Origin of the sequence: Apilactobacillus intestinapis, from assembly GCF_049166695.1 — a bacterium.
Lineage (GTDB): Bacteria > Bacillota > Bacilli > Lactobacillales > Lactobacillaceae > Apilactobacillus > Apilactobacillus kunkeei_C.
Window position 1 is genome coordinate 1 of the sequence record NZ_JBMHFD010000004.1, and the last position, 57671, is coordinate 57671.

At 39.2% G+C, this 57671-nt stretch carries 56 protein-coding genes, 8 tRNA genes and 1 riboswitch (1 of these 65 running past the window's edge); of the genes, 41 read left to right on the forward strand and 23 right to left on the reverse strand.

The window, feature by feature from the left end:
• Positions 1-170, reverse strand: a 170-nt coding sequence (locus tag ACOMA7_RS03735) for a helix-turn-helix domain-containing protein (RefSeq protein WP_421392206.1), incomplete at its 3' end; no start/stop codon positions are given.
• Between the two features lie 58 nt (positions 171-228).
• Positions 229-2085: an FAD/NAD(P)-binding protein gene (locus ACOMA7_RS03740; RefSeq protein WP_421392088.1), complete on the reverse strand. Its 1857-nt coding sequence runs from the start codon at positions 2083-2085 to the stop codon at positions 229-231.
• 122 nt (positions 2086-2207) lie between these two features.
• Here ACOMA7_RS03740 and ACOMA7_RS03745 point away from each other — a divergent pair, with 122 nt between their 5' ends.
• Positions 2208-2537, forward strand: coding sequence for a hypothetical protein (locus ACOMA7_RS03745; RefSeq protein WP_034531427.1), 330 nt, complete (start codon positions 2208-2210; stop codon positions 2535-2537).
• A 37-nt stretch (positions 2538-2574) separates the two neighbouring features.
• Here ACOMA7_RS03745 and ACOMA7_RS03750 read toward each other — a convergent pair whose 3' ends face one another.
• Both ACOMA7_RS03750 and ACOMA7_RS03755 read right to left on the reverse strand, forming a co-directional pair.
• Positions 2575-3084: a YbhB/YbcL family Raf kinase inhibitor-like protein gene (locus ACOMA7_RS03750; RefSeq protein WP_421392092.1), complete on the reverse strand. Its 510-nt coding sequence runs from the start codon at positions 3082-3084 to the stop codon at positions 2575-2577.
• Positions 3085-3095: 11 nt separating this feature from the next.
• Positions 3096-3557 (reverse strand): hypothetical protein, encoded by a 462-nt coding sequence (locus tag ACOMA7_RS03755; RefSeq protein WP_053792910.1) that lies wholly within the window; start codon positions 3555-3557, stop codon positions 3096-3098.
• A 132-nt stretch (positions 3558-3689) separates the two neighbouring features.
• Here ACOMA7_RS03755 and ACOMA7_RS03760 point away from each other — a divergent pair, with 132 nt between their 5' ends.
• Complete coding sequence (locus ACOMA7_RS03760) at positions 3690-4553, forward strand: NAD(P)-dependent oxidoreductase (RefSeq protein ID WP_421392095.1); 864 nt, start codon at positions 3690-3692, stop codon at positions 4551-4553.
• 39 nt (positions 4554-4592) lie between these two features.
• Here ACOMA7_RS03760 and ACOMA7_RS03765 read toward each other — a convergent pair whose 3' ends face one another.
• The 5 genes from ACOMA7_RS03765 to ACOMA7_RS03785 form a co-directional block, all read right to left on the reverse strand.
• Positions 4593-5363, reverse strand: a complete 771-nt coding sequence (locus ACOMA7_RS03765) for an ABC transporter ATP-binding protein (RefSeq protein WP_421392098.1) — start codon at positions 5361-5363, stop codon at positions 4593-4595.
• Positions 5356-6252 (reverse strand): ABC transporter permease, encoded by an 897-nt coding sequence (locus ACOMA7_RS03770; RefSeq protein ID WP_034531435.1) that lies wholly within the window; start codon positions 6250-6252, stop codon positions 5356-5358. Before ACOMA7_RS03770 ends, ACOMA7_RS03765 begins: the two co-directional genes overlap by 8 nt.
• The gene (gene trpX / locus ACOMA7_RS03775) at positions 6249-7244 is read right to left on the reverse strand and encodes a tryptophan ABC transporter substrate-binding protein (RefSeq protein ID WP_057175904.1); all 996 of its coding nucleotides are present in this window, start codon (positions 7242-7244) and stop codon (positions 6249-6251) included. Before trpX ends, ACOMA7_RS03770 begins: the two co-directional genes overlap by 4 nt.
• Positions 7245-7619: 375 nt before the next feature.
• Positions 7620-9260 (reverse strand): APC family permease, encoded by a 1641-nt coding sequence (locus ACOMA7_RS03780; RefSeq protein WP_057175903.1) that lies wholly within the window; start codon positions 9258-9260, stop codon positions 7620-7622.
• Positions 9261-9426: 166 nt separating this feature from the next.
• Positions 9427-9801, reverse strand: a complete 375-nt coding sequence (locus tag ACOMA7_RS03785; RefSeq protein ID WP_053791973.1) for a VOC family protein — start codon at positions 9799-9801, stop codon at positions 9427-9429.
• 197 nt (positions 9802-9998) lie between these two features.
• Here ACOMA7_RS03785 and ACOMA7_RS03790 point away from each other — a divergent pair, with 197 nt between their 5' ends.
• Positions 9999-11552 (forward strand): ABC-F family ATP-binding cassette domain-containing protein, encoded by a 1554-nt coding sequence (locus tag ACOMA7_RS03790; protein WP_034535214.1) that lies wholly within the window; start codon positions 9999-10001, stop codon positions 11550-11552.
• 288 nt (positions 11553-11840) lie between these two features.
• Here ACOMA7_RS03790 and ACOMA7_RS03795 read toward each other — a convergent pair whose 3' ends face one another.
• The 3 genes from ACOMA7_RS03795 to ACOMA7_RS03805 all read right to left on the reverse strand — a co-directional run bounded on the left by ACOMA7_RS03795 (position 11841) and on the right by ACOMA7_RS03805 (position 16146).
• Positions 11841-12650, reverse strand: coding sequence for a hypothetical protein (locus ACOMA7_RS03795; protein WP_034535201.1), 810 nt, complete (start codon positions 12648-12650; stop codon positions 11841-11843).
• A gap of 127 nt (positions 12651-12777) precedes the next feature.
• A complete protein-coding gene (locus ACOMA7_RS03800) occupies positions 12778-13689 on the reverse strand; it encodes a proline iminopeptidase-family hydrolase (RefSeq protein WP_421392104.1) in 912 nt (303 codons plus the stop codon).
• Between the two features lie 36 nt (positions 13690-13725).
• Positions 13726-16146 carry a Xaa-Pro dipeptidyl-peptidase gene (locus ACOMA7_RS03805; protein ID WP_421392106.1) on the reverse strand — a complete coding sequence of 807 codons (2421 nt, stop codon included), beginning with the start codon at positions 16144-16146 and terminating at the stop codon, positions 13726-13728.
• A 141-nt stretch (positions 16147-16287) separates the two neighbouring features.
• Between ACOMA7_RS03805 and ACOMA7_RS03810 the strand changes: the two genes are divergently transcribed.
• A complete protein-coding gene (locus tag ACOMA7_RS03810; protein ID WP_034535195.1) occupies positions 16288-16704 on the forward strand; it encodes a bis(5'-nucleosyl)-tetraphosphatase in 417 nt (138 codons plus the stop codon).
• Positions 16705-16707: 3 nt separating this feature from the next.
• Positions 16708-17262, forward strand: a complete 555-nt coding sequence (locus tag ACOMA7_RS03815) for a guanylate kinase (RefSeq protein ID WP_057175900.1) — start codon at positions 16708-16710, stop codon at positions 17260-17262.
• A gap of 33 nt (positions 17263-17295) precedes the next feature.
• On the opposite strand, the gene ACOMA7_RS03820 is transcribed toward ACOMA7_RS03815, so the two are convergent.
• The 3 genes from ACOMA7_RS03820 to hflX are packed head-to-tail and all read right to left on the reverse strand — an operon-like array spanning position 17296 to position 19619.
• On the reverse strand, positions 17296-17619 hold the full coding sequence (locus tag ACOMA7_RS03820) for an AzlD domain-containing protein (protein ID WP_217304122.1): 324 nt from the start codon (positions 17617-17619) through the stop codon (positions 17296-17298).
• Entirely contained in the window at positions 17606-18313 is a 708-nt protein-coding gene (locus tag ACOMA7_RS03825) for an AzlC family ABC transporter permease (protein ID WP_290047135.1), read from the reverse strand. Before ACOMA7_RS03825 ends, ACOMA7_RS03820 begins: the two co-directional genes overlap by 14 nt.
• 25 nt (positions 18314-18338) lie before the next feature.
• Positions 18339-19619 carry a GTPase HflX gene (gene hflX, locus ACOMA7_RS03830; RefSeq protein WP_421392211.1) on the reverse strand — a complete coding sequence of 427 codons (1281 nt, stop codon included), beginning with the start codon at positions 19617-19619 and terminating at the stop codon, positions 18339-18341.
• Positions 19620-19931: 312 nt separating this feature from the next.
• Between hflX and ACOMA7_RS03835 the strand changes: the two genes are divergently transcribed.
• From ACOMA7_RS03835 to ACOMA7_RS03855, 5 genes are all read left to right on the forward strand, one after another.
• Complete coding sequence (locus ACOMA7_RS03835) at positions 19932-21557, forward strand: peptide ABC transporter substrate-binding protein (protein ID WP_421392111.1); 1626 nt, start codon at positions 19932-19934, stop codon at positions 21555-21557.
• Positions 21558-21686: 129 nt separating this feature from the next.
• Positions 21687-22616 carry an oligopeptide ABC transporter permease gene (gene opp3b / locus ACOMA7_RS03840; RefSeq protein ID WP_053792896.1) on the forward strand — a complete coding sequence of 310 codons (930 nt, stop codon included), beginning with the start codon at positions 21687-21689 and terminating at the stop codon, positions 22614-22616.
• A 1-nt stretch (position 22617) separates the two neighbouring features.
• Positions 22618-23637: an ABC transporter permease gene (locus ACOMA7_RS03845; protein ID WP_034535080.1), complete on the forward strand. Its 1020-nt coding sequence runs from the start codon at positions 22618-22620 to the stop codon at positions 23635-23637.
• Between the two features lie 9 nt (positions 23638-23646).
• Positions 23647-24693 (forward strand): ABC transporter ATP-binding protein, encoded by a 1047-nt coding sequence (locus ACOMA7_RS03850; RefSeq protein WP_034535081.1) that lies wholly within the window; start codon positions 23647-23649, stop codon positions 24691-24693.
• Positions 24694-24704: 11 nt separating this feature from the next.
• Positions 24705-25646, forward strand: a complete 942-nt coding sequence (locus tag ACOMA7_RS03855) for an ABC transporter ATP-binding protein (protein WP_034531457.1) — start codon at positions 24705-24707, stop codon at positions 25644-25646.
• Positions 25647-25691: 45 nt separating this feature from the next.
• On the opposite strand, the gene ACOMA7_RS03860 is transcribed toward ACOMA7_RS03855, so the two are convergent.
• Entirely contained in the window at positions 25692-26354 is a 663-nt protein-coding gene (locus ACOMA7_RS03860) for a histidine phosphatase family protein (RefSeq protein WP_421392116.1), read from the reverse strand.
• Positions 26355-26506: 152 nt separating this feature from the next.
• On the opposite strand from ACOMA7_RS03860, the gene helD reads away from it, so the two are divergent.
• From helD to guaA, 3 genes are all read left to right on the forward strand, one after another.
• On the forward strand, positions 26507-28807 hold the full coding sequence (helD, locus tag ACOMA7_RS03865; RefSeq protein ID WP_053796807.1) for an RNA polymerase recycling motor HelD: 2301 nt from the start codon (positions 26507-26509) through the stop codon (positions 28805-28807).
• A gap of 117 nt (positions 28808-28924) precedes the next feature.
• Positions 28925-29848, forward strand: a complete 924-nt coding sequence (gene coaA, locus ACOMA7_RS03870) for a type I pantothenate kinase (protein WP_034531460.1) — start codon at positions 28925-28927, stop codon at positions 29846-29848.
• A 77-nt stretch (positions 29849-29925) separates the two neighbouring features.
• A complete protein-coding gene (gene guaA / locus ACOMA7_RS03875) occupies positions 29926-31473 on the forward strand; it encodes a glutamine-hydrolyzing GMP synthase (protein ID WP_198177945.1) in 1548 nt (515 codons plus the stop codon).
• Between the two features lie 52 nt (positions 31474-31525).
• Here the strand turns inward: guaA and ACOMA7_RS03880 are convergent, their stop codons facing one another.
• Together ACOMA7_RS03880 and proB are read right to left on the reverse strand one after the other, a co-directional pair.
• Positions 31526-32770, reverse strand: coding sequence for a glutamate-5-semialdehyde dehydrogenase (locus ACOMA7_RS03880; RefSeq protein ID WP_225426793.1), 1245 nt, complete (start codon positions 32768-32770; stop codon positions 31526-31528).
• Positions 32763-33578 (reverse strand): glutamate 5-kinase, encoded by an 816-nt coding sequence (gene proB / locus ACOMA7_RS03885; RefSeq protein ID WP_225426794.1) that lies wholly within the window; start codon positions 33576-33578, stop codon positions 32763-32765. The genes ACOMA7_RS03880 and proB overlap by 8 nt, the downstream gene beginning before the upstream one ends.
• A 129-nt stretch (positions 33579-33707) precedes the next feature.
• Between proB and ACOMA7_RS03890 the strand changes: the two genes are divergently transcribed.
• The 4 genes from ACOMA7_RS03890 (at position 33708) to ACOMA7_RS03905 (ending at position 37659) form a co-directional block, all read left to right on the forward strand.
• Positions 33708-34613 (forward strand): EamA family transporter, encoded by a 906-nt coding sequence (locus ACOMA7_RS03890; protein WP_198177924.1) that lies wholly within the window; start codon positions 33708-33710, stop codon positions 34611-34613.
• Between the two features lie 175 nt (positions 34614-34788).
• The gene (gene adhP / locus ACOMA7_RS03895) at positions 34789-35805 is read left to right on the forward strand and encodes an alcohol dehydrogenase AdhP (RefSeq protein ID WP_034535094.1); all 1017 of its coding nucleotides are present in this window, start codon (positions 34789-34791) and stop codon (positions 35803-35805) included.
• A gap of 76 nt (positions 35806-35881) precedes the next feature.
• Positions 35882-37270: a flavocytochrome c gene (locus tag ACOMA7_RS03900; RefSeq protein WP_140999635.1), complete on the forward strand. Its 1389-nt coding sequence runs from the start codon at positions 35882-35884 to the stop codon at positions 37268-37270.
• Between the two features lie 32 nt (positions 37271-37302).
• Positions 37303-37659, forward strand: coding sequence for a hypothetical protein (locus tag ACOMA7_RS03905; RefSeq protein ID WP_034531468.1), 357 nt, complete (start codon positions 37303-37305; stop codon positions 37657-37659).
• Positions 37660-37687: 28 nt separating this feature from the next.
• Here ACOMA7_RS03905 and ACOMA7_RS03910 read toward each other — a convergent pair whose 3' ends face one another.
• Positions 37688-38320, reverse strand: a complete 633-nt coding sequence (locus tag ACOMA7_RS03910; RefSeq protein ID WP_034531469.1) for a carbonic anhydrase family protein — start codon at positions 38318-38320, stop codon at positions 37688-37690.
• Between the two features lie 97 nt (positions 38321-38417).
• On the opposite strand from ACOMA7_RS03910, the gene ACOMA7_RS03915 reads away from it, so the two are divergent.
• The 5 genes from ACOMA7_RS03915 to ACOMA7_RS03935 all read left to right on the forward strand — a co-directional run bounded on the left by ACOMA7_RS03915 (position 38418) and on the right by ACOMA7_RS03935 (position 42167).
• On the forward strand, positions 38418-39308 hold the full coding sequence (locus ACOMA7_RS03915; protein WP_421392124.1) for an RluA family pseudouridine synthase: 891 nt from the start codon (positions 38418-38420) through the stop codon (positions 39306-39308).
• On the forward strand, positions 39301-40062 hold the full coding sequence (locus tag ACOMA7_RS03920) for a DUF1003 domain-containing protein (RefSeq protein WP_034531471.1): 762 nt from the start codon (positions 39301-39303) through the stop codon (positions 40060-40062). The genes ACOMA7_RS03915 and ACOMA7_RS03920 overlap by 8 nt, the downstream gene beginning before the upstream one ends.
• Positions 40062-40460 (forward strand): hypothetical protein, encoded by a 399-nt coding sequence (locus ACOMA7_RS03925; RefSeq protein ID WP_421392126.1) that lies wholly within the window; start codon positions 40062-40064, stop codon positions 40458-40460. Before ACOMA7_RS03920 ends, ACOMA7_RS03925 begins: the two co-directional genes overlap by 1 nt.
• Before the next feature lie 175 nt (positions 40461-40635).
• Entirely contained in the window at positions 40636-41178 is a 543-nt protein-coding gene (locus ACOMA7_RS03930) for a GNAT family N-acetyltransferase (RefSeq protein WP_041152933.1), read from the forward strand.
• Between the two features lie 74 nt (positions 41179-41252).
• Positions 41253-42167 (forward strand): cation diffusion facilitator family transporter, encoded by a 915-nt coding sequence (locus tag ACOMA7_RS03935; RefSeq protein WP_198177927.1) that lies wholly within the window; start codon positions 41253-41255, stop codon positions 42165-42167.
• Positions 42168-42238: 71 nt separating this feature from the next.
• Here ACOMA7_RS03935 and ACOMA7_RS03940 read toward each other — a convergent pair whose 3' ends face one another.
• On the reverse strand, positions 42239-42583 hold the full coding sequence (locus ACOMA7_RS03940; protein WP_057198220.1) for a hypothetical protein: 345 nt from the start codon (positions 42581-42583) through the stop codon (positions 42239-42241).
• Between the two features lie 157 nt (positions 42584-42740).
• On the opposite strand from ACOMA7_RS03940, the gene ACOMA7_RS03945 reads away from it, so the two are divergent.
• The 3 genes from ACOMA7_RS03945 to ACOMA7_RS03955 all read left to right on the forward strand — a co-directional run bounded on the left by ACOMA7_RS03945 (position 42741) and on the right by ACOMA7_RS03955 (position 44715).
• The gene (locus ACOMA7_RS03945; RefSeq protein WP_034531476.1) at positions 42741-43397 is read left to right on the forward strand and encodes a metal-dependent transcriptional regulator; all 657 of its coding nucleotides are present in this window, start codon (positions 42741-42743) and stop codon (positions 43395-43397) included.
• Positions 43398-43482: 85 nt separating this feature from the next.
• Positions 43483-44247 carry a threonine/serine exporter family protein gene (locus ACOMA7_RS03950; protein WP_167540462.1) on the forward strand — a complete coding sequence of 255 codons (765 nt, stop codon included), beginning with the start codon at positions 43483-43485 and terminating at the stop codon, positions 44245-44247.
• Between the two features lie 6 nt (positions 44248-44253).
• Positions 44254-44715, forward strand: a complete 462-nt coding sequence (locus tag ACOMA7_RS03955) for a threonine/serine exporter family protein (RefSeq protein WP_176589803.1) — start codon at positions 44254-44256, stop codon at positions 44713-44715.
• A 24-nt stretch (positions 44716-44739) separates the two neighbouring features.
• On the opposite strand, the gene ACOMA7_RS03960 is transcribed toward ACOMA7_RS03955, so the two are convergent.
• Positions 44740-45108, reverse strand: coding sequence for a DUF1634 domain-containing protein (locus ACOMA7_RS03960; protein ID WP_034531479.1), 369 nt, complete (start codon positions 45106-45108; stop codon positions 44740-44742).
• An 11-nt stretch (positions 45109-45119) separates the two neighbouring features.
• Positions 45120-45953 carry a sulfite exporter TauE/SafE family protein gene (locus ACOMA7_RS03965; RefSeq protein ID WP_034531480.1) on the reverse strand — a complete coding sequence of 278 codons (834 nt, stop codon included), beginning with the start codon at positions 45951-45953 and terminating at the stop codon, positions 45120-45122.
• A 155-nt stretch (positions 45954-46108) separates the two neighbouring features.
• On the opposite strand from ACOMA7_RS03965, the gene ACOMA7_RS03970 reads away from it, so the two are divergent.
• A complete protein-coding gene (locus ACOMA7_RS03970; protein ID WP_034531481.1) occupies positions 46109-46777 on the forward strand; it encodes a phosphatase PAP2 family protein in 669 nt (222 codons plus the stop codon).
• A 32-nt stretch (positions 46778-46809) separates the two neighbouring features.
• Here the strand turns inward: ACOMA7_RS03970 and ACOMA7_RS03975 are convergent, their stop codons facing one another.
• Positions 46810-47619, reverse strand: coding sequence for a lp_1002 family arylesterase (locus tag ACOMA7_RS03975; RefSeq protein WP_034531482.1), 810 nt, complete (start codon positions 47617-47619; stop codon positions 46810-46812).
• Positions 47620-47674: 55 nt separating this feature from the next.
• On the opposite strand from ACOMA7_RS03975, the gene ACOMA7_RS03980 reads away from it, so the two are divergent.
• The 15 genes from ACOMA7_RS03980 to rpoB all read left to right on the forward strand — a co-directional run.
• Complete coding sequence (locus tag ACOMA7_RS03980) at positions 47675-48172, forward strand: GNAT family N-acetyltransferase (RefSeq protein WP_326865162.1); 498 nt, start codon at positions 47675-47677, stop codon at positions 48170-48172.
• A 39-nt stretch (positions 48173-48211) separates the two neighbouring features.
• Positions 48212-48390, forward strand: a riboswitch (Lysine riboswitch).
• Between the two features lie 105 nt (positions 48391-48495).
• Positions 48496-49953: an amino acid permease gene (locus ACOMA7_RS03985; RefSeq protein ID WP_057198208.1), complete on the forward strand. Its 1458-nt coding sequence runs from the start codon at positions 48496-48498 to the stop codon at positions 49951-49953.
• 117 nt (positions 49954-50070) lie between these two features.
• Positions 50071-50712 carry a deoxynucleoside kinase gene (locus ACOMA7_RS03990; protein WP_198177931.1) on the forward strand — a complete coding sequence of 214 codons (642 nt, stop codon included), beginning with the start codon at positions 50071-50073 and terminating at the stop codon, positions 50710-50712.
• Positions 50713-50989: 277 nt separating this feature from the next.
• The gene (gene serS, locus ACOMA7_RS03995; protein ID WP_034531486.1) at positions 50990-52273 is read left to right on the forward strand and encodes a serine--tRNA ligase; all 1284 of its coding nucleotides are present in this window, start codon (positions 50990-50992) and stop codon (positions 52271-52273) included.
• Positions 52274-52505: 232 nt separating this feature from the next.
• Positions 52506-52578 (forward strand) — tRNA-Val (locus ACOMA7_RS04000).
• Positions 52579-52581: 3 nt separating this feature from the next.
• A tRNA-Lys gene (locus ACOMA7_RS04005) sits at positions 52582-52654 on the forward strand.
• A gap of 35 nt (positions 52655-52689) precedes the next feature.
• Positions 52690-52773, forward strand: a tRNA-Leu gene (locus ACOMA7_RS04010).
• Positions 52774-52794: 21 nt separating this feature from the next.
• A tRNA-Thr gene (locus ACOMA7_RS04015) sits at positions 52795-52868 on the forward strand.
• A gap of 4 nt (positions 52869-52872) precedes the next feature.
• Positions 52873-52944 (forward strand) — tRNA-Gly (locus tag ACOMA7_RS04020).
• Between the two features lie 13 nt (positions 52945-52957).
• A tRNA-Leu gene (locus ACOMA7_RS04025) sits at positions 52958-53043 on the forward strand.
• Positions 53044-53066: 23 nt separating this feature from the next.
• A tRNA-Arg gene (locus ACOMA7_RS04030) sits at positions 53067-53140 on the forward strand.
• Positions 53141-53152: 12 nt separating this feature from the next.
• Positions 53153-53226, forward strand: a tRNA-Pro gene (locus ACOMA7_RS04035).
• Positions 53227-53351: 125 nt separating this feature from the next.
• Complete coding sequence (locus ACOMA7_RS04040; RefSeq protein ID WP_041152923.1) at positions 53352-53819, forward strand: CtsR family transcriptional regulator; 468 nt, start codon at positions 53352-53354, stop codon at positions 53817-53819.
• A 15-nt stretch (positions 53820-53834) separates the two neighbouring features.
• The gene (locus ACOMA7_RS04045) at positions 53835-56333 is read left to right on the forward strand and encodes an ATP-dependent Clp protease ATP-binding subunit (protein WP_041152922.1); all 2499 of its coding nucleotides are present in this window, start codon (positions 53835-53837) and stop codon (positions 56331-56333) included.
• Between the two features lie 266 nt (positions 56334-56599).
• Positions 56600-57671, forward strand: partial view of a DNA-directed RNA polymerase subunit beta gene (gene rpoB, locus ACOMA7_RS04050; RefSeq protein ID WP_034534412.1) — the beginning only. The gene runs 2537 nt beyond the window's last position; only the first 1072 of its 3609 coding nucleotides appear in the window; its start codon is at positions 56600-56602; its stop codon lies beyond the right edge, outside the window.

The window sequence follows — 57671 nt, forward strand, 5'->3', positions numbered from 1 at the left end:
TTATTACTTTTTTTCAGACCATCTAGACCATATTTTTTGTAACTCTTAACCCAACATAAAACAGTATTTCTACTTTTAATCCCAAATTTTCTAGCTACCATTTGAGATCCCATACCGTTTAGGTATGTGTTAATTACATTTAATTTATCTTCTACTTTATATTTAGACACAAAAACACCCCAAAGTTTTGTACAAACTTTGGGGTGCAGTGCATGAATGGCTTTTTGTTTACATGTAAATGGTTGGGTTTTCAACAGGGATGTCTAATAGCCCTTTTGCGATATCGTCTCCGGCACGTAGGATTGAATCATTTACACCTGGTCGAGGAATGGCTGAGGTAACGAAGTATAATCCTTCAGTATTTAATCCCCATGTGTATAAGTTTGGTTGGCCGACCACTTGATCAGTCTTAATATCGATATCCACAGATGAGTTATCCACTGTTTCACCATCAGATAAGGTGATTGGAAGTGGCTTGATTAAGCCTTTGTCCATCATGCTAGTGATAACAGGGTTTGCGGAAACCTTGGTAACAGGAGCATTGGTACGTGCTTCGATTAAAGCATCACCGTGGATAATTTCTTCACCGTAGAATGCTGAACGGGTGATGAACTTGTGGTTGGCACCGATGACTTGCATTTGAGGACCGATAATCTTGACGATACCAGCATCCATCAATGCTAAAATTTCTTGGCTTCGAATGGCTGGAGCACCTTGGGATAGGAACTTCATGTCAGAAGAGAAACGTCCTAGGTACTTGTGCACTAAATCATCGTTTGTGAATAAGTGATTGGATAAGACGTAACGAATGTTGTCACGAAGATCACGTAACATTTCTAGTGAACCGATGACAGGACCGGTCTTAGAGCCTAGTAGGGCGTCGTCAATCATTTCTTTTAACCAAGTCTTGATGTGTTTTTGATAGTTATCCAGTGTGGATATCTTTACGCCAGCGACTGGGTTTAAAATCTTATCCCAATCAAAGACTTCTTCAGTTGGTAGGTGGTAACTACCGATTAAAACGTTGTGGTTGTCAGTTTCTATGAACTTCTTTTGGAAGTCTTCAACATCAATTTCGGGATGTTTTAGACTGAATAAGAAGCTGTAGTAACGATATTCAATGTCCAATCTTAATAACATGTGGAAATCTTCAAAGGAGATGTGACCATCCTTTAGATGTTTATCCACATTTTCGTTGGTTAAAAAGACTGCTGGATAGTTTTCATTGAATGCCTTTTGACTAATTGCCTTAGGATAGTAAGGTACCCCACGTCTAGAACCAGCGTAAATAGTAGGTTCATCACCTGAGGCGTGGTAGGTTAAGGTGTCGTTACCGTTGTCGGTAAAGTATCCACCACGACCTTCGGTTAGACGGGATACGAAGTCGTTAAAACTAAGGCCCATTCCACGGATAATCACATTTTGATCACTGGTGATTGTTGATAAGTCTGCCTCATCAGCTTCACCGGGTAGAATGTAGGTTAGACCGTAGTCCTTAGCGTATTTTTGCAGTGATTCTTGGTCTTTGGTTAACTTGTTTTCTTGTTGACCTAGACTGAATACTAGCTTATCAACAGGGTAATCCACATCAACCACAGATACGACGAAAGAATCGTCCTTGACCTTTTCGACGTTATCCACATTTTGGTTGAAGTGAACAGCCAAGTTGATGCTGTCATTGTCCTTGATTTGTTCAACTAATTGTTGGAAGAACCATTGGCAGTATGCACCGCAAATGGCACGAGGCACGTAACTTCTGTCGTTAATCCTATCGACAGCTGTTAGTAACTCGTCTTTGTTATCAACATCGAGACTGTTGATAAATTTGTTTGAGATATCTGATTGGCACCATTCTGAGACACTTAGTGCGTCTTCTTGTCCATCATCGAATAATGAAAGTTCATTGGCAGGGGTATTCATAATTAGACTAATTGGTTGTTTGACTTTCCAGACACGGCCACCTGCAACGGCACGGTCGAAAAGATGAATTGTTAAATTGTCATGATCAGATGATTCAAAGTTTTGAATCAAATTGTTAAGCATTAACAGACCACGAGGGCCTGCACCGATAATTCCGATTTTCATTTCGAACACTCCTTTATAATAAGATAATAACATGATTGAAAAAGTGATTTCATTTTTAACGCATTATTTTCTAAAAATGATTATGGATTATGATAAAATAATAGCTAAGGATGGTGTTAATAATGAGTGAATTAATTCCAGAAAACATGGACGAAGTAAAATTAAAGATGGCTCGTATGTTAATCGACGGACACAAGGTAACCGAAGAAGAAGTAATTTTCCAAGCGGTTGCAGATTTATTCCAAGATTACCTAGAAGAAGCAGAAGAAGGTCACTACGACACTTCTAAGCTTGCTGATGATGGAGTAACTTTCACAGTTACCGGTATCAGTGGTCGTCAAATTGCTGAATTTAAATCAAATGGAGAAAGCTTTGTTGAGGACTTCAGAAAAGACGCATTAGACTTGTGTTTTAGACTAGAAGACGAAGCCCAACGAATTGCTCGACTATAAAAATAAAAAGCGTTGCCAAATCGGCAGCGCTTTTTTATTAGTTTTCAACAGGTAAATCGACTTTTACTTGTTCGATAATGTGACCATCAATGTTATGAAGTAGTTCGTTGTACCAGAAGCCATCCTTGAAGTTTAGTTTTTGGTCTAAAGCATAAACGGTCAATGTATAGTCATGAACACCACTTGGTGGTTTAGGGCCCATGTACTTATGACTGATAGGTTGATCACCTAGGTTATAGATGTGACCGGCTGAACTGTTGTTACCTTGAGTCCAGTGTAATGGATTTTCTTGACTGGCGTTTTCAGGGACCACCACGTCCTTACCATCAAGTCCAGCGACTAACCAGTGAATCCATTCAAAACCACATACAGGAATTGAATCTAAATCGGTTAGCGCAAAGGCGATTTCCATGGTGTCGGCAGGCACATCCTCAATTGAGAAGGGAAATGATACGACTGGAAAATCGTTTTGCTTAAATTCATCAGCTGCATGACGAGTGTACTTGTCGGGTAGACGGTTGTTGTCTAACTTAACGTTTACTTTCATGAATATTCCTCCTATCTAACGAATTTTAAGATGTAATAACCTTGTGAATCGGCTGAAACGGTATAGGTTTGATAACCAGCCTGAATCCACTGACTTTGCGTTGCCTTAGCGTAGTTTTGCGCATCAGCAACGGAACTGAAGATGTGAGTACCATCAAACATAGTTTTCTTCTTTGATTGATTTGATGAGTTACTCTTATTTTGGTTATTCTTACTTTGTTCGGATGTGTTTGATTCATCCGTACTTGAACTACTTTGATTACTTGATTGAGTCATCTTAGTGGTTTGATTGTCATGGCTGCTAGTGAAGTAGGTAACGGCTTTTACCCCGCCTAAGATTAGCGCTGCCACAACGACGATAAAGATAATAATTGGCCAAATGTGATTTGAATTTGACTGATTATTTTCGGAGTTCATAAATGTATCATCGAAAGTATATTTACGAATACGGTTGTCATTGTCACCATTATTCATAATAATAATCCTCCATTCGGAAAAAAGATTTACATATTTATTATAACAAATATTGGACCTGATAGGAATTAAGCTAAATGTTTGAAGATATCGATAAATAGCTATAGTGTTTTATTTAAGGAGGGATGAAACATGACAATTGGATTTATCGGAACCGGTGTAATGGGTTCCTCAATGATTAATAATTTATTGAAAGCAGGATATGAGGTAAACGTATTTAACCGTACCAAGGCGCACGCACAAAGCGTGATCGATAACGGAGCTAAGTGGTTAGATACGCCTGAACAAATTGCTCAATCTTCAGATGTTGTGATCACAATTGCTGGTTTCCCTGATGATGTAAAAGAAATTTACTTTGGTGATAACGGATTATTCAAGGGTGCAGATTCAGACACTATCTTGATTGATTCAACTACTTCAACACCAAAATTAGACGAAGAAATCTTTGCTGAAGGACAAAAGAAGGGTATCGAAACATTGGATGCACCAGTATCCGGTGGTGACGTCGGTGCCAAGAATGGTACCTTAACCATCATGGTCGGTGGTAATCAAGAAACCTTTGATAAGGTCAAACCAATTCTAGATACTATGGGCGGCCAAGTAAAACTATTTGGCGGTGCCGGTAAGGGTCAACATACTAAGATGGCAAACCAAATCATGATTGCCGGTACTATGACTGGAATGGTCGAAATGTACGAATACGGTAAGGCTGCCGGATTGGACTTAGCTTCAATGATGGACACTGTTTCAAGTGGTAGTGCTGACAACTGGAGTCTAGATAACTATGGCCCACGTGTATTGAAGGATGACTTTAAGCCAGGCTTTTCAGCTAAGCACTTCTTGAAGGATTTACGAATTGCCTTACAAGGCGCTGAAGAAATGCACATTGACTTACCAGCTACTAAACTAGCTAAACAACTATATGACAAGATGGTGAATGATTATCAATTAGGTGATGACGGAACCCAAGGCCTTGTTAAAATTTACGAAAAATAAGCAAAACAAAAAGAAGGCATCGATTGATGCCTTCTTTTTTTATTGAATATCGTTGAAGAATGTAAGTAGTTCTTCTTTGGTTAGTTTTTGCTTTTCTTCACCTGAGATGTCGTATGAAATCTTTCCTTGGTGTAGTACCAATAGGCGGTTTCCATACTTCAATGCATCTTCTAGGTGGTGGGTAATCATAAGACAGGTTAGGTTTTGTTCCTTGATGGTTTCATCGGTAATGTCCATTAGGTTTTGGGATGTCTTAGGATCCAATGCAGCAGTATGTTCATCTAGTAGTAAGATACCTGGTTTCTTGATGGTTGCCATTAAAAAACTCAATGCTTGGCGTTGTCCACCAGATAGACTACCGGTGGCGGTGTTTAAACGATGATCTAAGTTGTTGTTCATCTTAGCGGTGATGTATTTGAAACGTTTCATTTCACCTTTTAGCTTACGAGGTACTAGGTGATGGTGATCACCACGTTTTTCAGCAAGCAATAGGTTTTCAGCAACTGTCATACGAGGAGCAGTTCCTAGCTTAGGGTCTTGGAAGACACGGCTTAAAAATGATGTGCGTTTAACAACTGACATGTTAGTGATGTCTTTATCCTTGTAGATAACTTGACCAGAAGTAGGGCGAAGGTTACCACCAATGGTGTTGAATAATGTTGATTTACCAGCACCGTTGGAACCTAGAATGGTGATGAAGTCACCTTCATGAATGTCTAGGTCAACGTGATCTAAGATGTTTAATTCTTCTGGAGTATCTTCGTTAACAGTCTTTACGACGTCTTTTAATTGAAAGATTGTCTTAGTCATTTTTTAGCCCCCTCTTCAAGACATGTTTTAGATGGAAACGACTTTCGAATGCGGGAAGACCCATGAAAATCGCAAGTAGGATTGATGAGATTAAGTTCAAATCGTTGGCGTTGAAACCAAGTTGTAGAACTAGTAGTAATACTAGACGGTATAAAATACTACCGACGATTACGGCAACTAGACGTTGGTTCATAGTTAAGTCACCGAAGATAACTTCACCAATGATGATTGATGCTAGGGCAACAACGATGATACCGATACCCATGTTAACATCTGAGTAACCGTTGTTTTGGGCAACTAAAGCACCACCTAAGGCGATTAGACCGTTAGATACACTCACACCCATGATTTTCATGTTGTCGGTGTTGATACCTAGTGATTCGGCCATATTTTCGTTATCACCAGTGGCGATGAAGGCTTGTCCTAAATCAGTTTGTAAGAAGTAAATCAAAATTAAAGTTACGACGGTGATGACGATAAAGCCAACGAAGACACCATCGAAGTAAGGTGGTAATGATTGTAAAAACTTACCACTTAGTAAGGTAGGAAGACCTAATAGTGATTGGTTAGGCTTACCCATGATGCGAAGATCGATTGAGTATGAAGCAGTCATTACTAAGATTCCGGCAAGTAGTACAGGAATCTTTGCTTTAGTGTATAAAAGACCGGTAACAAGACCAGCGACACATCCAACCAAGAAGGCTAAGATGGTAGCTAAAACAGGATTGACACCATGAGCAATTGCTGTAACGGCGGTTGCAGCACCCATTGGGAAAGTTCCTTCAACGGTCATATCAGGGAAATCTAGAATTCTAAATGTTAGGTAAAGACCAATTCCGATTACGGACCATAATAGTCCTTGTCCGATTGCTGAAATAATTAAACTCATTTGTAAATCACTCCGTTTCTTTTGGCTTCCTTAAGAAGGTAGTCAGGAATCTTGATACCAAGTTTCTTAGCTTGGCCTAAGTTGATTGCTAGGTCACCATGACTTAGCTTTTCGATTGGCATGTCTGCTGGGTTCGCACCCTTTAGAACACGAGCGGCCATCTTACCAGTTTGCACACCTAACTTGTATTGGTTCAAACCAATAGTAGCTAGTGCGCCTTGCTTAACAACAGTTGAGGCAGTAGGGAAGACTGGCACGTTCTTAGTGTTAGCAACGTTTACTAGTGTTTGGATTGCTGAAGCAACGGTGTTGTCATTTGGTACGTAGACAGCATCGACATTTTGCACCATTTGAGTAGCAACTTGGTTTAAGTCGTTAGTGTTTGAGATTGAGTACCCCTTAACGTTAACGTGTTCCTTCTTGCATAGTTCAACGAATTGATGGTATTGAGAAGTAGCTGAGTCATCGCTTGATGTGTAAATTACCCCTAGAGTATGTAAGTTAGGCATAATTTCCTTGATTAGTTTTAATTCTTCCTTCATTGGAGGGAAATCTGAAACACCGGTAACTTGGCGACCGGGGTGTTCGTTTGAATCAACCAACCCAGCTGACTTAGGATCAGTAATCGCACCTAGAATAAGTGGGGCGTTTTTAACTGTGTTAGCTAGGACTTGTGCTGATGGGGTGGTGATACCGATTGACATGTCGACGTTTTCGGTCGCAAACTTAGAACTCATTGTTTTTAAGTTTCCTTGGTCACCTTCGGCATTTTGGAAATCGATGTTGATGTTCTTACCTGGAGTATAGCCAGATTCCTTTAATCCATCGATAATTCCCTTATGAATAGCGTCTAGTGCGGGATGTTCTGTAAGTTGTAAGATCCCAACAGTAGGGGTGTGATCACGACTGATCTTATGTGGTTGTTTTTCTTGGTAAAAACCAAATCCTAGTAAGACGACTAGGACAAAGATGACTGTGTAAAGTCTTTTCATAACTCATTCTCCTTTTGGTATAAAGCTTAAATGGTAAATAAATGCAATAAAAAAACGGATAACCCAGACACTACAGGTTACCCGTTCTTATGGCCTGTGGTGTTCGAATCATATCCGCACAGGCTTATTTATTCGTGAGAAAGAAGCCGGTACAGATGCGCTTAATGATTGCATCATAAGTCGCATCTATACTAGTAATGCGACCTATAGGCACCAGCTTTGCCAACGAGAACTTAGACTTGTTGATAAAATATTCTTCATTGGTTCTTTCTCCTCTCAATTTAAGTTAAGTTCATTTTAAGTTTAAGAATTACAATTGTCAAGAAATAAAACATCGAGCAAATAAAAAAGAACACCAAGTGGTGTTCTTATGCTTTATTTGTCTTCTTTATTTTCGTCAGTTGGTTCGTCTTCATATGCGTCTAGATTAATTTGGTCATTGACCACTTTTGCATTATGAAGATCAGTACTTACCATTGAACTGGAAATTCCCCATCTGTAGAAGGCTAGGGAAACAATAATAATCACAACGAAGTCCAATGGATATGGAATCCAGTTTTGACCACCGAATGGTGCTGAACCTACGTATGACATTACTGAGATGAAGATTAGATAACCAATCATCCAGAAACTACCGGTGAATTGGGTCTTAGTCTTCTTCCAGTTAGTTTTCCATTCGAAGTAGAAGTAGAATGGAAGACCTAATAGAATAACTAGAATAACTTTAACAGTTGTTGGCCACATTGCCCAGTATGCAGCTAAACTAGCTAATACGAAGGCGAAAGGTGCCATGAATTGTAGCATTCTCATTCTAATTGGACGTTTGAAATTAGGTGCCATCTTTCTCAATGATGTTACTGTAACTGGACCAGTTAAGTAAGCAATCAAAGTTGAAGTAGAGATAACACTAGCAAGTGTACCCCAACTTCTGAATAGAGAAACTAATAGAACAGAGATGATCATATTAACAACCATCGCAATTCTTGGGACACCCCAACGTTCATTCATTTTACCTAAGAACTTAGGCATGTGTTCATTTTGTACCATGGCAGCAAGAGTACGACTTGTTTGAGCAACAAATGAAACCCCTGTACCGAATGGTGAAATGAATGCGTCAAAGTATAGCAATACGGCAAGCCAGTGTAGGCCTAACATGATTGCTAAGTCGGCAAATGGTGATTCGAAGTTGATACCATGCCAACCTACCTTGGCAAGTACTGATGGTTCTACGGCACTAATGAATGTAAATTGTAGGGCAACGTAGATAACAATACTAATAGCCAATGAAATGGTAATACCTAAAGCGATATTACGTTTAGGGTTCTTAATTTCTTTTCCCATGTTAATAACAACTTGGAATGCATTGTATGAGAAAATGATTCCTGAAGCTGTTGTTGCTGAGAAAATAGCGGCGCTACCATAAGGCATGAAGCCTTGTGATGCGAAGTTTCCACCATGGAATCCTGATAGGAGTAACATGATGATAGTAAGTAGCGGAATTCCTAGTTTGAAAATTGAAATGAAACTAGTGAATTTAGCTAGTAAATTAACAGACCAATAATTTAATAGCGTGAAGACTAATATGAAAAGAAAAACGACAAATAAACCTAGATTAGAAATTTCTCCATTTACGATAAAACCGTGAGTCCAATGAGCCCATTTCCATGGCCATGAACCCATGTATTGGGTTGCGGCAACGGCTTCGATTGGAATCAAGGTAACTAATGATACCCAGTTAGACCAGGCAGCAATAAAACCTAATAGAGACCCGTGGGTGTATTGAGCGTACTTACTCATACCACCACTTTCGGGGAACATTGAACCTAGTTCGATGTAGTTAAAGGCGATAGCACCGATAACAATAGCACCGATTACCCATGAGATGATAGCGGCTGGACCAGCAACACGGGAAGCTTCCCATGAACCGAATAACCAACCTGAACCAATAATGGAACTAAGTCCCAACATTACAATTTGAAATAAACCTACTTTTCTTGATTTCTTATTTTTTTTCATAAAACTCCTTTCATGGTCTTTGAGTATACTAACAAAAATCCATGTCCATGTAAAATGTTTAAAGACCTACCATGACACAGTTTTTGATGCTTATCGGGCATAATAATAACGTTTGTTAGCACTTAAAAATAATTAAAAAAAGTGTGATATTGATTATAATTCTTAATTAATATTCACAAATCTCAATTACATTTTTTTCTGGATCATTTATGAAAAGTGAATTCATTGGTCCATTTGAACCATGAACTTTTTTGGGTCCGTCGATGATGGTGACACCATAGTTCGCTAAATGGGCACTTAAGTCCGTTAATGAGTCCTTCACAATGATGCAGAATTTAGATGAACCCGGCGTAGGATTTTCCGGGACATTATCGTCACTGTCATTTTGAAGGAAGATTAGTTTTTGTTTGCCAAGTTGAAATTCAAGTCTGTCATCTGTGAATTCAATGATTGGTAAATCTAAAACTTCATGGTAAAAACGCATGCATAGCTTTAGATCATTGGCAAAGATTGTAATATGGTCAATATCTTTGACCTTCATTATGATCATTCCTTTTTTTAATTTTTACACATTCAATTATACCATTATCGATGGCTTTGCAACGATTTAATATTGCTGAAAACGCCGAAAAATTGACGTTTAGCCCTAAAATGTGTTAATTTTGTAATTATATATAAGTACGGAATAGAAAAAAGGAGAAAAAGACTGTGGCTTTATTAGATGTTAAAGATATCAGTATGGGTTTTGCCGACAAAAAGCTATACGATGAAGCAAGTTTTACCCTTAATAAGGGTGAACATATGGGAATTGTTGGACAAAACGGTGTAGGAAAGTCTACTTTGATTAAGATTATTACCGGAGTGGAATTGCCAATCTCAGGTTCAGTGAAATGGCAAAACAATGTTAGCGTTGGTTACTTGGACCAATACGCTGATATTCCAGAAGGAATGACATTGATTGATTTTCTACACACTGCTTACCAAGACCTATACGATAAATCAAAGCACATGCAAGAATTGTATGAACAATATGCGGAAAACTTCGATGATAAGTTATTGGAACAAGCGGGAAGAATTCAAGAAGAACTAGAAGCAAAACGCTTCTATGATATTGAGACCGAAATTGAACGAGTAATCACTGGTTTAGGTCTAGATGATGTCAAACGTGATCAACAAATCACCAACATGTCAGGTGGACAACGTTCAAAGATTATCCTAGCTAAGTTAATTCTAGAAGATCCAGACGTTATTTTACTTGATGAACCTACTAACTACCTAGACGTTGCCCACATTGCATGGTTGGAAGACTACATCAATGGCTTTGACGGTGCCGTAATGGTAATTTCCCATGATTACGACTTCTTGGAAAACGTTACTAACTGTATCGTAAACATTGCCTTTGGTAAGATTACCAAGTACCGTGGTGACTTCAAGTCAGCTATGCGTCAAAAGGCTGAACGTGAAATGGTTCAACAAAGAGAATACGATAAGCAACAAGTTGAAATTGAAAAGGCCAAAGCCTTCATTAGAAAGAACAAGGCCGGTTCAAAATCAACAATGGCTAAATCAAGAGAAAAGATGCTATCACATATGGAATTGGTTGATCCACCTTCGACTAACATTCATGCATCATTTAACTTCCCATACGAAGACACTGGTTCACAAAATGCGTTGGTTGTCGACGAACTATCAGTTGGTTATGACAAACCACTACTAAAACCAGTTAGCTTCTCAGTTAATACTGATGAAAAGGTCGGTTTCCAAGGATTTAACGGGGTTGGTAAGTCAACTCTAATCAAATCTATTCTAGGAATCCTAGAACCAAAGGGTGGAAAGGCAACATTCTCACCATCAGCTAAGGTTAGTTACTTTAGCCAAGACTTGGTATGGAGCAACAACAATGAAACTCCAATGCAAATCATTCAAAACAAGTTCCCTAAGTTGGAACAAAAAGAAATCAGAACAAAACTTGCTAAGTGTGGTTTGGATTCAGCAAATGCTTCCAAGCCAATCGGCGAATTATCCGGGGGAGAACAAACCAAGGTTAAACTAGCGATGTTGGAATTCACTCCATCTAACTTCCTAATCATGGACGAACCTACTAACCACTTGGATGACGAAACCAAGGAATCACTAAAACATGCGATTAATAACTTCCCAGGAAATGCAATCATTGTATCTCACGAAACTAGTTTCTATAATGGACTAGTGGACAAGGTCTTAGATGTTGAAAAACTAAGTCTAAGGGATGCCGACGAAATTGCCAAAGCACAAGGACAAGTAAATAACTAATTACAATAAGGAGGCGGACAACATCTATAATAGTCGAAAAGTGTGGCTAATCATCGCAGATATTATGATGTTGCTTTGGGCGCTTATATGTATTGAATGGTTAACCGTCAAAATTATCTTCATCGCCTTAGTATTATTCTTCGGCGGTCGCAATTTATACATTGACGATGGCCAATTGATTGATACGAGATACAGTATCATAACAGCCGCCTGTTTTTCTTTATTTATTTTAATTAGTTTGTTTTAAACCCAAAAAAGAACCTACCAGAATATGGTAGGTTCTTTTATTTACATAAAGTTGCTTGGCTCGTCAGCGTAGTCATTCATGAAGTTCTTAGCGTCACTGTATGAGGCAAACTGACTGATGATGGTGATATCTTCTTTGTGTTGTCTGTCGTTTCGATAGTTGACCTGTTTAACCAAGAAGTATTCCTTAATATCATCTAGTGCCTGTGATTCATTATTTCTTACGTAAATTTGGAGGTAAACGTGTTGGTTAGAGAATTCCAATTCGCGTTTTGATAGCTTGATGTATCCCTTGGAATTCAATTGATTTTGACGGGGATGCTTTTCTGCAAGGGCGTTATCGCTGTTACAGAAGTAAACTAAGAACCAGTAAATATTTAAGAAGAACATGAATAAAGCAAAGCAGTTTCTAAATAGGGTTGGCCAGAAGTTAGAACCGGCCGCAAATGATCTTGCTTCGACGATGAACTTGAAATCGATTAAACTTTCCAAGTTAGTAGCAAGCAAACAAACGGTGAAGACGATAATCCACACGTATTTGTATAGCTTGATTAGTTGGCGCCAGAAGTTGTGATGCAGGTTATCAAGATAGCGATGGTGCATCGAGGCTTCCGATACCAGGAATAATCCGCACAATAGAATGAAACAGATTAATGGAATTTTATAACTTGTAATTAAGTAGAAAATACTTAATAGGAAGTTATTCATTGAATTAGTTAGAAAAGACGGTACTCGATATCCAAAGATTTCAAGGACAACAAGGATAATTGCGCCTTCTCTGAATAGGTTGATGAATCGCTCAACGCTGTTGCTGTTGGTTCGATTCAACACGATATTATAGACGTTTTGCATTTTGATGAACTCCTTTAATTCATTAAAGATAGTTATACCACGAAAACATTAAAAATAATATAAAAAAAGAACCCAGTGGGTTCTTTTTTCAGACCCCGTGGGGATTTTTCAGAACTTCAGAGAATTCTTACTTATTAAATGTATCGTTTTCCACATCACGAATGAAAGTAGCTAAATGATCATAGTAAACGGGAGCGTTATCAATCATGTGATGATGACCAGCATTAGGAGTTGATACAAACTTAGCGTTTGGAATCATCTTAGCCATACGTTTACCAGTTTCAACAGGCATTGATTCATGTTCACCGAAGGTAACTAGGGTAGGCACATGGTTTTCTGATAGGTGATCAGTGTTGTGCCATTCACCTAATTTACCAGTGATAACGAATTCGTTGTCACCTTGGAACTTGTTGTAAATATCAGTGTTGGATACGCCGATTAAGTGTTCCAACTTAGATGGTTGTTTACGGTCGATGTAACCTTTGTTTAGTTGGTCAACATCGTTTTGATAACGTTCGTTGTCGTAGTCGTTTTCTGCTTCGCACTTTTTCATGAATGCTAATTCGTCAGGAGCAAATTCCTTTTCACGAATTTCATCTAAGTGCTTAGTGTAATCATCAATGTCATCAACCATTGATGAGATGATGGCACCCTTTAGGTGGTCACCATATTTTTGTGCGTATAGTTGAACTAACACACCACCCCAAGATTGACCGATTAAGTAGAAGTCATCTAGACCTAATTTTTGTCTAACTTCTTCAACTTCGTCAACGTAGTAGTCGTAAGTTAAAATCTTGTCAGCAACCTTAGGGTCTGAAAAATCAGGGGTATCGGAATACCATGAACCTAATTGATCGTAGTAGGTAACGGCAACATCTAGACCTTGTTTCTTCAATTGGTCAGCTGAGTCTTCCCAGTATTCGTGGGTTCCACCAGGTCCACCGTGTAGGGCAAGTAAGTTAATCTTACCTTCACCAGAAGTGTGGGTCCATAAATGATAGCCATTATCTAAAGTGATAATTTTTGTTTGTTGTTTCATGACAATCCCTCGTTTCAATCTAAATTATTATTAATCTTAGTCCTTGTTGAAGGGTAGTTCAACCGCTGAGTCTGATAAATCGATGGTGTACTTCACATCTTGGTTACCACGAATTGACTTGTCGAAGTCGGTTGCGTAGATGACGACAGCTAGTTGGTGGCCAGCCTTAACCTTGTATACGTTTGGTTGTAAATCAAAGTTAACTTCGTAGAATTCATCAGCTTTTAGATCACTTACTTGGTAAGCGTTGTTTCTGTTTTGCATGTTGATGTGACCTTCAGCAATCTTCTTGAATGGAGTCTTGTTACGACTCATCTTGAATTCGCGAAGGTTATCTTCACGCCATAGGTAGCCTAATTGAATCTTAGCGTGGTCAACAGATTCTGGTTGAGCGTTTAATCTAAAATCTTCACCTAAATCGATTAGTTGAGCACTCAACATACCGAAGTCTTTTGATGATGATGCGGTCAAGTGGATGTGAGCCTTACCGTTGATAGTTACATCCTTTAGGAGTTTGTCGAAGGTAAAGATGACACGGTTGTCGTTGATAGGAGCATCGCTTCCACCAATTACCAAGTCGTTTTCCCACTTGTTGACGTCATTGCAGTATGCTTCAAAGTCCTTTTCATCTAGTGAGTCTGAGAAACTAACCTTGTCGTCAGCAACTTCAGAATCATCTGATGGTTTAGCTAATTCAAAACGTTTTAGGTTTTCATCTTCGTCGAATTCATCGATTGCATACCAGTTTTGATCGGTCGCATTGTCTTGAACCAAGATGTTAGGGATTAGGTTGTCGGCGTCGTTTTCAACTTCCATCAACTTGTTGGTGAACCATAGGTTTACCATGTCTGTGAAATCAAGTGATTGGAATGCGTTGATATAGATGTGTTGACCTTGGTGTAAAATCATCTTCTTTGAGATGTTTAATGGGTCAACGGCATGCCAGATGTTTGCGACATTAATTGGTTTGACGTTTTCGTCGTTTAAACCGTGAATGAAGAACATGTCAGCCTTAATCTTCTTAGCGTCGTTTAGGTAGTTACGCTTGTTCCAAAAGGCGTTGTAATCACCAGAATTACGATCTTGTTCATTAGTGATGTTAGTTAGTTGGATTTCCCATTTTTTTTCGTTCTTGATGTCTTCGGCAGCTGACTTTTTACGACTGTAAGTTTCGGCAGCTAATACATCGGCATCTTCACCTTGGAAGCCGCCAGGAGCCATTACTAGTCCGTTTTCACGGTAGTAGTCATACCAACTAGAAATAGCGGCTTCAACTAGGCAAGCCTTTAGTCCGGCAACACCGGTTGTGGCAGCGGCGATTTGTAAAGTGCCTAGGTAAGAACGGCCAGACATTGCGACGTTTCCGTTTGACCAGTAGGCTTCGATTTGGTTGTTGTCGGTACGGTTAGTAAAGGCAACACGGTTGCCGGCAAGCCATTCGATAACGGCAGTTGCTGAGATGGTTTCATACTTGTCACCAGTGGTTCTAAAGCCATCTGATTCGTAAGTTCCGATTCCAGCGGAGTAGACAACGGCATATCCACGAGCCAAGAAGTAATCGTTTAGAGTGTATGATTGTTCACGGCTAAATGTTTGTTCAGCCTTTCTAGTCTTACCTTCAACGTTACGTGCGGCAGGTAGTTCTGGTTCTTTTTCCTTCTTATTAATGTCCGATAGAGACACTGTGTTGGGTTCTTTGTGCTTAAGTCCTAGGTTAACGTTGTAAGTTAGCTTTTCACCGTCGGCATCGTTGGTGCCTTGATTGTAAGGACTAGCGGTAAAGATGACCGGAACGGGTTTCTTGTTGCTTTCCTTTGGACGAACGATTTCAGTCTTTAGTAGATCTAATTTACCGTCGTTGTCGGTATCCATTGGAGCTTCAACGTAGACAACTTCACGAATTAGGTTGTTAGTGTCATAGACTGGCATACTCTTACCGTTGAAGATAAGTGGTTTGTCGAATTGGTTGTAGTTTTGGGCGAAGTAACCTTCACCGGCTAGGTAGTCGATTAAAGTCACACCGTATTTAGTGTGGGTATTCAATAGAAGATACCATGCACAAATCACGTCGTATAGGTTCATTGGATCGTTAACGTCGGCGACTGGTAGATTTAGAGTTTGCATCTTAGTGATTGAGTTATCGATTAAGAAGTCTTCACCGACTGTGAATTGTAGAAGTTGTAACGCAATGTTGTAAAACGCAATCTTGGATAGTGGGGCGTTTTTGTCTAGGTAGGTTAGTGCGTCATCTTCAAAACTAGCCATGATTTGTGAAATTTTTTGTCCTCGGATGGCTAAACTTTGTGAATCTAAAAAGTAAGTCATCAAGAAGTGTTTTAATAATGCTGATGGGTTGTCAATTTTATCAGTTTCTTCATCTAAGAAATGAATAGCGCGTAATTCGTTCTTAGCAACTTTTAAATTGTAATCAGCAATTGCATATTGATGATTTTTCATAATTATTCTCCTAACTTATGTATAGGTTTGTTTTCATTATATCAGATTAAGCAAAACATCTATTCAGTTTTACTGATAAATACTTAATGATAATCTATCAAAATGATATAATGATAGCAAATCAAATGTGGAGGGATGATTATGGTAACAGAGATTGACGGAGGTGCCATCGTGTACCGCGTAGTTGATAATAAGCCAGTCTACCTATTAGAAAAAAGTGCTACTAGTGACTTCTGGGGATTTCCTAAGGGACACGTCGAAGGCGATGAAACGCTAGAACAAGCAGCAATTAGAGAAATTAAGGAAGAAACCGGCATTGACGCCACTATTGATACCGAATTCAGTATTGATGCAAACTATGACATGAAAAATGGTCACCATAAAGTGGTTACTTTCTATACTTCTCAAGTTGATAGTGATAAAGTAACGCTACAAGCTGAAGAAATCAGCGACTATGTCTGGGCTCCTTTTGATGAAGCAATGAAGATCGTTACCTTCGATAACCTAAAAGACATTTTGAAACATACTAACGAATACATCGTAGAAAAGCTGGGATAGCCAATGGATGCAAAGAAATTAATAGTGATTACCGGTCCGGCGGGAAGTGGTAAGACTTCTCTTCGCGACTACGTGATTGACAAATACCACGCAGCTAAAGTAATTACGCATACCACAAGAGCGCCACGAGATGGTGAACAAAATGGTATTGATTATTATTTTGAAAATAACGAATCATTTAATCAATTGCATTTATTGGAACACGTTGAATATTCACATGCCAAGTATGGATCCTCAATGGAAGGGATTAACGAAGCATGGACTAAAAATGATTTAGCAATTATTGTTTTAGATACATTGGGTGCAGCTACATATAAGGAAAAACTAGGGGATCAAGCAATCGTTTTGTTTGTCCAAGTCAACGACCCAGTTATCTTACGTGAACGAATGATTAAACGCGGTGATGACATCGAACGTGTCAATCAACGAATTCGTAGTAATGAATACAAACGCGATATTGAAATCCCAGACAACTTAAAGGATGTAGCCACTATCATTGAAAATAATGATTGGCAAAAAGCACAAAACCAAGTTGATGAATTAATTAAAACCATCTAAAAAAAGACCTAACTTAAAGTTAGGTCTTTTTATTTATATTAATCGAATAATTGCTAACGAGATAATTCCGACAATCACGACCACCAATAAACTCTTGGTGATGATGGCAGCAATAACTGATGGAATTGATGCGATTAGGTTTTCCCAGTTGATTGAAGGTAAGTGGCCCAGGTGTTGGACGAACAGTTGTGAGAACCACAACGTTGCCATGATCACGATGGGGACGAAACTTAAAAACTCTTCAACTGGTTTTGATAGTTTGAATTTCTTTAATAGGATGAACGGCATCACACGTGACAACCAGGTAACCAGCGTACATCCAATCACGGTTAGTAGGACGAAATTAAAAGAAGACATGTTTGATAATCACTCCAATCAGACAAGTAATTAGTGTTACTAGTAGGATTAATAGGTTGCTTGGAATAAAGATTAATCCAATAAATACCATGATGAAGGTGATTAAAATCATCAGTAGTTTTAATTTCAATGGCATGCCGTTTTTGGCAATCACTTGTAGGTATAATAACCCGATAAACATTGCGACAAGGGCAAAGTCTAACCCAATCGCGTATGGATTATGAATGAAACTACCGGCGATGGCGCCGACAAATGAAGCACCGGCCCAAGTTAGGTAAGAAACGATGTTAGCGGTATTGAACCAGGTAAACGTTAACTGATTATCGGTGTAGTTGACCTTATTCATACCCAACGCAAAACTCTCGTCGGTTAAAAACGAGCCGATTAAGATGTTTTTCAACATTGAATCGTTTTTAAAATATGGCGCCGTGGTAATGCTCATTAGAATCATTCTGGAGTTGACCAGAAAAATTGCTAGCACAATCGAGAAGATGGGATTGTGTAAAGCCATCATTGATACCAAAATGAATTGCGCTGATCCAGCGTAAACGGTCAATGACAAGATGGCCACTAGCCAGGGGCTAAAGCCAAGGGACTTCCCGATAATCCCAAAGGCCAGACCAATTCCGATGTAGCCAAACATGGTGGGAATGCTATCTTTGATTGCTGCTCTTGCAGTTAGCTGACTGTCGATACCTCATCACATCCTTATAAAAAAGTTAGTTGTTAATAAGATATTGTTTAAAACGTTGACTGTCAACTGCGGTTAGTTCTGCTTTAACCTTGGTTCCTTCGGCAACATATTCGGTTGAAAGCACGTTGGCCTTAGTATTTAGGTAGTTGACGATGTCACCTTTATCAAACGGAATTAAAAATTCTTCGGTGACATAATCCTTGTAGCTGTTTTCTCTAATAATTTGAACCAATTCATCGATGGAGTCTTCTTCAAGAGCTGCCATGATTAGGTTATCACCGGCACGTTGAGGACGAGGTTCGTCTAAGATATCGGCCTTGTTGAAGACGGTAATCATTGGGATATTTTCAACCCCGATTTCCTTCAATGTTTGTTCAGTGGTCTTCATCATTAGTTCCTTATTTTCATCGGCTTCGTCGACTACTTGGACCAATAGATCAGCATTAGCAGCTTCGGCCAATGTAGAACGGAAGGCCTTCACCAATTGGTGAGGTAACTTACTTACGAAACCAACGGTGTCAGATAACAACATGGTCTTGTTGTCATCAAAAATTAGTTTTCTAACGCTGGTATCCAAGGTAGCAAACAACATGTTTTTAACCATGACTTGCTTTTCTTGGTTTTCGCCGTAGCGGTTAACCAGTTGGTTCATGATGGTTGACTTACCAGCATTGGTGTATCCAACTAGGGCAACAGTAGGGATGTTTTTACCATCACGTTGCTTTCTTTGGGTTAAGTCTGATTTTTGGATATCCTTTAGTTCTTGTTTAATGTGAGAAATATCCTTTTCAATCACACGACGGTTTAATTCCAGTTGAGATTCACCGGAACCACGGTTGGTGAATCCACCACCACCACCGCTACCAGTTTGTTGGTCTAGTCGTTGGCTAGCGCTGGTGTGCAAACGGGGTAGTTGGTATTGCAACTTGGCCAATTGAACTTGAAGCTTGGCTTCGTGAGTTCTGGCACGGTTGGCAAAGATTTCCAAGATTAGACCTGTACGGTCGATTATTTTTGTTTCAGTTTGCTTTTCTAAGTTTCTAATTTGGCTAGGTGATAGTTCATCGTTAACAATGACCATGTCAGCGTCTTTATCCAAGACAGTCATCTTTAGTTCTTCAACTTTACCTTTACCGAAGTATGTGGCTTTATCGGGATGATCTAGCTTTTGAACCAAACGAGCCACAACTTCTAGGTTATTAGCTTCAGCTAGGGCAGCTAATTCAGTCATTGAGTACTCGAATTGCTCATTGTCTAGGTTTAAACCGATGATAACGGCAGTTTGTTGTTCTGTATCCAAATGAATACCTCCTTGTTATTTTTATCCATTATACCATTTACGTATCATTAATAAGAATGGTTATAAAAAAAGAGAAAATCTAACAAAAATTAGAGAGTTTTAATATAATTATGAGCATATCTTTTATAATGATTAGATTATCTAAATCATTCATATACCTTGATATCTTAAGATTTTCTTTGCTTTTGAATTTAAAAAAATTCAACTAAATTAGAATTAAATTAGAAAAAGTATTGCATTTTATAATGAGATGGTGGTATTATTTTCTCAATCCTTTTAAACAAAAACTTTTTAGTAAGGAAATTGGGGGTAATGGAAATGAAAATGAAATCCGTAGTAAAGCTAGGGGTTGTTGGTGCAGCATCAGCATTCCTACTAGCAGCTTGTGGTAATTCTTCAAAAGAATCTACAAGTAAGTATATTAACTGGCAAACCAGTTCTCAGTTACCAACATTGGATGCTTCAAAAGCAACCGATACAGTTAGTTTTGGTGCGTTAAACAATAGTAATGAAGGACTATTAGTTAACGCAGCTGACAACAAGGTAAAACCTGGTGTAGCCGAAAGTTACAAGGTATCAAAAGACGGTAAGACATATACATTCAACTTACGTCATTCAAAATGGAGTGATGGTAAGCCCGTAACTGCCAAAGACTTCGTCTATGGTTGGCAACGTACTGTAAACCCTAAGACAGCTTCACAATACTCATACCTATTCTCCAACGTTGCAAACGCTGATGCGATCGGTAAGGGTAAGGCACCTGTTTCATCATTAGGTATCAAAGCTGACGGTGATTACAAAGTTGTAGTTACATTAGACAAACCTCAAGATTACTTCAAGTACTTGGTAACAATGGCACCATTCTTACCACAAAGCGAATCAGCTGTTAAGAAGTTCGGTTCAGCTTACGGTACATCAAGTAAGGACATGGTATACAACGGACCATTCAAGGTTGAAGGATGGACTGGTACTAACAACTCATGGACTTTAGTTAAGAACAAGGACTACTACAACGCAAGCAAGATTAAGGTTGCTGGTGTTAAGTTCAACGTTCAAAACGATGCCAACACTTCATTAAACCAATATGAAACTGGTGAACTTGATGAAACTGCATTATCAGGTGCACAACAAGTTGCTAAGTACAAGAATTCAAGCGAATTCCATTCACAAAAACAAGCATCAACTTTCTACATCGAATTAAACGAAAAGAAAGATCCTATCTTTAAGAACGCAAACATTAGAAAAGCTATCTCATTAGCAATTGACCGTGATGAATACACTAAGAACACCTTAGGTGACGGATCAATCTCAGCTGTAGGTTACGTATCACCAGACATGTCAAAACGTAACGGTAAAGACTTTACTGAATACGCTGGAACTAAGACTGGTGTAACTTACAACTTAGCAGAAGCTAAGAAACTATGGGCAAAGGGTCTAAAAGAAGTTGGTAAGAAGTCAGTTAACTACTCAATCCTATCTGATGACACTGATTCAGGTAAGAAGACTACTGAATTCCTACAAACTGCTCTAGAAAAACTACCTGGCCTAAAGGTATCTGCACAAAACATTCCATTCAAGTCAAGATTAAACCGTTCACAAAATGGTCAATTCGACATGGTTGTTAGTGCATGGGGTGCTGATTTCCCAGACCCAATTTCATTCCTACAACTATTTACTTCTGATGGTTCATACAACAACGGTAAGTGGAGCAATGCTAAATACGACGAATACGTTAAGAACGCTGAAGGCGTAGACGCAAACAACCCTGCAAAACGTTGGGACGATTTAGTAAATGCTGAAAAAGAACTAATGGCTGACCAAGGAATTATTCCTCTATACCACCAAGTAACTTCTGAAGCTATCAAGCCTCGTGTAAGTGGTGTACAATTCTTCCCTACTGGTTCACCTTATGACTTTAGAGATGCTACTATCTCAAAGAAGTAAAAAATAATTAAATTTAGTTTTTTCATTGTGAAGAGTTTTAGATAGCTACTATAATGGATGTAGTCGAATCTAAAACTCTTCCGTACATAAAGGGGAATTTTCCCTGAAAGATTGTGAGGATAAAAAAATATGGTTAAGTTTTTAGCAAAGCGAATTTTCTACTTGTTATTAACGTTATTCATAGTTGTCACTGTGACATTCTTCTTAATGAAGTTAATGCCAGGGACTCCATTGACTAACGAAGCTAAACTTTCTCCAGCCGAACGTTATATGGTGTTAAAACAATACGGCTTGGATAAACCAGTTTGGCAACAATACATTAGTTACCTAGTGAACGCCGTTCAAGGTAACTTTGGAACATCATTCCAATTCAGTGATCAACCAGTTTCATACCTAATCTCAAGTCGTATGGGACCTTCACTTCTATTGGGTGCTCAAGCAATGGTTGTCGGTGTTATCGCCGGTATCATTGTTGGTGCTGTCGGGGCAATCAAGAAGAGCACATGGGTTGATACTTCAACTACTATCATCTCAATTCTAGGAATTTCAATTCCTTCATTCGTCTTCTCAGTATTACTACAATACGTAATTGCTTTGAAGTGGAACTGGTTGCCAATTGCCGGTTGGAGTGGATTTGCATACACAATCCTTCCAACATTAGCATTGGCAGCAATGCCATTAGCCGAATCAGCGCGTTTCGTACGTACTGAAATGGTTGACGTTTTAAGTTCTGACTACATTGAACTAGCAAGAGCCAAGGGTCTAAGCAAGTTCGGTATCATCTACCACCATGCTTTAAGAAATAGTTTAATCCCATTGGTAACAATCATCGGTCCATTGGCCGTAAACATCATGACTGGATCACTAGTTGTTGAAAACATTTTCGCAATTCCAGGTATTGGTGAACAATTCGTTAACTCAGTGTTAACAAACGATTACCCAACAATTATGGGACTTACAGTTATGTATTGTTTCCTATTATGTGTCGTATTATTAATAACCGACATCGTATACGGAATAATCGATCCAAGAATCAGAGTAGCAGGGGGAAGAGAATAAAATGGCAGATAAAGCAAAACAACTACCAAAAGACGCCTTTGAACCATTATCAGATGGTGCACATTTAGATAATGAAAAAATCGCGGCTCCTTCTCTTACTTTTGTGAAGGATTCATGGCGTCGTCTAAAGAAAAATAAAGCGGCAATGATTTCACTATACATTTTGATTTTCTTATTTGTCGTATCATTTGGATCAGCATTGATTCCTGCATTCAGCAGCATTTCAACTCATCCAAACTTAAACAACTTACCACCACGTATTCCTGGAATTGACATTCCTGGATTTAACGGAACTTTAGTGCAAGGTGGAGCACGTGTTAACGCTTATACTGGTGCTGCTGCTAACCATTACTTCTGGTTAGGTAGTGACTACTTAGGTCGTGACTTGTTCGCAAGAACATTATTTGGTACTAGAATTTCACTATTAATCGCCGTTGTGGCAACTTTCTTCGATTTAACTATCGGGGTTGCCTACGGAATTATCTCAGGTTGGATTGGTGGAAAGGTTGATACTTTCATGCAACGTGTCATCGAAATCCTACTATCAATTCCTAACCTAGTTGTTATGATTCTTCTACTATTGGTATTAAAACCAGGTATTCCTGCAATCATCATTGCGATTGCATTTACTAGTTGGATCAACATGGCTCGTTTGGTTCGTGCACAAACACTTGAACTAAAGAGTCAAGAATTCGTGCTAGCTGCACGTTCACTGGGTGAAAGTTCATTTAAGATTGCTTTCAAGCACTTATTACCAAACTTAACTTCAGTGATTATCATTAATACTATGTTCACTATTCCAAGTGCAATCTTCTTCGAAGCATTCCTATCATTTATCGGAATTGGGGTTCCAGCTCCAGCTGCTTCATTAGGTACTTTGATTAGTAACGGTCAAAAGTCATTCCAATTCTTACCATATCAAATGTGGGTTCCAGCAATCGTTCTTTCATTATTAATGATTGCATTCAACATTTTAGGTGATGGTCTAAGAGATGCATTTGACCCTAAATCCAGAGAGTAGGTGACAAGAATGGAAAACAAGGAAAACATCCTAGAAGTTAGAAATTTATCAATTAATTTCAAAACTTACGCGGGTACTGTTCAAGCCATTCGTGACATTAGTTTTGATTTAAAGAAGGGTGAAACCCTAGCAATCGTTGGGGAATCAGGTTCTGGTAAATCAGTAACTACTCGAAGCATTATGGGTTTGAACGCAACCAACGCTGATGTTGTCGACGGAAGCATCGAATTCGATGGCCAAGACATTTTAAAACTAGATGAAAAAGAATTAAGTAAAATACGTGGTAGCAAGATTGCTGAAATCTTCCAAGATCCAATGACTTCATTGGACCCAACTATGAAGATTGGTCGCCAAGTTGCTGAACCACTAATGATTCACCAAGGCTTATCCAAAGAAAAAGCAATGGCAAAAGCCTTGGAAATGTTAAAACTTGTAGGTATTACTAATGCCGAAGAACGAATTAACGACTATCCATACCAATTCTCTGGTGGGATGAGACAAAGAATCGTGATTGCGATTGCGTTAGTAAACTATCCAGAAATCTTAATTGCTGATGAACCAACCACTGCGTTGGACGTTACCATCCAAGCTAAGATTCTGGAATTAATGAAGGAACTACAAACCAAGATTAACACTTCAATCATCTTCATTACCCATGATTTAGGGGTAGTTGCAGGTATGGCTGATCGTGTTGCAGTTATGTATGCGGGTAAAATCGTTGAATACGGAACTGTTGATGAAATCTTCTACAATCCAAAGCACCCATACACTTGGGGTCTATTAGGATCAATGCCTACTTTGGATACCAACGAAGATGTATTACCATCAATCCCAGGTACTCCTCCTGACCTATTGGAACCACCAGTAGGGGATGCATTTGCTGCTAGAAATAAGTATGCATTAAAGATTGACACAATTGAACAACCACCATTCTTTAAGGTTTCTGACACTCACTACGCAGCGACATGGTTGTTAGATGATAGAGCTCCTAAGGTGACTCCACCAGCTGACATCGTAAAGCGTCAAGAACACTTTAAAAAGACTAAACAAGGATAGGTGGTGACAATATGTTAGATAAAGATGCACCAAAAATTTTAGAAGTAAAAAACTTAAAACAATACTTTAACGTTGGTCGTAAAGACGAAGTTAGAGCTGTTGATGATATTACCTTCAACGTCCATGAAGGGGAAACCTTCGGACTAGTTGGTGAATCTGGCTCCGGAAAGACAACCACAGGTCGTGCAATTAGTCATTTGTATGAACCAACAGGTGGCGAAATCATCTTTGAAGGCAAAGATGTTTCAAAGTTAAAGACTAAAAAAGATGAAAAAGAATTCAGAAGTGATATCCAAACCATCTTCCAAGATCCTTACGCATCATTAAACCCTCGTATGAAGGTTAAAGACATTATTGCCGAAGGTATCGACATTAACCACTTAGCTAAAGACAAGGCTGATCGTGATGCTCAAGTCGAAGAATTATTGGAAACTGTTGGTTTGAACAAAGAACATGCCAACAGATATCCTCATGAATTCTCTGGTGGACAACGTCAAAGAATTGGGATTGCCCGTGCCTTAGCTGTTAAACCCAAGTTCATCATCGCCGATGAACCTATCTCAGCATTGGACGTGTCAATCCAAGCCCAAGTAGTTAACCTACTTAAGGACTTACAAAAGAAACGTAAGCTAACATACCTATTTATTGCCCATGATTTATCAATGGTTAAATACATTAGTGACCGTATCGGTGTTATGCACTATGGTCGTATGTTAGAAATCGCTGATGCCGATGAACTATACGCTCATCCGTTACACGATTACACCAGAAGTTTACTTTCAGCTGTTCCGGTACCGGACCCTGAATTTGAAAGACAACGTGAGATCGTAGATTACGATGCAAGTGTTGAAAGTGATGGAAAGCAACGTAAGTTAGTTGAAATTGCTCCTAACCATTATGTTCGTGCTGCCGATGACGAAATTCAAATGTACAAGGATCGCTTAAACAGCTAAAAAAATAACCGTTACTTTATTAAGTAACGGTTATTTTTACGTTGATTAGACGTTTTCACTTAAGTTGTTGTAGTATTCAACGCTGATTTCACTGGCGTCAGCATTTGATACTAATTTTGAAACACTGCCGTTTTCGATAGGTTCGGAAACGTCGATGGTGTCATCCTTGAATTGGTCAACAGCCCATCTGATGATGGTACCGTGAGCCGCAATCATTATGTTGTCACCGTCGTTAGCGTTTTGAATGACTTTCTTTAAGCCAGGGATGAAACGATTCAATAAGTCTTGATTGTTTTCAGCATCACCGTAAGGATCATGGGCAGCGATTAAATCGGCTGTGCCACCCATACCTAGTTTGCTAATCATCTTGGCGTAATTGTCCATGCCGTCTGGTCCACCAATTTGGTGCCATGCAGCTTCACTATCGTTTCCTTCAAAGTAACCAAAGTTTTCTTCACGGAAAGCTTTATCTGCAATAGGTTCTTTAATATCTGAGGGATTTTGTTGCAATACATATTTTCCAGTATCAAAAGCACGTGGCATATCACTGGAATATGCATGATTGAATGTAATTGAGCTTAATCTTTTTCCGGCATCAATGGCATCAGCAATACCCTTTTCAGTAAGAGGGGCGTTGGCGATTCCTTGAATACGGTTGTATTTATTTAAATAAGTTTGTCCATGACGAACAAGATAAATGTTAATCATCAGAAAAAACCTCCTGACATATTTGTATGTCTACATTTTATCATATATGGCAGGCGTAGAGAAAAGATTAGGTTAAGCCTCGATTTGCTTTTCTTTCTATCATATATGTGCTAAAATTAATAACCAAATTTTAAGATAGGAGCGTAGCTCAAATGTCTGAATCAATTAAAGAACAAGAACAAAAACACTTAAATGATGTTTTAGCCAAGGTCGAAGTTGCCAAAGCTGAAGCCGTTAAGAAAATTAATCGTGCCGAAAAAGATGAACACGATATTAATAAAAACTTCTATAATGATGTGCGTTTGAAGACCAGTACTTATTCTGGAATGATGGAAACATCAGTCTCCATTCGTCAACAACAACAAATGCTAGAAGAACGTGAAAATAGTTGGAAACATGCAACTAAGGAATACGACAAACTTGCTAAGATGCAAGAACGTCCTTACTTTGCTCGTCTAGACTTCGAAGAAGAAGGCGAACACAAGGCAGAAACTATTTATATCGGTTTAGGTTCTTTTGCCGATAGCCCAGATCACTACTTGATTTATGACTGGCGTGCTCCAATTTCGAGTATCTACTACGATAGTAAAATTGGTAAATTGACCTACCACACACCAATGGGTGAACAAACCGTTAACGTGACTTTGAAGCGTCAATTCCAAATCAAGGATGGCAAGATTGAAACCATCTTTGATACCGACCAAGTAGTTGGGGATCAAATGCTATTGGATAACCTAAATGGTAAGTCCAATACCAAGATGAAGAGTATCGTTACTACCATCCAAAGAGAACAAAACAAGATTATCAGAGATACCAAGTCAGACTTGTTATTCGTACAAGGTGCTGCCGGTTCTGGTAAGACCGCTGCGGTATTGCAACGTGTTGCCTTCCTATTGTACCAATACAGAGGGAAACTAAGCTCAGCGCAAGTTGTATTGTTCTCACCTAACCAATTGTTCAATGATTACATCAACCAAGTGTTGCCTGAATTGGGTGAACAAAACATGGTGCAAATGACTTACTACCAATACAGTAGTTTGCGTGTGCCTAAGTTCAAGGTTGAAACTCTTTCAGAACGTTTCGAAGAAGATAATTCAGAAGACAAGAAACTAAGAAACATCAACAACCTAAAGAACAGTCTAGAATTCTTCAAGGCTGAAACTGCCTACACTAACCACTTGAACAGTGAAGACATGAAGTTCAAGAACTTGAAGTTCCAAGACGATATCTTTATCTCAAAGGAACAAATTGCAGAAATCTACTACAGCTTCAATGAAAACTACAACCTAAGAAACCGTCTAGACGCAACCAAGGAACGCTTGATTAAGATTTTGAACCGTCGTGTTAAAGTCGAAATGAAGAAGCCTTGGGTAGAACAAGCGGTCCAAGACTTGAGTAGAGAACAAATTCAAGCCGTGCAAAACGCCCATCCAGACGAATTCGAAAACGCAGATAAGGAATTCGACTTCCTAGCAAGACACATCGTTATCGGTGCCTTTAAGCGTATTAGAAAACAAATCGTCCACGGTCGTTTCCTAGGGGTTAACAACCAACTAGTGCACTTCTTAAGAAACGTGCCAAACCTAATCGACTTATCCAAGTACGACCTAACCAAGGAAGACTGGACCAAGTCAGTTGATGCTTCAATCAACCAAATGAAGAACGGTCACATCTCAATGTCAGATGTTTCAGTATACCTATACCTATTTGACCGTATCTCAGGTAAACGTCCTAAGACTGATATCAAGTACCTATTCATTGATGAAGTCCAAGACTACACCGCATTCCAAATGGCATTTATGAAGTTCACATTCCCACGTGCTCGTTTCACACTACTAGGGGACTTGAACCAAGCTATCTTCACTCATGAAAATAGTCATACATTGCTATCAGAACTATCGACCATGTTTGATCCTGAAAAGACTAACGTTGTGCAACTTACTAAGTCATACCGTTCAACTGAACAAATCACTGACTTCACTAAGCACATTCTAGAAGGCGGTAGCCAAATCGAATCATTCGCGCGTGTTGGTGACAAACCGGTCATGCAAGTGGTTGAAAATAGGGATGCTGCTCTCGATAAATTAGTCGCTAGAATCGATAATGATAAGGAAAAACACGATACAACAGCCATTATTGTCAAAACTTTGGCTGATGCGAAGTTATTATCCGAACAATTAGACGACAGAAACGTAAAAAATACGCTTATACAGACCGAGAACCAACGTTTGACTACTGGAACCCTAGTAATACCTGCTTACCTTGCTAAAGGGCTAGAATTTGACTCTGTGGTCATGTTTGACGCAGATGACAAACATTTTGGTGACGAAGCAGACCGTCAATTGGTTTACACAATCTGTACTCGTGCCATGCATGAACTAACAATTATCGCTGAAGGAAAACCAACTCACTTGTTTGATGTCGTACCTAGCGATTTATATGATTTACAATAATTGCAATTAGTAACAAATAAAAGCGCCTATCCATAGGGATTAGGCGCTTTTTTGTCGTTTCTAAGATGTTCGGTGGTATTATGGACGTACTACTTTTATTTGAACGGAGGCGTAAAATTGTCAGATCCAATCAATTACTACGCATTTAAGAAAGACGAGTGGAAGGACTTATACAAGTTACGCTCGATTCCCGTTACTACCGACGGGCTAAAACAAATCAAGGCCTTTAACGATGAAATTTCAATTCAAGACGTGCGCGACGTCTACATTCCCATTGTTCATTTGTTGGACCTATGTACCCAAAACTTCAACCAATGGCAAAAGACTAAGACCGCCTTTTTGGATAAACAAGACAGAAAGGTGCCATTTATCATCGGGATTTCCGGAAGTGTGGCCGTTGGTAAGTCTACTACCGCCAGATTATTGGAAGTATTGCTATCAAGATACTTCGAAGACAAGAAAATCCAATTAATCACTACCGATGGATTCTTGTATAATTCCGCTGAATTAAAACGTCGTGGTATCATGGACAGAAAAGGATTTCCAGAAAGTTATGACATGAAGTCATTGATTAACTTCTTAAACGAAGTGAAGTCTGGTAAGCACAACGTCAAAGCACCGGTCTACTCACATGACGTTTACGATATCATTCCAGATAAGTTTGATATTATCGACCAACCGGATGTCTTGATTATCGAAGGGATTAACACGTTACAATTACCAAGTAACCAACAAATCTACGTTTCCGACTTTACCGACTTCTCAATCTACATCGATGCCGATGATGACTTGATTGAACAATGGTACATTGAACGTTTCGAAGAGCTAATGGATACCGCATTCCAAAATCCATCTAACTACTACTATGAAATGGCTCATACGGATCGTAAGAAGGCCATCGAGACTGCCAAGGATGTTTGGCAACAAATTAATTTACCTAATTTGCTGGAAAATATTAAGCCTACCAAGACTAGGGCGGACTTAATTATTCACAAAACAGACAATCATCGTATCGATAAAATTTTGTTTAGAAAGTATTAGATTTAATTTGACGCCATTCATTTTTCTATGTATGATAAATACAATTTAATGATTGGAGAGTGAATGGTTTGGCTGAAATGGATTTATCATCGTTTGATAAAATCTTGGTGCTTGACTTCGGAAGTCAATACAACCAATTAATCACCCGTCGTATTCGTGATTTTGGTGTATATTCTGAACTAAAGCCCCATGATATGACCATCGACGAAATCAAGGCTTTTAACCCTAAAGGGATTATCTTCTCTGGGGGTCCTAACAGTGTGTACGCAGAAGATGCTTTAACTGTTGATCCTAAAATTTTCGAAATGAATATTCCAATTCTAGGTATCTGTTATGGTATGCAACTAATGGCATATAACCTAGGTGGAGGACAAGTTGATGGAGAAGACCATGGACAATATGGTCACGCTGACATCGACATTACCTCTGATAATGCGGAACTATTCAAAGATTTGCCTAAGGAAGAACCAGTTTGGATGAGTCATGGAGACCTTGTACGTAAGGTTCCAGATGGCTTTGAAAATGTGGCAACTGCTGATGGTTGCCCAATTACTGCAATGCAAGATACCGCTAGAAAGTTCTATGGAATTCAATTCCATGCGGAAGTTAGAAATACCAAATACGGTACTGACATCCTAAAGAACTTCGTGTTTAACGTTTGTGGCGCAGAAGCTAACTGGTCAATGAATGACTTTATTGACTTACAAATCAAGCAAATCAGAGAAGAAGTTGGCGACAAAAAGGTTATTTTAGGTCTATCCGGTGGGGTAGATTCAAGTGTAACCGGTGTGTTATTGAACAAGGCCATTGGTGATCAACTAACTTGTATCTTTGTTGACCACGGTCTACTTCGTAAGAACGAAGTGAAGGAAGTAATGGATAGTCTAGAAGGTAAGTTTGGTCTAAACATCATCCAAGTTGATGCAAGCAAACGTTTCTTAGAAAAGTTATCCGGTGTTACTGATCCTGAACAAAAGAGAAAGATTATCGGTAATGAATTTATCGAAGTCTTCAATGAAGAAGCCTTGAAGCTTAAGGACGTTGATTTCTTAGCTCAAGGTACTCTATACACTGACGTTATTGAAAGTGGTACTAACACTGCTGAAACTATCAAGTCTCACCATAACGTTGGTGGTCTACCAGAAGACCTACAATTCAAACTAATCGAACCAGTTCGTTCATTATTCAAGGACGAAACTAGACGCTTGGGTGAAGAAATGGGGATGCCAGACTACTTAGTATGGCGTCAACCATTCCCAGGTCCTGGTCTAGGTATTCGTGTTATCGGTGAAGTTACTGAAGACAAGCTAGAAATTGTTAGAAACAGTGACTACATCCTACGTCGCGAAATTGCCGCTGCTGGATTAGATAAGGATATTTGGCAATACTTCACCATTCTACCTGGTTTTAGAAGTGTTGGTGTGATGGGTGACGGTCGTACTTACGACTACACCATCGCTATCCGTGCCGTTAATTCCATTGATGGAATGACTGCTGATTTCGCTAAGATTCCTTGGGATGTCTTATCAGAAATATCAACTAAGATCACAAACGAAGTAGAAGGGGTAAACCGTGTAGTATACGATATTACTAGTAAGCCACCTTCGACAATTGAATGGGAATAATAAGTTCCTAAATAAAAAGAGCTCAACAATTGCTGTTGAGCTCTTTTTGTATTTACTTTCTTGTTTGTCCGTCACCGTTAATGACGTATTTGTATGAAGTTAGTGCTTCTAGTCCCATTGGGCCTCTGGCGTGGAGTTTTTGAGTCGATATACCGATTTCGGCACCAAAACCAAATTCAAAACCATCGGTGAAACGAGATGAGGCGTTGACGTAAACACAGGCGGCATCAACTTGTTGTTGGAATTGTACTCCTGCAGCATAGTCGTTAGAAACGATTACTTCGGAGTGGTGGGTTCCATGTTCGTTGATGTGATCAATGGCTGCTTGTTTGGAATCAACTACCTTAATGGAGATGATTAGGGCATTGTATTCTGTGTCCCAGTCCTCTGTGGTAGCCGGGATGACGTCGTTTACGATTGAACGAGTAGCTTCGTCACCGCGGACCTCAACACCACGTTCTCGTAAATCACTGATGATGTCTGGTAGGTAGTTATTTGCGACATCTTTATGGATTAATACCTTTTCGGTGGCATTACATACGGAAGGGCGTTGCACCTTACCATTGATGATGATGTTTCGTGCCATTTGTTTGTCGGCATCCTTATCAACGTAGATGTGGCAGTTGCCAGCACCGGTTTCAATCACTGGAACAGTGGCGTTGTTTAAAACGGTTTGGATTAAGCGGGCACTTCCGCGGGGGATTAAAACATCAACGTAATCGTTTAGTTCCATGAATTCTTGAGCCAGTTCATGGGATGGATCATTGATGACTTGAATCATGTTTGCGTCTAAGCCGTTTTGTTTTAAGACATCACGTAAGATATCGGCCAAGATGACGTTAGAGTTGATTGATTCTTTCCCACCACGTAGTATGACGGCGTTACCGGATTTAAAACAAAGTCCGGCGGCATCGATTGTTACGTTGGGTCTGGCTTCATAGATAATACCGGCAACACCAAGTGGAACGCGTTGTTTGACGATTCTAAGACCGTCTTCGGTTTCCCATCCGCCATCAATTTTAGCGGTAGGATCAGCTAGTCCGACCAATTTTAGTAATCCGTTGGCCATGTCTGAAATACGTTTTTTGTCTAGTTTTAAACGGTCAATGAACTTGGATTCGATTTGAGGATTTTGTAAATCCTTTTGGTTGGCAGCGATAATCTCATCGGTCTTATCGACAATTGCCTTGGCGAATTGTTTTAAGATATCGTTCTTAGTAGTGGTAGATAGGCCAGCTGATTGAAAACTGGCTTTTTTAGCGCTTTTGCCTAATTGAATTAATTCTTGTTTATTCATTTGTACGACCCTCCATAGCTTCGGCACCAAAGTAGGTACCAACGGGGCGACCAGAAATGAAGTCGTTGATGATTGATGGATCATCACTATTTAGGATTGCCATCTTACGGTGGTTATCCAAGATGGTTTTGGCGGCGTTTAGTTTGGTTTGCATGCCACCGGTTCCATATTGTGAACCGTGGTCACCGGCAACTTGCATCAAGTCATCGCTAATTTCTGGTACCCATGATAGTAGTTTTGCGTTCGGATTGTCCTTCGGGTTGGCATCGAACAATCCGTCGATGTCTGATAGGATGATAAGTAGGTCCGCATCGACAAAGTTAGTCACAATGGCGGCTAGTTGATCGTTTTCACCAAAGCTGGTTTGATGATTGAATTCGTCGACTGAGACGGCATCGTTTTCGTTGATGATGGGGATGACCTTATCATCTAAAAGGGTGTTAATGGTTTTAAGTACATTTTCACTGCTCTTAGGATAGTCAACCACGTCGCGTGTTAATAGTAGTTGCGCCACGGTTTGGCCTGATTCTTTAAAACTATCGGAGTATAAGTCCATTAGTTCACTTTGCCCAATCGCGGATAGGGCTTGTAGTTTACCGATGTCGGTAGGACGCGTCTTTAATCCGATGGTGTTCATACCGACACCAACGGCTCCGGAAGTGACCAAGATAACTTCGTGGCCGCTTTGATTTAATTGACTCAACACGGATGATAATGTGTGAATTGTTTTCATATTAATACTGTTGTCAGAATTGATGATGGAGCTAGTCCCGATTTTCACAACAATTCGTTTATATTTACTTGTCATATTCATGATCTCCTGTTCTTTAAAACTAGTTTACTTTAATTTGAAAAAAGTAACAATATGTAAATTAAAATTGCATTAGAGATAGATTAGATGTATTGTAATCGTTAATATAAATTAAGGGGGTTAATTATGGCAGGTAAGGGAAGATTAACTGGGCTTTTATTGGTAATTGTAGGTAGTATTTCATGGGGAGCATCTGGAACTGTCGCTGACTACATGTTCTTAACGCAACACGTACCAGTTCTTTGGGTCGTCGGTATTAGAATGTTTTTAGCAGGAATTCTACTATTATTGACATACAAGATTACCGTTGGTGGCTCCATTTTTACGATTTGGCATGATAAAAGTCAGGCAAGCTTATTAATTTGTTTTGCCATCTTTGGAATGTTGATGTCGCAATTCAGCTACTTATCAGCTGTCAGGTTTGGTAACGCAGCGACTGCAACTGTTTTACAATTTACTACCCCTGTATTTATTATCATCTATTATTCGATTTCTAGGCGTAAATTGCCTGTTAGATTGGACGTTATTTCAATTATTTTAGCCGTAGTTGGTACATATTTACTGGCGACAAAGGGAGACTTTGGATCATTAACCATCTCTAAGTTGGGATTATTCTTCGGTATCTGTGCTGGAATCGCGGGTGCAAACTGTACGCTGATTCCCATCAAACTCTTAAATAAGTATGATCCAAGATTAGTCTGTGGATGGGCAATGTTACTTGGTAGCTTACCTATTCAACCAATCGTCGTAATTGACACACCACACATAAACATCAATCCAACATTAATATTTGAATTGATTTTCATTACAATCGTAGGAACCATGATTGCATACTTATTCTATGTCGCTAGTCTAAATTATTTAGAACCTGCGGTAACCGGAACATTAAGTTCGTTTGAACCGCTAACTGCTGCGATTTTATCTGTATCTTTTTTACATCTAAAGCTAACCTTTGTTGAAGTAATAGGTGGGTTATTAATTCTGATGATGGCATTTGTTCAAGCGTTACCACAGAAAAATAAATTAGAATAGAAACTTTATAAAATGATAGAACCCTTATGAATAGTGATATCTTTCACAATGTTAGAGTAAAATGATAAAAATGTCATTAAAAATTTATTATTTTTCGCTTTATTATCGGACAATATGGTGTTACATTATATGTGAAAACAATATCAAGTTTGTATTTATGAAGGAGATTTTATCAATGAAAGCTGCAGTAGTAAGAGACAACTCAGATGGATATGTAGATGTTAAAGATGTTGAACTTCGCCCAATTGAAAATGGTGAAGCTCTAGTTCAAGTTGAATACTGTGGTTTGTGCCACACCGACTTACACGTTGCCAACGGAGACTTTGGTGACCAAGCTGGCCGTATTATCGGTCACGAAGGTGTAGGTAAAGTTATTCAAGTTGCCGATGATGTAGATAATCTAAAAATTGGTGATCGTGTATCAATCGCTTGGTTCTTCAAGGGATGCGGTCACTGTGAATACTGCCTAAGTGGTAGAGAAACATTATGTCGTGAAGTTAAGAATGCTGGTTTCACTGTTGACGGTGCTATGGCTGAACAAGTAATTGTTGATGCTAAGTACGCCGTTAAGGTTCCAGAAGGTTTGGACCCAATCGAAGCTACTTCATTAACTTGTGCCGGAGTTACTATGTACAAGGCACTAAAAGTTGGTCACACTAAGCCAGGTCAATGGGTTGAAATGGTAGGAGCCGGTGGTTTAGGTAACCTAGGTGTTCAATTCGCCAACAACGTATTCGGTGCTAACGTTATTGCCGTTGCTCGTGGTAACAACCTAGAAAAGGCCGAAGAATTAGGTGCTAAGAAGGGTATCGACTACCGTTCAGAAAACCTATCAGAAAAGGTTAAGGAAGAAACTAACGGTGGTGCCCACGTTTCAGTTATCACTGCTGTTAACCCAATCGCCTTTGATCAAGCTATCAATGCTTTACGTCCAGACGGTCACCTAGTTGCCGTTGCGCTACCAAAAGGTAATATGGACCTAAACATTGCCCAAACTGTATTGAACGGAATCCACGTTGAAGGTTCACTAGTTGGTACTAGAGAAGACCTACGTGAAACTTTCCAATTCGGTGCTGAAGGTAAGGTTAAGCCAATCGTTCACACTAGAAAGCTATCAGAAATCAACGATGTTATCGACGAAATGAAGAACGGTAAGATTGTTGGTAGAATGGTTATCGATTTTACTAAATAATTTTTAAATAATTAAAGCATTGTCTTTTGGACAATGCTTTTTTTGTACTAAAATAATGACATTAGGAGGTTTGGTTATGGCTAAATATATTTTTCATCCAAATGACATCAAAGAACTAAATGATCAATACGATGTAGCAATCGTTGGTTCTGGTGCCACAGGATTAATTAGTGCAATTCAAGCTGCAGAACTGGGTCTAAAACCAGTCGTATTAGAAAAGATGGATAAGTTAGGTGGTAACTCGACCAGAGCTTCTTCTGGAATGAATGCTGCCGAAACTTCCGTTCAATTACAACACCACGTGATAGATAGTTTCCAAGACTTCTATGACGACACGTATATCGGTGGTGGCAAACAAAATAACGTTGATTTATTGAAATACTTTACCGAACACGCTGCGTTAACCGTTGATTGGTTAGCCCAACATGATATCAAACTAGATGACTTAACAATTACCGGTGCGATGAATACCAAGCGTACTCACCGCCCAAGTTCACAAGCACCAATTGGAGCTTATCTAGTCACTAGTTTTCTACAAATCATCGAAAAGATGGGTATCGAAGTCTACAACAATGTCGATGTTACCAAGATTGATAAGAATGGTGCCGACATCTCGGGTGTCGAAGTCAAGGATGCCGATGGTAATGAACACTCAATCACTGCCGGTGCGGTCATTTTAGCTACTGGTGGTTTTGGTGCCAACAAGCAACTAATTGGTCAATACCGTGATGACTTGACTCACTACCGTACCACAAACCAAGAAGGAGCAACCGGGGATGGTTTGAAACTAGCCACCGACGTTGGGGCTGCATTGGTCGATATGGACAAGATTCAAGTCCATCCAACCGTTCAACAAGATAACGATCACGCATTCTTGATTGGTGAAGCCATTCGTGGTGAGGGTGCCATCTTGGTAAACACCAAGGGTGAACGTTTCGTTAACGAATTGGACACGAGACAAAAGGTGACCGACGCAATCAACCAACAAGACACCAAGCATGCTTATTTAATCTTAGATGAAGAAGTCGTTAATCACGCCCAAGCAGTGAAGTTCTATGACTCCATGGGAATGGTTATTCACGGTGATACAATCGAAGAACTAGCAGAAAAGATTGGTGCCGACGAAAAGACGTTGGCAGATACGATTGCTAAGTGGAACCAATCCGTTGAAAATGGCAAGGATGACCTAGGCCGTACCACTGGAATGAGCCGTCAATTAACTCATCCAGATTATATGGCCATTCACATTGCGCCAGCCGTTCATTACACCATGGGTGGAATTAAGATTAACCACTTCACCCAAGTACTAGACGACAACGATGACGTGATCAATGGTTTGTTTGCGGCGGGAGAAACTTCTGGTGGTTTGCACGGTAACAACCGTATCGGTGGTAACTCAATCGCTGAAACCGTCGTCTTTGGTCGCCAAGCTGGTCAACAAGTTTTCAAGTATTTAAACAAATAAGATAGATAAAAATAAATAAAGGAGGTTTACATATGCACAGTGGAGAGATTGCAGAATGGGTCGCAGCGATTGCCGAAGCATCTTCAGTCGTGGTCGCATTATTTCTTCCTTACTACAACCAACATGTTGAAAATAAGCGTAAGTTACGCAATGTTAAGATGTTGATTCATCGTATGGGTAAACGTGCGATGAACGGTGATGAGGATGCGATGGAACATCTACAAACCATCCTAATGACAGCTTATCTAAAGAATATGAATTCTAAGACAGAAGACGTCATTAATGATGGTCAACAAATATTAGATATCATGAATATTAGTGAGGGAAAGCCAAACGCAGAACAAAAGGGTCAAATCAAAAAGCTACTACGCGAAATTGATGAAATCTAAAAAAGAAGCCGTATTTACGGCTTCTTTTTTATTTGTTGTAATATTGAACGTTTCTTTCGTTTAGTGGTTGGCAATCACGATTGTTTTTACCAAATTGAGCGATGAACCAATCGACTTGCTTTGGACTCACCGTTAGTTTGGAATTATCGATGACTAACCATTCAATCCCTTCGGTTAAAGGTGGGGTGGTTAGTGATCCTTGGTAGTGAAAACCAGTAGATAGACTGGAAATCCAGTTGGTTAGTTTTAATGACACATTGTGGCGATTGCCTTCTTCAAAGTTATTGATGATATCTTGTAACTCAGAATTGGCATTGCCTAAGGTAGGAAATAATGCCACCACAACGGTCTGGCCGATTTCATTTTCATGAACTAAATGGATTTCCATCGGATTAACCTTACCGTCGACGATATGTTCTGCTGGAGCATGGAAGTGCACCTGTTTGAACTTAAAGTCACGATTAAATATGGTTGCATAGCCCATTCCTGTCAAACGAATGGTAGTGTGGTCATCAATTTCTGTATTTAATTGGTAGAACTCATTGGCATGAATTGGCAGATAATCAGCAAAATGTTGACTATCATGAGTTGATAGCATAATTGGTGATTGGAGGTGACCAAAGTTATTCTCCCAATTATTTTGTTCATTATAATCTAACATATGATATGTATCCTCTTTCCATTAATAATATGAGTTTGCTTTTCTAGTATGTTAATATAACATACATGGTAATTAATACAACTCGGAGGAAATTATTGTGCAATTCACATGGCAAAATCAAGATGAACAAAACGCTGGTATCAAGAAGTTCTTAGGTGCCCATGGCGTCTCACATCGGATGTATAATGATGTTAAATCAACTGGTACAATTCTAGTGAATGGTAACGCAGTTGGTTTGGATTATAAACTTGTCGTGGGAGACGAAGTGACGGTAATCTTTCCACCGGAAACAAGTGACGATGAGGTTGCATTCAGCTATGAAGCAATCGATGTCATCTATGAAGATAATAACTGGTTGGTGGTGAACAAACCAGCGGGGTTAACCAGTGTGCCGGGACCGTCTAACCGTGTCGATACGTTGGTCAACCGCATTAAGGGTTATTTAAAAAAACGGGGTAGTTCCGATTTAAGACCACACCTGATTACTCGATTAGATCGTTTTACATCTGGCATTGTCTTGGTTGCCAAGAACCGTTTGGCCAATAGTCTAGCTAACCAACAGGTGGCTCAACACAAGATTGATAAGATGTATTATGCTGTCGTTGATGGTACCGGTCTAGATGAACATGGGATGATTGATAAACCAATTGGGCGTGTCGGTGACAACTTCAGAAGAGAGGTCATCGAAGACGGTCAAAATGCCAAGACCGAATATTGGAAGGTCGAAGAATTTGATGATGCCACACTGGTGCGTTTGAAACTCCACACGGGTCGAACCCATCAAATCAGAGTTCACATGACATCACTAGGTCATCCATTATTGGGAGATGAATTATATCAAGGCCCACTTGATAGGGGCATTGACCGCCAAGCACTTCACGCTTACTACTTAGAGTTTAATGATGAACTAGCAAATCAAGTTCGCACTTTTGAGATTGAATTACCAACGGATATGAAATCTGTGGTGAAGGAGGATCATAATGACTGAAAAAGCCAAATTAGTACATTGTATTGTAGATGATGCACAACTATATTCTGATGAAGGTTTCTACCTAGGAGACTTGGCCCAATCAATGTCCAATTCAATTAAGGCCGATTACCCAGGCGCTAAGGTCACCAGTTTTATTTGTGCTCACCATCTGTTGAGATATCGAATGTCTCGCGTTGATGCATTAATCAATGCTGACTTGAAACAAAGTCAAAAGATTAACCGTAAGTTGACCAAGGCACTACAAAACGATAACTATGAAATCAGAGACGTCAACGAGGCATTGCAACAAAGCCTAACCTTTGGCCAAAAGATTTCCGATGCCGTCGCTAGATTTGGGGGTAGTTGGACCTTTATCTTCATCTTTATCGTCATCTTGATTATTTGGATGGTTATTAATGGTTTGGCACTATTTGGTGTCCACTTTGATCCATATCCATACATTCTATTGAACCTATTCTTGAGTTGTTTCTCAGCAATTCAAGCACCCATCATCATGATGAGTCAAAACCGTGCCGCTGAACGTGACCGTTTGCACTCAGAAAATGATTTTCATGTTAACTTAAAATCAGAACATGAACTAAGAATTATCCACGCTAAGCTAGACCACTTAACCCAAAATCAATTACCTCATGATTTGGAAGTTGAAAAATTACAACTGCAAATCCTAGGTGAAGTTAGAAGTGAGCTAGCTAAGTTGCGTGACGAAAACACTAAATTAAAAGAAAAACTAAAACAACAGGAGAATCAATAATGGAAGATAACATTCAATTAGGTGCAGACGTTTTCAACAAGATGATGTTTGTGCTAGAAACACCAGTAACACAAGACAACCACAAGTACTACAAATTCATGGATCAAGAAATGCAAGAAATTGCCGACAACATCTGGGCAATGCCTGCTTACATGAAGGAAGACGATGACTTCTCAATGTTCTTCATCATCACTGAAATTGAAAGTGGTGAAACAGTCGTTGCGTTCTCAGAAGGTAGTCTACAAGATGGTAACTTCTCATTAGGAGAACCAATGGTTTCTGGAAAGGGACTTAATATTTTAAACGAACATGATGAAAAAAGAGCAGCCTCAGTTCTTCATTTTCTAAACCAAATTTCCAAATCAGCTGAAGGAAATTGGCGAATGATTGAGGACTAAAATTATCGATTTTTAACATGTTCTCAAGGTGCGTCATGATGGGCTTTATGAGAGTTTTCATAAAAGTCCATTTTTTTGTAAAAAAGTCTTTGCTTTTTGGAAAAATGGTGGTAATATTTTCTAGTCGCTAAAATGCTAAATATTTAAATCAAACACAAAAAGGGGGGCTTAGATCATGTTAATGAGAAGAGCACAAATCGAAGATTTTAACGCAATTGAACAAATTATTTTCGAAGGGAAGGAATTGCTTGCCAAACAGGGTGTGAACCAATGGCAAACAGGCTACCCAAATGCAGAATCATTAATGAACGACATCGTAAACGGATGGACTGTTGTACTTGAAGAAGATGGTGAAATCTTAGGCACAGCTGCCGTGATTGACGGACTAGACACTAGTTACGAAAATCTTGATGGTCAATGGTTGACTGACGGCCCTTACCTATCAATTCACCGCGTTGCAGTTTCCAACAGACACCACGGTAGAGGATTGGCTCAAAAGTTATTTGAAGGCATCTTCAATGCAGTGGAAAAAATGGACAACGTTCAAAGCGTTCGTATTGACACAAACCCACTTAACTTGGGCATGCAACATGTCATCAAGAAAGCTGGCTTTGTAGAAACCGGCAGAGTGGTTCCAATCTCTGCAACAGACTCATCAAACGTCGTAATGAACTACGCATACGAAAGAGTAATTAAACAACCAATGTTAATTGCCTAAGCTGATTTTTTTAAATCAGCTTTTTTTGTATTCTGACAAAAGGTATAATGAAATTGAATGGAGGAGGTGGCATCATGCACGAACATGAACATAACGATGTTAACGCCATGTCGCAACGTCGTTTCTTTACAGTGACAATCTTAAACTCATTAATTACGCTAGTTGAATTTTTAGGGGGAGTTTTTTCAGGAAGTTTGTCACTATTATCAGATGCTTTTCACAATTTTGCTGATTCAGCATCAGTAGTTGGTAGTTATTATGCGCACCGAATTAGTCAAAGGCCCCAAAATCAATTGAATACCTTTGGGTACAAGCGAGCTCAGATTATCTCAGCGTTTTTAAATTCACTATTTCTAGTGATTATCTCCGTTGTCCTAATCGTTGAAGGGGTGCAAAAACTATTCAAACCAGAACAGATTAACGGAAACTTAATGCTAATTGTTGCTGTGGTTTCGACAGTTGCTAATTTGGTATCCACACTACTATTAAGTCGTGGTTCAAAGCATAATCTAAACATTCGAGCTACATATTTACATTTATTGAGTGATACTTTAGCTTCACTTGGTGTTATCCTAGGTGGGATTTTAATTAAGTTATTCGATTGGGTGCTAGTCGATCCAATCATCACCATCATCGTCGCACTATACATTTCAGCTGAAGCATATCCAATCATTAAAAAGACCGTTAAGATTTTGATGCAGGGATCACCAACAGTTGATTGCTATGCAATTCAAAAGGACATGATGAACATTGAAGGAATTACCGGAGTTCACCACGTTCACATCTGGTCGGTAGATGAAAACAGTATCGTATTCTCAGCGCACATTAACATGCAAGACATGCTAATTTCCGAGGCTGAAAAGATTTATGATCCAGTTGCCAAACTATTACATGATAAGTACGGCATCGAACACGTCACACTTCAAGCCGAAGTAGAACGCGGGAAGAAAGAGGATTTATATCTCGATTCCAGAAACGATATTGATTAATAGAGAAAATAAAAAAAGACGCTTTTCAAAACGAAAAGAGTCTTTTTTGTTTTGAAAAACGGCCTTTTAAATTATACCCCGTGTGGAGCAGCTACAAATTGTCTGTCATACCACTCGTTCCAAGTGATTTCGCTATTACCATTGGCGAAGTATTTCATATCTAATTCGCCCAATAACTTGGCATAGCTATGACTACAATAAATGATGGTGTCCTTGGCAGCATGTTCTAATGATTCGAACTTGTTGCGGTAGACCTCCTGATTGATTTGCCATAACATCGATTGGTCAGGAACCTGACTTAAAATCTCCATGTTTTGGCTTCTGTAACAACGAACGTAAAATTCGCTGAATGACTTGATACTAGTAACTTTGGCTTGTTCGCTAAGCTCATCGAAACTGAATAACTTTTCTCCCATAAAAACGCCTCACTTTCGTATCGTAGATATTAATATTTAATATCTCGCCTTAATTATATAATTTTCCCCGAAAAATAGAAATAAAAATGGTAAAATAGTATATAAAGTTGTAAGATACTCTTTAGTAGATTTGAATTTAGGAGACATGGATATAAAAATGACCCCAAAAAAAGAGGACTATTTAAAAATTATTTTTGAGCTAGGTGGAACCAAAGAAAAGGTATCCAACAAGAGGATTGCCATTAGTTTGGACATTGCACCAGGATCAGTTACTGAAATGGTTAACAAGCTATTAGATGAAGGATTAGTTGAACACGAACCATACTCTGGAGTGTCCTTAACTGACGACGGAATCAAGTTAGCTGAAGTCCTAGTTAGAAAACACCGTATTTGGGAAAGTTTTTTAGTAAACGAACTAGGATATCCACTTCCAGATGTTGATAAAGAAGCTGAAGTGTTGGAACATTCTACCAGTGGTAGATTGCTAGAAGCAATGTACAAAAAATTGGGGAACCCATCTCACTGTCCACATGGAGGAGTTATTCCGAACATGTCAGGACACTATAAAGAAGATAGCCATCGCCTATTAAATGATGCTGATGACGGCGAAACAGTCGTTGTTGACCGTTTCATCGATAATCACGACCTACTAACATATTTAGGCGACATTCAATTAGATATTGGCGACAAGCTTAAGGTAATTAAGCATTCACCATTTGAAGGACCGGTAACAGTCCAAAATCTAACTGATAATCAAGAAAGTGACATTAGCTACAAGGCTTCTCACTACGTATTTATAAGAAATGCTGATTAATTAAAAGACTGAATTGAAAAATTCAGTCTTTTTTATTATCATCATAATCAATGTTATAATTAGAAAAACATTAGATGACACGGAGGTGAGATGGTTGAACGAAAGACAAAGAAGTAAGTTAGTCGTTGAGACCTGTCTACTTGCTGGAAAGATTATGATTGAAAATGGATCTGAAATGGTCAGAGTCACCGATACCATTGATCGGATTTCAAGAAATGCCGGGGCCACCGAGGCTAGGGCGTACGTTACTTTGACCGGGATTATCATGTCAGCAACGCCTGATATGGGGTCACAGGTCACAGCAATTGATAAAAGAACGTTTGATTTGGAGAAGGTATCAACGGTTAATGATTACTCTCGTCAGTTCGCTGATAAGAAAATCTCACTTGGTGAATTCTATCGCCGTTTAAAGAAAATGGACAAGGATGTTAGACCATTCCCATTCTGGCTTCAAATGATTGGTGCGTTTATGGTTAGTTCCACTCTGGAAGTGGTATTTAGAAGTAACTACACCGATTTCTGGGCAGCCGGATTCGTTGGAATGATGGGGTGGTGCATCTATTGTTTGACCGATCACTACACGGACATTCGTTTCTTAAATGAATTCATTGCGGCGATTTGTATCGGCTTTATGTCGATTCTAATTATTCGAGCGGGAATCGCCAAGAGTGCCGATGATTTAATCATTGGGGGGTTGATGCCACTAGTTCCCGGGGTACCAATTACCAATGCGGTAAGAGATACGTTATCTGGTAACTTGGTATCGGGTCCATCTAGAGGAATTGAAGCGATTATGAGCGCCTGTGCACTAGGCTTTGGTGTGGCAATGGCAATTAAGATTTTGGGGTGATTTATATTGGTAACCGTAATTATTTATAGTGTGTGCGTTTATTTCGCCACCATCGGATTTGGTTTATTAATTAATCTACCCAGAAAAGCATTGAACATGGCCGGAATCGTTAGTTTGATTGGCTGGTTAGTCTTTCATATCGTCAACGTTCACATGGGCGGATACTTAGCCGCAGATATTTTAGGAACCTTTACCGTTGGGATATTGAGTATCTTTGCATCACGCTACAAGAAGATGCCAGTCATTATCTTCAACATTCCAGCGCTGGTGCCACTAGTTCCTGGAGGGCAGGCTTATCAAGTTATGAAGTGCCTAGCAATTGGTAACTATGCGCTAGCCAAGTCCAACTTGATCCAAGTCATCTTCATCGCTGGTGGAATCGCATCTGGTTTCTTGTTTGCGGAATTTTTAAACCAACTATACTTAAGATTGAAAACATATTTGAGAACAAAAAAAGCAACGAGATAATCTCGTTGCTTTTTATTTTGCGTTTTATCCGAAGAAGAAACTGATGATTAAAACGATTAGAACGAATGTGGTAATCCAAACGTATAGCATATCTTTTTCCTTGTAGAAGGAATAGATTGATACGATTACTCTTAATACGGGAGTAAGGATTAGACAAAAGATTCCAAGCATCATAATCGCGTATGGTTTTAATGTCGCAATGCCACTAAAGATGGCTTTAAAAGTAGTAGGGAATGCGTCGTGAGCATATCCAGACTTACCGGTGATTAGAAGTAGTAATAATCCAATAATCATGATGGTAGCTGAGATGACAACACCGACACGTAAAATCTTTCCGATTACTAATTCGATACGATTCATTTCTTCTTTAGTTGCTGGTTGTTGTGTATTCATGATCTAACCTCCTAGAATCCTTTGTATAACATGCTACATGCGATGTAGAACATGATAGGGACGAAGATAATACGAATCCATCTAGCAGGAAGCACTTGCATGACACGAGAACCGATTGTCGCACCAACTAGAATTCCTAGTGCTAATGGCACGGCCACTTGTGGCAAGATTGAACCGTTGAAGAAGTACACTGTTGCTGAAGCAGCTGCGGTAACTCCCATCATTAGGTTACTAGTTGCACTTGATGGTTTTAAAGGCATCTTCATGAAGGTATCCATTGCGATTACCTTGAAGGCACCTGAACCAATTCCTAGTAGCCCGGAAGCAAGACCGGCACCAAACATTACGGATAGTCCACCGGGGATGTTTTCCACCTTGTAGTCTATTTGTTTCTTTTCAGCTTTATCGTAGTAACTTGAGTTAAGACGAAGTTTTTCAGCTAATTTATCATCTTTGGTGCTTAGATTGGACTTGTTTTTGTTCAATAGTTTCTTGACCATGTTAAATGCGGAGAATAGTAGTAATAGTCCAAATAGTATGTAAAGGTATTTAGGCTCTAGAATTCCTGTAAGTAAGGCCCCAGATAATGCACCAATAGTAGTGGCAATTTCTAAAAACATTGCAACACGTAAGTTTAATACTTCATCTTTTAGATAAGCGATTGTAGATCCAGAACTAGTGGCGATAACCACAACGATACTGGCCCCGATAGCGTATTTAATATCTAAATGGAAGAAGAGTGTTAGGACGGGGGTGACGATAATTCCACCACCCAATCCTAGGACAGCGCCACCGATACCCGCTAGGACACCGATGACAATCATTAGAATGACTGTTTCAATCATTTGTAGCTCCTCCTAAAATTATAAATTACTTAATATTATAACAATTATTAGTTTCTTTGCACCTATTCCAAGTTCCAAAATTAGAAAATACCCTTAAGAATGGTGTTAGCTGTGGTATAATGGCATTAAAAAGTGATTAGGAGGATCGATGCATTATGATCATCGATAAGGATTACACCCGCGGTATTAGGCTTTTCGTTGGGTTAGTTTTATCATTATTTATTACTGCATCGGTAATGATTGACTCAGGCTACCTAAGATTTCTTGACTCAATCTTTATCGGTCAAATCCAAAAAACTACTGGCGGATTCAAGGATACAATCATGCATATGGCTACCACTTTAGCTAGTCCCAAGATGGATATCATCTGGATTTTCGTTTTGGCATTCTTTATGTGGGGATTCAAGTTTAAGCTTCAAGCTTTATGGGGAATCTTTACTTTAGCTGGTGCTGACGTAATTGGATTCATCGTTAAAAACATTGTTAGACGTGATCGTCCAGTATTCCACAGCGCGTCTGATACCGGATTTAGTTTCCCAAGTGGACACGTATTAGGTATCTTCATCGTGATTGCGGTTGTATGGATTGTCATTCTTCCACATATCCAAAGTAACTTAATCAGAAGACTACTATATGTACTAACATTTTTATTTGTCCTATTGGTAATGGTATCTAGAATTTATCTAAATGCCCACTTCCCAACTGACACTGTTGGTGCCGTAGTTATCGGTTACACTTGGGTACAAGTATCTGAAATGTTATATGTAAGATATGCGCCAAGATTAAAACAACACTGGCGTCCAGTTTTACATTCATACCTATAATAAAAAAGAACTGATGAATTTCATCAGTTCTTTTATTTTGCCCAGATTTCATTTAACCAGGTAATGGCAAGGTCAAACCATTCGGCGACACGGGCATTATTGGAATCTTCGTTCCAGGATGTAATGTTATTGGCGAGGCCCATTCCGTGAGGACCGTGGTGGAAGATGTGTAATTCATTATCCACATTGTATTCGTTTAACTTGATGGAATACTTAAGGGCATTTTCCACAGGGACGAATGGATCGTCGGCGGTGTGCCAGATAAATGTTGGCATGTTTTTAGCTGAAACGTGTTCGTCAGCCTTTACTTGTTGTTCATCTGATACCCAGTTGAGGATACTTTCCTTGTCCTTGGGAAAACCACAGGTCAAGTTAGTCACAGGGTAGCTTAGTATAACCGCATTTGGTTTTAAAATATTTGCGTTATCCACATCGGCTAGTTTTTGCATCCAATCGGTGTGGTAAAAGTCATTGTAGAGACTACAGATATGACCACCAATCGAGAATCCGGCAATCACGATTCTATTTTCATCGATATTGAATTCGTTGGCGTGTTCTCGAATGTACTTGATGCTGTTGGCCAATTCCTCTATTGGATTGGGCATTAGTGGCATTGCTTCTTGTTCGAATGTGTATCTTAGATAGAAACTTTGGTAACCGTTGGCACTGAAATTGAGTGCAAAGCTTTCTGCTTGGTGGAGTGAAATGTGAGTATAAGATCCACCGGGAACGACGATTACGGCAGGATATTTGTATTGATTAGTTTGCACATCTGCTGATTTAAGATATCCTTGAAGAAAAGCGTTTGAGTTTTGACGAATCGATTCTCTGATGATTCTCATGTAAGCACCTCTCAAATATGTTTTACATATATTTTAACGCAAGGAGATAATGATTGTGGATAAAAAGAATAATTCACCTGAAAAAGAAGTGGCAGTCACTGAGTTACGCACAGATGATTTTGCCGACTATTATGAAATGATGCGCGATGAACAACTAGCCCAAAAGACCGGCTTTGAGCCAGTTAACGATGAAAGAAAGGCGCATATGCTGTTCGAATCCGAAAATGATACCAATAAAACGTATGCAATTCGACTTATCAACGGTGGAAAACTAATCGGGATTATTAATATTTTTCCTGAAATTGGGGATAACTTCGAACCAGATTACGAAAATATCGAATTAGGTTACTTTATTAACACAAGTTATCAACAGCGTGGATACATGACCTATGCATTGGGTGAGGTTTTAAATTGTCTAAAAGCACCCGTAAAGGTGGTCGAAGCAACGGTTGAAGCCCGTAATTTACCTTCGCAAAAAGTTTTACACAGTTTAGGTTTTACACAGGTGGATGAATACGAAGACAACCTCGTTTTTGAAATGAAAGTAAAATAGTATTGTAATCGTAAAGACATTAATATATAATGTTGTAGAAATCTAAGAAGAGGCGCAGCTGACAAAAGTAGCCATCATGAGTCGATAGGGCGACAACGATTGATGGTGAAAGGGGATGTCTGCCGAAACGACCGATTCCTTATGAATCGAGTTTGTTGGGTTCTAGCTTAATAGGCTAGAGACTGTCGTGGTTGATTCCACGGAGTGCTTTGTGATCAATAATTAAAAGAAATTATTATGGTCTCTTCTTGTGTTTACAGGAAGAGACTTTTTTAGTTATTATCGGCACCTCTTAGAAATACTTATAGAGGGTGAAATACATCATGAGTGAAAACTCAAATAATCATGTAAAGAGAGGTTTAAAGACTAGACACGTTTCTATGATTGCCTTAGGTGGTTCAATCGGTACCGGTCTATTCGTTGCCTCTGGTTCAGTTATTAGCCAAGCGGGACCTGGTGGAGCATTAGTTGCTTACTTATTAATGGGACTAATGGTTTACTTTTTAATGACTAGTTTAGGTGAAATGGCAACCAACACACCTATCTCAGGTTCATTCGCGGCTTACGCAGGTAAGTACGTTGACCCAGCGCTTGGATTTGCCATGGGTTGGAACTACTGGTTCAACTGGGCCATTACCGTTGCCGTTGATATCTCAACTGCAGCTTTAGTAATGAAGTTCTGGTTACCACACATGCCAGGTTGGATTTTCAGTGCGATTACATTAGCACTAATCCTTTGTGTGAACGCATTATCAGTTAAGTCATTCGGTGAAACAGAATTCTGGATGTCATTGATTAAGGTTATTACAATCTTTATCTTCTTAGCTGTTGGTGTTTTAACCATTTTTGGTATCATGGGTGGCCACTACATTGGTTTATCTAACTTCACTTACAAGCAAGCGCCATTCGTTGGTGGTATTCCAATGATTTTAGCGGTATTCGTAGTCGCTGGTTTCTCATTCCAAGGAACTGAATTAGTTGGTATTACTGCTGGTGAATCAGATAACCCAAGAGAAGCCGTTCCACGTGCGATCAAGGATGTTTTCTGGAGAATTATCTTATTCTACATCCTAGCAATCTTCGTAATTGGTGCAATCATTCCTTACACTAGTCCTGATCTATTAGGTTCAAGTGCTACCGATGTTGCAATTAGTCCATTTACAATCGTATTCAAGCGTGCTGGTTTAGCAGCCGCTGCTTCTATTATGAACGCTGTTATCTTAACTTCAGTCATTTCATCAGCTAACTCAGGAATGTATGCTTCAACTAGAATGCTTTACTCAATGGCTCACCAAGGATTCGCTCCTAAGGCTATGGGTAAGACTAACCGTCGCGGTATTCCAGTTGGTGCCTTAACAGTTACTACTGTGATTGCATTACTTACTTTCATTACAAGTATCGAAGGTCCACAAATTTATCTATGGTTAGTTGCCGCTTCTGGTCTTACTGGTTTTATTGCTTGGGTCGGAATTGCACTATCACATTACCGTTTCAGAAGAGCCTTCATCAAGCAAGGTCATTCACTAGATGAATTGAAGTACCATGCTACTTGGTTCCCAATTGGACCAATCATTACTTTAATTCTATGTATCCTAGTTATTTGTGGTCAAAACGTAAACTCATTTGCTAACTGGGATTGGGAACAAATCGGAATTACTTACATCTCAGTACCACTTGTATTAATTCTATACATTGGTTACAAGATTAAGCACAAGACACATCTAATTCCTCTAGATAAGGTTGATGTATCTCCTTCTGATTTAAGAGATGAAGAAAAATAATATAATGAAGATGCCGTTTTAACGGCATCTTTTTTGTTTGCCATCAATTTCTTCATATTCAAAACGACTTGAATGTATTAAAATAGTATATTAGAAAACGAAATTAAGGAGATTATTATGATAGTACTTGCTGGAACCATTGGAGCCGGAAAAACCTCTTTAACTAAGATCCTATCTGCTCATCTTGATTCAACTGGGTATTACGAATCAGTGGACGATAACGAAATTCTTCCATTGTTTTACAAGGATCCTAAGAAGTATGCATTCTTATTACAAATTTACTTCTTAAATACACGTCTAAACAATATTGAAAAGGCCCACAACGAAAAGTTAAGTGTTATGGACCGTTCTATCTACGAAGATTCATTACTATTTAGATTGAATGCTGATATGAAACGTGCCACTTCAACTGAAGCTGATATCTACGATTCATTGTTGGAAAATATGATGGAAGAAATTCCTGGTTCATTGAACCAAAAGAATCCTGATTTATTAATCCACATCAACATTTCATTCGATACCATGTTAAAACGAATCAAAAAACGTGGTAGAAGTTACGAACAAGTGGATAAAGATCCAGAACTATACAACTATTACCAAGACTTAAATAGTCGTTACAACGACTGGTATGACAACTACAATTTATCTCCTAAGATGCAAATCGACGGTGATAAGTTTGACTTTATCGAAAACGAAGAAGATTTAGCAGCAGTTCTAAAACAAATTGATGAAAAAATTGCTGAATTGAACTTAAAATAGTTGCCAATCACATTTTTTTATAATACTATTGAGTCAACAAATAAACGCAAGGTATGTTTTTAAGTAGACAACAAAGAGATGCAATGGTTGGTGTGAATTGCAAGTCGAAATTCCGGCATACGCAAAAGCGGGTAGGTAATGCTACACGGCAGGTGACCGTTATCTCCAAACGAGTGTTTAGCATGTGCTAAGAACTTGGGTGGTACCGCGAAAAGAAGACCTTCGTCCCAATGGATGGAGGTCTTCTTTTTTATTTGCAAAATTGGAGGTATTTACTATGTTAGATATGAAAATGATTCGTCAAAACGCTGACTGGGTAAAGGAAAAGTTAGCTACTAGAAATATCAAAGCTGAAACAATCGATGAACTATTAGGTTACGATGAAAAGCGTCGTGAACTAATCGTAAAAAGTGAAGGATTAAAAGCTAAGAAGAACGAAGTATCAAAGAAAATTGCTGAAGCAAAGCGTAACAAGGAAGACGCTGCTGACGCCATCGCTGAAATGCAACAAGTAGGTAAGGAAGTTAAGGAATTAGATGAACAACTTGAAAAAGTTGAACAAGATCAACAAGACTTAGCGGCGCACTTACCAAACATTCCAGCAGATGACGTTCCAGTTAGTTTGACTGAAGAAGGTGCCGTTGAACTAAGAAAATACGGTGAACCACGTAAGTTTGACTTCGAACCAAAACATCACTGGGACTTAGGTGAAAAGTTAGGCATCTTAGACTTCGAAGCAAGTGCTAAGGTTGCCGGTAGTCGTTTTGTTTACTACATGGGTGCAGGTGCACAGCTAGAACGTGCTATTTACAACTTCTACTTAGACCAAAATGCTAAGGCTGGTTATAAAGAAGTATTACCACCATACATGGTAAACTCAGCATCAATGTTTGGTACTGGTCAATTCCCTAAGTTTAAGGAAACAAAGGCCGGTTTCGAAATTGCTGACAGTGATTTAACAATGATTCCTACTGCCGAAGTTCCATTGGTAAACTACTACAGAGATGAAGTAATGGATGCAGACAAACTACCAGTTAAGTTCACTGCACTATCACCAGCATTTAGATCAGAAGCTGGTAGTGCCGGAAGAGACACAAGAGGTCTAATTCGTCTACACCAATTCAATAAGGTAGAAATGGTTCAATTCACTAAACCTGAACAATCATGGGATGCACTAGAAAGCATTACTGCACATGCAGAAGATCTATTGAAGATGCTAGGTATTCCTTACCATGTAATCACATTAACTACTAGTGACATGAGTTTCACTGCTGCAATGACTCATGACATCGAAGTATGGATGCCAGCTCAAGGTCGTTACCGTGAAATCTCAAGTTGTTCAAACACCACTGATTTTCAAGCACGTCGTGCACACATCCAATACAGGGATGAAAATGGTAAACTACAATATGTTCACACTCTAAACGGTTCTGGCTTAGCTGTTGGTAGAACTGTAGCTGCTATCTTAGAAAACTTCCAAAATGAAGATGGATCAATCAACATTCCAGAAGTACTACAACCATACATGGGTGGTAAGACTAAGATCGAAAAAGAAGACTAATTGAATAGTTATAACTAAAGCGATAATCGAAAGATTGTCGCTTTTTTATTTTTTTGAAAAAAAGGGTAGACAGATAGCAGAAATTTAGATATAATATCTTTTGTTGAGTTAAAGAGAACGGCTCAGAAGCAAGTCATATCAACAATTAAGTAAAATTTCTTGTTGACATCACTTGAAAGAAATGATATTATTAAATAGTTGTCTTGTTAAGAGATAACTTGGAAGACCTCATGGAGGATTAGCTCAGTTGGGAGAGCATCTGCCTTACAAGCAGGAGGTCACAGGTTCGAGCCCTGTATCCTCCATATGAGCCGTTAGCTCAGCCGGTAGAGCATCTGACTTTTAATCAGAGGGTCGGCAGTTCGAACCTGCCACGGCTCATTGGCTCTATGCCATATACATTTTAATATAATCATGCGGGCGTGGCGGAACTGGCAGACGCGCTAGATTTAGGTTCTAGTTTCCTTATGGAAGTGGGGGTTCGAATCCCTTCGCCCGCATTTGCAATTTGCATAATTGCTGCCGACTTAGCTCAGTTGGCTAGAGCGCTTCACTAGTAATGAAGAGGTCGGGTGTTCGAATCATCTAGTCGGCATTATGCGGAAGTAGTTCAGTGGTAGAACATCACCTTGCCATGGTGGGGGTCGCGGGTTCGAATCCCGTCTTCCGCTTTTGCATAGTTCTGCCGGGGTGGCGGAATTGGCAGACGCACAGGACTTAAAATCCTGCGGTTAGTGATAACCGTACCGGTTCGATCCCGGTCCTCGGCATTTCAATAATTTAATACTATTATGCACCCATAGCGCAACTGGATAGAGTGTCTGACTACGAATCAGAAGGTTGTAGGTTCGACTCCTACTGGGTGCATTTTTTTATTTTCGGGAAGTAGCTCAGCTTGGTAGAGCACCTGGTTTGGGACCAGGGGGTCGCAGGTTCGAATCCTGTCTTCCCGATAATATAACCAAAAGAGAAAACATTAATTTGTTTTCTCTTTTTTGTTTTTCGTTAAAAATCTTTGCATTTTCAATATAAGTCCGTATAATTATAGTCAGAATTAGTCAAAGAAAGAGGTGGTATTATGCAGGGTAAGAATATTTCGGATATTATTGAGAAGTATTTAAAGGAAATGATTGCTGAAGACGAGAGAGTCGAAATAAGTAGATCTGATATTGCCAGCCATTTTGATGTGGTTCCATCACAAATTAACTACGTTATTAAGACTAGGTTTACCATTCAAAATGGATACGTAGTCGAAAGTAAACGTGGTGGCGGTGGATATATCCGCATTGAAAAGGTGAAGCTGCTTGATAATATAGATATTTTAGATACGCTGATTAATGCCATTGGCGACGATTTAACACAACGTGAGGGTAAAGCAATTATCAACACTTTGGTGTTAAATGATCTAATTACTGACAATGAAGCCGATTTAGTGTTAGCATCTATTAACAAGCAGACACTAGCCGTTGGCAACAAACTACTTGAAAATGAGATTAGAGCGAATATAATGGTCGCAATACTTGATCATTTAAGATACAAAAGCTAGAAAGTGAGGCACGATATGGATAACATTTTTACTCCAAGCGCAAAGAACGTATTGATTTTGGCACAAGAACAAGCCAAAGTGTTTGGCCACCAAGGGATTGGGACAGAACACTTATTACTAGCTTTATCTATGGAAGATAACGGCATCGCAAAGTCAGCCTTAAAGCAATGCGATGTACACGAAGATGATATTAAAGGCGAAATGGAAATCTTGGTTGGATACGGTAACTTAACCGATTCAGACAAGGACACATACCTACCATACTCACCTAAGGCTGAAGCAATCTTGACCTTATCTGGCCAAATTGCGAAGAAATACGGTGCAATTAAGATAGGAACAGAACACTTATTACTTGCCATCTTAGATACTCCAGACACTTTAGCTGCTAGAATTCTAGTGGCACTAAACGTGGTCGAAGTAAACGACGTAAAGAAGGTGCTATTACGCAAGATGGGATTCCCAGGCGATTCAAGTTCAAACTCAAAGAACATTCCACTACCAGGAACTAGAGCAGCTCGAAACAATGGAACTACTCCTACATTAGACTCACTTGCTACTGACCTTACTAAGTCAGCCAAAGATGGTCTAATTGATCCTACTATTGGTAGAGACGATGTTATCAAACGTGTAATTCAAATCCTTAGTCGTCGTACTAAGAACAACCCAGTGCTAATCGGGGAAGCAGGGGTAGGTAAGACTGCTGTTGTTGAAGGCTTGGCACTAAAGGTTGCTCACAGACAAGTTCCAGAAGACATGCAAAATAAGCGTATTATGATGCTTGAAATGGGAACTCTAGTCGCTGGTACTAAGTACCGTGGTGAGTTTGAAAAACGTTTAATGAAGATTATCAGTGAAATCAAGTCAGTTGGTAATGTAATCCTATTCATTGATGAACTACACACTCTAATGGGTGCCGGTGGTGCTGAAGGAGCTATCGATGCTTCTAACATCCTAAAGCCTGCGCTTGCAAGAGGAGATCTTCAAACCATCGGTGCTACTACTTTGGATGAATACCAAAAGTACATCGAAAAAGATGGTGCATTAGCTAGAAGATTCGCAACTGTTTCAGTTGATGAACCTACTAGAGATGAAGCTGTCGAAATCCTAAAGGGAATTCGTCCTAAGTACGAAAGCCACCACCAAGTAAAGATTACCGATGATGCGATTGAAAAGGCCGTTGATTTATCAAGCAGATACATCAGCAACCGTTTCCTACCTGATAAGGCAATCGACTTGATGGATGAAGCAGCCGCAATGGTTAGAATCAACAACCTAGACGAAAACAATCCATTAGAAGAACTAGAAAACAAGATTAACGAATACAGTACTCAAATGGAAAGTGCCATCGAAGAACAACGCTTCGAAGATGCCGTTTCACTTCGTCAAAAGGAACAAGAACTACAAGAAGAACTAAAGACTAAGCGTCAAGAAACCGCTGATATCAAAAAGCAACGTCAAGAAGACCACAACTTCGATATCGAAGAAACCGGTGAAGATGTCGCTAAGGTTGTCTCAGAATGGACTGGGGTTCCAGTAACTAAGATGACTAAGGCTGACAGCAAGCGTTTGGTTAACCTAGAATCAATCCTACACAAGAAGATTATTGGTCAAAACGAAGCCGTTTCTGCCGTATCACGTGCAATTAGACGTGCTAGAAGTGGAATCAAGGATCCAAATAGACCAATCGGTTCATTCATCTTCTTAGGTCCTACCGGTGTTGGTAAGACTGAATTAGCTAAGGACTTAGCTGAAGAAATGTTTGGTTCAAAGGATGACATTATCAGAATTGATATGTCAGAATACATGCAAAAGGAATCAGCTTCTCGAATGGTTGGTTCAGCTCCAGGATACGTTGGATACGATGAAGGTGGCCAATTGACCGAAAAGGTAAGACAACATCCATACTCAGTTGTCCTATTCGATGAAGTAGAAAAGGCTCATCCAGATGTCTTCAACTTGTTACTACAAGTATTAGATGATGGATACCTAACAGATTCTAAAGGTAGACATGTCGACTTTAGAAATACTGTCCTAATCATGACTTCTAACCTAGGTGCTAGAACACTACGTGATAAGAAGACTGTTGGTTTTGGTGCTGAACTAGATCATGACGATGAAAACTACAAGCTAATGAGAAAGACGGTCGAAGAACAAATGAAGAGATTCTTCAGACCAGAATTCTTAAACCGTATCGATGAAACAATCATCTTCCACGAACTAAACGAAAAACAAGTTCAAGAAATTGTTAAGCTAATGGCTAACGATTTATTGAAACGAGTTCACGACTTAGGCATCAACGTGAAGATGACTCCAGCAGCAATCGAATTAATTGCTAAGAATGGTTTCAATCCTGAATACGGTGCGCGTCCAATCCGTCGTGCGTTGCAAAACGATGTTGAAGATAAAGTTTCTGAAGAAATTCTTTCTGGTGAAATTAAACCAGGGGATGACGTTTCAATCGGAGCATCTAAAGGCAAGATTACAATCACTAAAAAAGAAGCCGTTAAGGCATAATAAAAAAGAGGGAATTATCCCTCTTTTTTATTGTCTAAATCTTGACTTTATATACCTTCGAGAGTATCATACTAAATATATAACTACGAAGTGAAATGTGTGTCGGCGATCTATTGTCCGTCAGACACGCCTATATTAACCAAAAATAAGCTTCAATTTGAATTGCTTATTTTGGTTTTTTTTTGCTCATTTTTAGATAAAAAGGGTAAAAAAATGCATTTGTAACACAATTGTAATATTTCACTTACGTAGAAATTTTTGGAGGGGTGAAGAACTTGGCAGGACATTTAGTTAAATATGGTAAACACCGTATTCGTAGAAGTTACTCTCAAATCAAGGAAGTTCTTGATTTACCTAATTTAATTGAAATTCAAACCGATTCATACAAGTGGTTCTTAGATGAAGGTTTGCGTGAAATGTTTAACAGCATTATGCCAATTGATGATTTCCAAGGAAAACTATCCTTAGAATTCGTTGATTACCAATTATTAGAACCTAAGTACACTGTTAATGAAGCAAGAGATCATGAGGCTAACTACTCAGCTCCACTTCATATCACATTGAAATTGACCAATCATGAAACTGGTGAAATTAAGACCCAAGATGTATTCTTTGGCGATTTCCCATTGATGACTGATCAAGGTACTTTCATTATTAACGGGGCAGAACGTGTAATTGTTTCACAATTAGTTCGTTCTCCTGGTGTATTCTTCCACAAAGAAGAAGACAAGAATGGACGTATCAGCTATGGTACTACTGTAATTCCTAACCGTGGTGCCTGGATGGAATTCGAAACTGACGCAAAGAACTTATCATACGTTCGTATTGATAGAACTAGAAAGCTACCAATTACTGAACTAGTTCGTGCATTAGGTTTCGGTTCAGATGACGAAATTACTCAAATTTTGGGTAGCAATGATAGTCTTTCATTGACTCTTGAAAAAGATGTCCACAAAGACACAGAAGATTCACGTGTTGAAGAAGCATTAAAGGACATTTACGAACGTCTACGTCCGGGTGAACCTAAGACTGCTGATTCATCTCGTAGCCTATTGACTACTCGTTTCTTCGATCCAAAACGTTACGACATGGCTCCTGTTGGTAGATACAAGACTAACAACAAGTTAAGCCTAAAGACTCGTTTACTAGGATTAACCCTTGCTGAAACTTTAGCTGATCCAGATACTGGTGAAATTATTGCTAAGAAGGGTACTGTAATTGATAAGAATGTCATGAAGGAATTAGCTCCATACTTGGACCGCGAAGACTTCAAGGCATACACTTTCAACCCTTCAGAACAATCAGTTGTTCCAGAACCAATGACTGTACAAATCATCA

What these genes read in the sequence shown, in the direction of transcription:
- ACOMA7_RS03740 (WP_421392088.1), bottom strand. Translation starts at nt 2,085, where the DNA reads ATGAAAATCGGAATTATCGGTGCAGGCCCTCGTGGTCTGTTAATGCTT.
- ACOMA7_RS03745 (WP_034531427.1), top strand. Translation starts at nt 2,208, where the DNA reads ATGAGTGAATTAATTCCAGAAAACATGGACGAAGTAAAATTAAAGATG.
- ACOMA7_RS03750 (WP_421392092.1), bottom strand. Translation starts at nt 3,084, where the DNA reads ATGAAAGTAAACGTTAAGTTAGACAACAACCGTCTACCCGACAAGTAC.
- ACOMA7_RS03755 (WP_053792910.1), bottom strand. Translation starts at nt 3,557, where the DNA reads ATGAATAATGGTGACAATGACAACCGTATTCGTAAATATACTTTCGAT.
- ACOMA7_RS03760 (WP_421392095.1), top strand. Translation starts at nt 3,690, where the DNA reads ATGACAATTGGATTTATCGGAACCGGTGTAATGGGTTCCTCAATGATT.
- ACOMA7_RS03765 (WP_421392098.1), bottom strand. Translation starts at nt 5,363, where the DNA reads ATGACTAAGACAATCTTTCAATTAAAAGACGTCGTAAAGACTGTTAAC.
- ACOMA7_RS03770 (WP_034531435.1), bottom strand. Translation starts at nt 6,252, where the DNA reads ATGAGTTTAATTATTTCAGCAATCGGACAAGGACTATTATGGTCCGTA.
- trpX (WP_057175904.1), bottom strand. Translation starts at nt 7,244, where the DNA reads ATGAAAAGACTTTACACAGTCATCTTTGTCCTAGTCGTCTTACTAGGA.
- ACOMA7_RS03780 (WP_057175903.1), bottom strand. Translation starts at nt 9,260, where the DNA reads ATGAAAAAAAATAAGAAATCAAGAAAAGTAGGTTTATTTCAAATTGTA.
- ACOMA7_RS03785 (WP_053791973.1), bottom strand. Translation starts at nt 9,801, where the DNA reads ATGAAGGTCAAAGATATTGACCATATTACAATCTTTGCCAATGATCTA.
- ACOMA7_RS03790 (WP_034535214.1), top strand. Translation starts at nt 9,999, where the DNA reads ATGGGTTTTGCCGACAAAAAGCTATACGATGAAGCAAGTTTTACCCTT.
- ACOMA7_RS03795 (WP_034535201.1), bottom strand. Translation starts at nt 12,650, where the DNA reads ATGCAAAACGTCTATAATATCGTGTTGAATCGAACCAACAGCAACAGC.
- ACOMA7_RS03800 (WP_421392104.1), bottom strand. Translation starts at nt 13,689, where the DNA reads ATGAAACAACAAACAAAAATTATCACTTTAGATAATGGCTATCATTTA.
- ACOMA7_RS03805 (WP_421392106.1), bottom strand. Translation starts at nt 16,146, where the DNA reads ATGAAAAATCATCAATATGCAATTGCTGATTACAATTTAAAAGTTGCT.
- ACOMA7_RS03810 (WP_034535195.1), top strand. Translation starts at nt 16,288, where the DNA reads ATGGTAACAGAGATTGACGGAGGTGCCATCGTGTACCGCGTAGTTGAT.
- ACOMA7_RS03815 (WP_057175900.1), top strand. Translation starts at nt 16,708, where the DNA reads ATGGATGCAAAGAAATTAATAGTGATTACCGGTCCGGCGGGAAGTGGT.
- ACOMA7_RS03820 (WP_217304122.1), bottom strand. Translation starts at nt 17,619, where the DNA reads ATGTCTTCTTTTAATTTCGTCCTACTAACCGTGATTGGATGTACGCTG.
- ACOMA7_RS03835 (WP_421392111.1), top strand. Translation starts at nt 19,932, where the DNA reads ATGAAAATGAAATCCGTAGTAAAGCTAGGGGTTGTTGGTGCAGCATCA.
- opp3b (WP_053792896.1), top strand. Translation starts at nt 21,687, where the DNA reads ATGGTTAAGTTTTTAGCAAAGCGAATTTTCTACTTGTTATTAACGTTA.
- ACOMA7_RS03845 (WP_034535080.1), top strand. Translation starts at nt 22,618, where the DNA reads ATGGCAGATAAAGCAAAACAACTACCAAAAGACGCCTTTGAACCATTA.
- ACOMA7_RS03850 (WP_034535081.1), top strand. Translation starts at nt 23,647, where the DNA reads ATGGAAAACAAGGAAAACATCCTAGAAGTTAGAAATTTATCAATTAAT.
- ACOMA7_RS03855 (WP_034531457.1), top strand. Translation starts at nt 24,705, where the DNA reads ATGTTAGATAAAGATGCACCAAAAATTTTAGAAGTAAAAAACTTAAAA.
- ACOMA7_RS03860 (WP_421392116.1), bottom strand. Translation starts at nt 26,354, where the DNA reads ATGATTAACATTTATCTTGTTCGTCATGGACAAACTTATTTAAATAAA.
- helD (WP_053796807.1), top strand. Translation starts at nt 26,507, where the DNA reads ATGTCTGAATCAATTAAAGAACAAGAACAAAAACACTTAAATGATGTT.
- guaA (WP_198177945.1), top strand. Translation starts at nt 29,926, where the DNA reads ATGGATTTATCATCGTTTGATAAAATCTTGGTGCTTGACTTCGGAAGT.
- ACOMA7_RS03880 (WP_225426793.1), bottom strand. Translation starts at nt 32,770, where the DNA reads ATGAATAAACAAGAATTAATTCAATTAGGCAAAAGCGCTAAAAAAGCC.
- proB (WP_225426794.1), bottom strand. Translation starts at nt 33,578, where the DNA reads ATGACAAGTAAATATAAACGAATTGTTGTGAAAATCGGGACTAGCTCC.
- ACOMA7_RS03890 (WP_198177924.1), top strand. Translation starts at nt 33,708, where the DNA reads ATGGCAGGTAAGGGAAGATTAACTGGGCTTTTATTGGTAATTGTAGGT.
- adhP (WP_034535094.1), top strand. Translation starts at nt 34,789, where the DNA reads ATGAAAGCTGCAGTAGTAAGAGACAACTCAGATGGATATGTAGATGTT.
- ACOMA7_RS03900 (WP_140999635.1), top strand. Translation starts at nt 35,882, where the DNA reads ATGGCTAAATATATTTTTCATCCAAATGACATCAAAGAACTAAATGAT.
- ACOMA7_RS03905 (WP_034531468.1), top strand. Translation starts at nt 37,303, where the DNA reads ATGCACAGTGGAGAGATTGCAGAATGGGTCGCAGCGATTGCCGAAGCA.
- ACOMA7_RS03910 (WP_034531469.1), bottom strand. Translation starts at nt 38,320, where the DNA reads ATGTTAGATTATAATGAACAAAATAATTGGGAGAATAACTTTGGTCAC.
- ACOMA7_RS03920 (WP_034531471.1), top strand. Translation starts at nt 39,301, where the DNA reads ATGACTGAAAAAGCCAAATTAGTACATTGTATTGTAGATGATGCACAA.
- ACOMA7_RS03925 (WP_421392126.1), top strand. Translation starts at nt 40,062, where the DNA reads ATGGAAGATAACATTCAATTAGGTGCAGACGTTTTCAACAAGATGATG.
- ACOMA7_RS03930 (WP_041152933.1), top strand. Translation starts at nt 40,636, where the DNA reads ATGTTAATGAGAAGAGCACAAATCGAAGATTTTAACGCAATTGAACAA.
- ACOMA7_RS03935 (WP_198177927.1), top strand. Translation starts at nt 41,253, where the DNA reads ATGCACGAACATGAACATAACGATGTTAACGCCATGTCGCAACGTCGT.
- ACOMA7_RS03940 (WP_057198220.1), bottom strand. Translation starts at nt 42,583, where the DNA reads ATGGGAGAAAAGTTATTCAGTTTCGATGAGCTTAGCGAACAAGCCAAA.
- ACOMA7_RS03945 (WP_034531476.1), top strand. Translation starts at nt 42,741, where the DNA reads ATGACCCCAAAAAAAGAGGACTATTTAAAAATTATTTTTGAGCTAGGT.
- ACOMA7_RS03960 (WP_034531479.1), bottom strand. Translation starts at nt 45,108, where the DNA reads ATGAATACACAACAACCAGCAACTAAAGAAGAAATGAATCGTATCGAA.
- ACOMA7_RS03965 (WP_034531480.1), bottom strand. Translation starts at nt 45,953, where the DNA reads ATGATTGAAACAGTCATTCTAATGATTGTCATCGGTGTCCTAGCGGGT.
- ACOMA7_RS03970 (WP_034531481.1), top strand. Translation starts at nt 46,109, where the DNA reads ATGATCATCGATAAGGATTACACCCGCGGTATTAGGCTTTTCGTTGGG.
- ACOMA7_RS03975 (WP_034531482.1), bottom strand. Translation starts at nt 47,619, where the DNA reads ATGAGAATCATCAGAGAATCGATTCGTCAAAACTCAAACGCTTTTCTT.
- ACOMA7_RS03985 (WP_057198208.1), top strand. Translation starts at nt 48,496, where the DNA reads ATGAGTGAAAACTCAAATAATCATGTAAAGAGAGGTTTAAAGACTAGA.
- ACOMA7_RS03990 (WP_198177931.1), top strand. Translation starts at nt 50,071, where the DNA reads ATGATAGTACTTGCTGGAACCATTGGAGCCGGAAAAACCTCTTTAACT.
- serS (WP_034531486.1), top strand. Translation starts at nt 50,990, where the DNA reads ATGTTAGATATGAAAATGATTCGTCAAAACGCTGACTGGGTAAAGGAA.
- ACOMA7_RS04040 (WP_041152923.1), top strand. Translation starts at nt 53,352, where the DNA reads ATGCAGGGTAAGAATATTTCGGATATTATTGAGAAGTATTTAAAGGAA.
- ACOMA7_RS04045 (WP_041152922.1), top strand. Translation starts at nt 53,835, where the DNA reads ATGGATAACATTTTTACTCCAAGCGCAAAGAACGTATTGATTTTGGCA.